The following is a 57671-nucleotide window of genomic DNA, read 5'->3' as shown; positions in this document are numbered from 1 at the left end:
CCCAATTTTTTACCGTCTGGAAAGAAACATCAATCTCATTTGCGATTGCGGAATAGTTGATTAAGTTTCCAGCTTGCAGCGCACAGACCTTAATGAATCGCCAAAAGCTATCACTATTCCGAACATTGAGTAACCCACTCACATCCCGTTGGAGATAAGTCTGCACGTAGTTTTCAAAATAGATTTCCGGAGGAATTTGAGCCTGGTACAAGCGCGGATATCCTCCACGAACCATAAATTCATCAACGGTCAGATCAGCTGATATAGAGCGAGCTTCCATGAAGCCGAAGGGCAACAGATGACTGATCCCAACGCGGCCCGCCAGCGATTGCGTTATGGATTCCATAAGCAAGAAATTTTGCGATCCGGATAAGATATATTGCCCAGGGCTTCCCACTTCATCCGAACGAAGTTGGACAACGGAAAACAGATCCGGTGCATATTGAGCCTCATCTATAATCAACGGTCCACGTTGGCTCGAAAGGAAACCCACAGGATCTTCTTGTGCCACCCTTCGGATACTTGGATCCTCAAGATTGAGGTATGACAAGTCCGGAAACATTTCTCTCAGAAGAGTCGACTTCCCAGACTGCCGCGGCCCCGTCACGCTGACAACTGGAAACCATTTCATTAACTGCGTTATAGATCCACTGAGCTGCCGAGGAACAAACATATATTTACCAAATTTCGCAAGTAGGACGCACCAAATCTCTAAAGTAGAGAGTACCAAATCTCTAAAGTAGGACGCACCAAATTTCGCAAGTAGGATTACCTACCCGCAGTTCACGGCTGTTTTTCAATAGAAAAAAGAGCCGCCTGCCTTGCGGCAGCGGCTCCTTATCTTGGTAATGCTAGCTCTCTGGTAGCTGCTCTACGTATAACCACTCGGAATCTAGCTCCCCGTGGCGCGAGCACTTGGTGTGCCAGCCATCGGGGCGCACCTGGGCCACCATGCGGCGGCCGCAGATCTGGCAGTAGCGCGGCACGTCGAGGCCGGCGGCTGCGGCGGGGTGCAGCGCGAAGACCTCTTCGATCGGCTTGCCGGTATTGGGGTGGAAAATTGGCTCGTCCCCGGCCAGGACGGCGGTTGCCAACTCAGAGTTCGGCTCGGACACTACAGAGCCTTGATCGGGAGATCGATGCGGCCCAGCATGTCCACATCCTTTTCGATTTCCTGACCCAAGGTGGTCAAGTAGTTGCCGGCAATGATGGCGTTGATGCCGCCGAGCAAACCGCGCTCGGTGCCGTCATCGCCAAGCGAAAGCTCGCGGCCGCCAGCGAAGCGGAGGGTGGTGGAGGGCATCGCCAAGCGGAATGCAGCAACGGCGCGCAGGCCCTCACCCAGCGGAACCAGCGGACGGTCAGCGAACGGGGTGCCCGGGCGAGGGTCGAGGAAGTTCATCGGAACCTCGCACGGATCGATCTCTGCCAGCTGGGCTGCGAACTCGGCGCGCTGCTCCAGGGACTCGCCCATGCCGATGATGCCGCCACAGCAGACTTCCATGCCTACCTCGCGCACGTAATCCAGGGTCTTCTTGCGCTCTTCCCAGGTGTGGGTGGTGACCACGTTGGGGAAGTAGGAGCGGGAGGTCTCCAGGTTGTGGTTGTAGCGCTGTGCGCCCATGTCCTTCAGACGCTGTGCCTGCTCACGGGTCAAGGTACCCAGGGAGCAGGAAATCTCGATGTCAACGGCATCGTTAATGGCGGCGATGGCCTCGCCCACCTGGTCCAGCAGGCGGTCATCCGGGGACTTCACCGCAGCGACGATGCAGAATTCGGTGGCACCGGTCTTGGCGGTCTTCTGTGCCGCCTCCACCAGCTCGGGGATGTTCAGGCGCACTGCGCGCACTGGAGACTCGAAGAGGCCGGACTGGGAGCAGAAGTGACAATCCTCTGGGCAACCACCGGTCTTGATGGAGATAATGCCTTCTACCGATACGTCCGGGCCGCACCACTTTAGGCGGGTCTGGTGGGCGATATCAGCAATTTCTTCCAGCTGGGAATCTGGAACCTGCAGTACTTGTAGTAGTTCTTCCTGGTTAAGGCCTTTGCCTTGCTCCAGAGCTTTCTCACGGGCGATGTCGATGATGCTCATGCAGTGAACCATACTTGAACGCCGTTCAACTTTGGCCAAAATCACAAAATTTTTTTCGCGGGATTACCCTAAGGGGCATGACGCTTTACGATGACACCCTCGAACTCCTCCAAGAACTCATCCGCAATGCTTGCGTAAACGACCTCACCCCGGATTCCGGCTTTGAGGTGCGCAATGCCGATACTCTTGAGAACTTTTTTGCCGGTGAAGACGTCTCCATCGAGCGCTTTGAATCCCACCCGGGACGCGTGTCCATCGTGGTGACCGTCCCCGGCGATCCCGCCAAGGAGCCCCTCACCCTTATGGGGCATACCGATGTCGTGCCCGTCGACGAGCCCAAGTGGACTAAGCCGCCCTTCGAGGCACTCATTGAAGACGGCAAGCTCTACGGCCGCGGTTCCGTAGACATGCTCTTTATTACCGCCACCATGGCCGCCGTCACCCGCGAGGTAGCGCGCGCCGGCAACCCCGGCGGAACGCTCGCCTTCGTGGGCATGGCCGATGAAGAGGCCCGCGGTGGCCTGGGCGTGCGGTGGATGGCAGAAAACCACCCCGATGCCTTCTCTTGGAAGAACTGCCTCTCCGAGACCGGCGGTAGCCACCTGCCCGGCGCGGTGGGCTTCAACGTGGGCGAAAAGGGCGCTGGCCAACGCCGCCTCCACGTCACCGGCGATGCCGGGCACGGCTCGACGCCCTACGGCAAGGACTTTGCCATCGTAAAGATCGGCGAGGTCGCCCGCCGCATCGCCGAGGCCGAGCCGCCCACAGCCTCCAACGAGATCTGGGAGGGCTTCGTCCGCACCTTCAAGTTCGATCCTGAGACCGAAAAAGAGCTTATCGATGGCACCGGTGACTACACCAAGTTCGGCAACCTCGATGCCTACGCCCACGCCTTTAGCCACACCACCATCGCCGAGACCGTCCTGCGCGCCGGCGGAGCCATCAATGTGCTACCTTCCCACGCCTACCTCGAGATGGATATCCGCCCCTTCCCTGGGCAAACCCAGGAAGACTTGGACGATTTCCTCCGCAGCGCACTGGGCGATCTCGCCGATGAGGTAGAAATCGAACACCTCATCACCGAAAACGCCACCCAGTCCTCCACCGATACCGAGCTCTGGCGCACCATTGAGGCCACCGCCAAAGAGTTCTTCCCCAATAAAGACGTCGTCCCCGTCCACGCCACCGGTGGCTCCGACCTCCGCTTCGCCCGCCGCAAGGGCGGCAATGCCTATGGCTTTGCGATGCACGCCGAGGGCCGCGATATGGCCAGCGCCAACTCGCAATTACACAGCCACGATGAGCACCTCTACCTGGAGGACCTCGACCTCACCGTGCGCGCCTACCACAGCCTGGTCAACCGCTTCTTGGGCCTGAACCAGTAGCACTCTCCCCTCGCTTTTACGAGGTGACCTGAAAATAGATCCCAGCATGCGCGCTGCAGCCGGGATTAAACATATGCCCACACTGCGGGCATGCCGCGACAGTAGAATACAGCCGGTAATCCATCTCAAGGCCGCAGGAACCGCAGAGGGCAGCGGGGGCATCGACAAGCATGGGTCCAAACTCATGATCCGTCAGCTCCGCATGACACAGCGCGCACGCGAAGTACTCGCCGCAGGTCGCGCACTTATTGGCCACCACGTCGAGCGGCGAATGCCAATGCTTGCACCGGCCCTCCTCATCAATCGCGCCGCGAATCTTCATGGTTCTGCCACTCCTTCTTCTTCGCCTCCGATTTCTTTGCATTGCGCACCGCCATCACCCCAAAGGCAATGGCAATAACTATAGGCATCCACACCCTGCTGTAATCCATCAGGAAAACCACCCACTCCGGTGCTTCAAAGTGCACCGCAAACTGCGGCGCGGGCAAGGTAATCTGCGGTGGCTCCGGCAGGTTCGGCAAATTTGGCAGCGGAAGGTAAATCTCTGGGAAATCTACATCTGGCAGCTCCCAATCCGGCAGCAAGCGCGAGAGGATGCGGCTAATAATAGGAGCCAAAACAATCATCGCGATGGCCCACCCAGACTTCCCCAGCCCACCGAGCAGCGGATACAGCACGCGCTTGAAGGGGCTTTCTTCCATTGCTTGGCGCCGCTTTTCGCCCAAGGAACCCGCCGGCGGATCAAAGGCCACGGCCTCCTCCCCATCGCGGTAGTAGACATCCTGTATCTCCCCGAAGGGCGTGGCTTGGATATCTACATAAGGCTTAGTCCGCGGCGCACTATTCTCACTGAATGAAAGATCGTTTTCCAGATTCTTCTGCAATGAATAACGGCCGCCACGCGGCTTGTCGTGCCGACTGCGAACCTCGCCGTCGACCACGATCTGCATGCGGGGTGCAGGATTCTTGCGCCAGAGCTGGATGCGGTGGATAGAGGGGGCATCGCCAAGCACCGGCGTAAATTCCTTCGGCTCCTTGGGCCATTCGCCCTGCTCAGCGAACTCGACATCGTAGCCGCGCTCAACCTCGAGCAGGCCGGCCTCAGGGTGGTCCAACCGCCAGATTTCCATCAGCGCTTCCTTACCTTGGCGCCCAATTTGCTAGCACCCCACGCCAAAAGGACCACTACCGGCAGGTAAATCCATGTCCCCTCGTTGAAGTACATCTCCATGGCCGCGAAATAAGCGATGCCCGCAACCCAGAAGATGGTCCATGAGTAGCGGAATGTGGTGGCATCGATAAGAGCAATAAGCACGGTAAGCCCACCCATGATGCCGAGCAATACCGTGCCGGAAACCGCCTGGTAAATCGCCGGCGGGAGCACCAAGAAGACAGCGATCATCGCCAAGGGCGCCCACCACTGCCACCACGCGCGGCCTGGTTCTTCCTGCGTTTCCTGCTCCTGACTCATACCTGCCTTAAACTAGCACATAATTTTGCTTTTTAAGCTGTTTATTTTGACGAAAGAATATGCAGTCCTACCTGCAGAAACGCCGTAAAACAGGCGAATGTCCGGTGGGTGTTCTATAGTGTTTTTCGTACACACGTTCACATCACAAATTTAGGTTTTAAACGCCATGGAAGATCCCTACTTTTCCACGACCAACACCAAAGACCCCACTACACGCGTAGCTTTTGAAATGCGAAAGACTGAATATGAGTTCTGGACTGAGCAGATCCCCGATCTCGATTCTGATTTCGAATTAGTCACCCAATCCCTCTACCGCACCACCGGAGTTAATGAAGGGCGAATCGGCCATATCCTGATGGCCCTGTACCGCCTGGAAGAGCTCCCGCAGCTGAAAGAGCTGCAACACGAGCTCTATCACTTAGATTTAGACCGCCTCATTGCCATCAATAAATCCCTTAACCGCCTGGGCAACCCGACCCCGGAGGTAATCGCGCGCATCGATGAGCAGCTCACCGCCTACCTCACTCCCACCCGCGCCAACCAGGCCATGCGGACGCAAGCGCAGATTAAAAGGAAGATTAATGAGCTCATCAACCTCGAAGATGACACCCTTGCGGTCAAGAAGGGGCCGACCCAGCCACGCTACACCATGGAAAATTGGGGAAACAATACCACGGCGATGACGCTGAGCGCGGATCCCTCGGTGATGGCGTGCGTCGATAAGTGCATCAAGGAGACTGCGCTCAAGCTGGATTGCTCGCTTGCCGATGCCGCCATTTCCCTCCTCACCGGCAATACCGAAGCGCCCCAGGTCATCCTGAATGCCTACAAGGCAACCGATGTCCCCAACTCCCCCGCATTCATTGAATCCGTTGGGTGGCTCGACCCAGCGCGCTCCAACGCGCTGCCCTACTCCAAGATCCGGGAAATGAACCCGGATAAAGAGGTAAAGGGATACGTAACCCCGCCGGATATGGCAGCCTACCTCGAAGGATTCGACGGCACCTGCCGCTACCCAGGCTGCAACCGCCCTGCCACGGTGTGCCAAAAGGATCACCGCATCAACCACGCGGATGGCGGGCCGACGACTCCCGCAAACCTTGCCTGCCTGTGCCAGCACCACCACAACATAAAGACCGATGGCCGCGTCTTCTACGTCATGGACCCACACACCCGGGACATTATTTGGCTCTTCGAGGACGGCAGCTGGACCGTCACCGAGCCTTCCGGCCCACTGGCAGAAAAGAATAAGAATTGGGTGCAAACTTTTGCACAAACCATGACCGCCCACCGCGCGCGAGCCTACGAGGAGGCCCACCAAGCACAGGAAGAAGCAAAAACCACCCCTAGGGAGGAGGATTAAAAACGCCCACTGCCATACATTGGCTGGCATGATGCAAAACTTATTCACGCTCAACGAGCTGGTTATTTCCCAGACCAAGTCCCTCCTCAAGGATCGATTCATGATTTCTGATGTCAACGGGACCCCAGTGGGCACCATTGTGCAATCCACCAGCCTTAAGGAAATGGTGTTTAAACCCTCCCGTAGCTTGGAGGTCGCACTCACGGATGCCGAAGGCAACCCCCAACAAACAGTCATGACGATCTCGGATCCGCCTAATTTTTTGCGGGATACCTACGAAGTACACCTACCGGGAATTGAACAGCCCATGGCCGTTATCACCAAGCGCTTCTCCATGTTCAAAACCAAGATGAAATTAACAATGGAGGGCTTTGCCGACGTCGAAGTGCACGGCGATTTCTGGGATTGGAACCTCACCATCACCTCCCAGGATCGCCAGCTTGCCGATGTCTCCAATAAGTGGACCGGCATGGGCAACTACTTCATGGGTAAAAACACGTATCTCCTGCGGATCGCGCCAGACCTCAACGAGCAACAACACGCAGCCATCATCGGCGCCGTAATGAGCATGGATATGCTGCGCACGAAAAAGCAGAAAAATAGCAACTAGGTGAATACATGGTCATTGTTGCAAACGGTGTTTCAGGACTGGTCCCACTGTGAGCACGGAGGTTCCAATTCCGGATACGGCAAGTGCCGCTGCTGGGCCGATGGCGCTTACGACAGGCGCCCCGATGATGTATCCGATAAGCATTGCAGAGCTGTTTATCGATCCCATCGTAGAAAGGGCTTTGGGTTTAACTTCATCAGGTACGGTTCCCACCACGATGATTCGCAGTGCAGCTACCTGAACGGCATTGCAGATACCGGCGAGGAAGAAGCATGGAATGCAGAGCCACAATGAGGGAATTAGCCCAGGTAAAGCAATGAAACAGCCCATGACGAATCCTGCTCCGGTCAAGGTTTTCTCGGCGTTGTGTGTGTCGAGGCGAGCTGACAACCGTGCGCCCAAGATGCGGCCCACGATAAAAGCCTGGGCAATGATTGCATATACCGTACCGCTCGCCTGGAGGGTACTGGTTACATAGAAGACAAGCGCAATGTTGAAAATCGAGGTGCAAATGATTGCTCCCCAAATGCTGGTAAGTGCGGAGCGAGAACTTCTATTTTTCAGTAAGAGAGAAGGAGCTTCGACTACCTTTTGGAAAAAGCTCGGTGAAGATTCGTTGATTTGTAGCTGAGGTGAAGTGTTGTTAAACCGAGATTTATAGAGGACAACAAAGACAACTAGTGAGAACGCTACGGCGCACGCTTCAACGAAGAGCGCTGCCTGCACGTTTCTTTGGTCAAGAAGCAATCCTCCGAGCAGTGGGCCAAGGAATCCGCCGCCAAGTCGTGCCGTATCCAAGAGAGAGAAAGCTTTCGCTTGCTGGCTTCCACTGACTTGGGAGTCGACGATGGTGAAAATGGCTGGAATCGACAGCCCGCTTAAGCATGCGGTGACGAGGTTTCCGAAAATGAGGATCAACGGCGCTGGATAGGCCGTCATTGCTAATAGGCCCAACAGATCCAACAAGAGAACAGAAATTGCTATTCGATAGCTGCTGAATTTGTTAAAGAGCGGGCTCAGAAGGGGAACCACAAAAACTTGGGCACAGGCTCCAGAAACGAAGATGCTTGCTACCAACAGTTCGCCCTTGTGTAGAGCGGCGAAGTGGAGTGAAATTGAAAGGCTGGTCATTGCCGCGCACAGTGACATCAAAAAATAGATGGCGGTCAATGAATAGAGGGAAACGCCGTCACTACTTCTAAAGGGGCGCATTTAGGATGCCTTGCTCAACTGATGCATCGTCGTGGTGTGCTCCCCTGTCGAATTGCCCACTGCGGCCACTTCGGGAGGGGCATCGCATGGGAACATTATTCGCAATAGTGTAACCCATCCCACCACTAGGCAAAGCTGTACTGCGCCCGGAAAACGAAAAATCTCGAGGCACCGTAGAAACGATGTCTCGAGATATCGATTGTGTGCTGTTCACATCCCATGGTCACACGGTAATTCTTGTGTACAGCTCCCGAGCAGCACTTATGTAATCTCCCGAGAATAAATTCCGCCTCAACTAGGCCAAAAAGTCGATGAAAGACCGTGCTATAAGTGGCCTCAGCAAGCAAACTTTTTTACTTTTGCCCTCCCGTTGACGGCAGAAGAAACTCGCCCTGCCGAAGCAGGACGAGTGTTAGTACATGCGTGCTAAATAGTTTCCAGACCTTTTAGGTTCGAGGTGGAGCCTTTACCGGGGTACGACCAAGGTCTTCTTCAATCATGCGCAGGCGCTTTTTCATCGAATCCTCCGATGGCCGCCGCCTAGCGTATGAATCCTGAATAGCCCGATTTGTTGCAGCTATCCACAGAGCAATGGTGATATAGAGCATTGGCTCTCGCCGAACGCCGCGCCTCAGGTTATCCATACCTGTGACGTAGTGGGATTTCATAATGGAAAACCGTTGTTCAGTAATGGCACGTGCGGATTCGTAGTAGGCGGTGTGCTCCCACGAGCCTGGCACTAGCCCCCACTGGGCCCGTTTCCACTGCTCAGGCGTGTAGGTTTGAGTAATACTCGAGCTTGAGCAGCACCGGTACCGTGTGGCATCCCAGGACGGTGCAACAGTAGGGGCTCCATTTTCGGCAGAAACCATGGAAGCCGGCTTAAGCGGGCATTTCACCCTGCCTTGGACGGCGGGACAAACCAGATCGATTTTCACCGGAAGATCACCTTCAACTTCTTGTTTACTGGGTCTACCGCGGGTCGCCCGTTTACGATACGGACGCGAATTCGTGCCCATCAGCAGTGGAAATAGGGCTTCCATCTGTGCATCATGCTGTTCGAAACCGTCCGGTTCGTCGAGAAGATCCACAGTACGGCGGGTGATTTTCCCGTCACCTGCCAGGTGACGGGCCATGGGGCAGTAGAAATCGCCTGCGATCTGGACTGGGCCGCTCGACATGTCAGTCGTTCCTGGCGCATCTGAGGCCATGATGGTGCGCCACGAGATTGGATACCGCACAATAGGCGCGTACCCCGCATCGAGTACAACATCAGAAAACTGACGTTTGACGTTGTAGCCCATGTCCACGGTGAGAAAAGGGATCCGACCGCGTTTCGTGCGCTGGTCAAAGCCATTTTCTTGGTGGAAGCGAAGAGCACGCTCCAAGCTCATCACCGACCCGGAGCTTGGTTTGTCGATTGATATGGCGGTGATCACCGACGGTATGCCATAGACCGCCTGGGGTGGCCCGACCCGACTGACTGCAGTCACACCGAGGCCTACACCGCCTTTGGTGATGCGTCGGCTTCCGGCCTCGGCATGCAGGGAGTGGTCCTCGCGATCGCGGATGTAGAAGGCGCCGGAGTATGCTGCACCGCGTTGCTTATCGTCGCGGCTGCCCAGCCCTTGGGATTGACCAGCCAAATCGATGATCGTCTCATCCGCAACCACGTCGCCCTTGTATCCCGACGGGGACGGGTCATCGATAGACCCAGCTACGATGGCATTAACAACTTGGTGGAGGCGCTCACTGGCGACCACTGAGGCCTGCTGCTGCTCCTCGGTCCGCGCAGCCATCGTTTGACGATGAGCTCCGTTTTTGTCTCGGCGGGCACGGATATCCGGTAGAGAATCCAGCGGTTCCAGATATCTGGTCAGCCACATGGCGAATGCGCGGTAGGTTCCTTCCCCACTATATCCGTGCAGGTCAAGACCCAGTCGCTGCTGAGTGTCGCTATCCAGATCCCAGAGGGTACGCCAGATCTCTGCCATGGACGGCGCACGTTGAGTACCAATCAGCGCTAGTCCTATCGTTAAGACGGCAAAGATGGAGTAGCGTGGGCCAGTTGCCGTGCGCCCACCGATTCCTTTTGCCTGCCGTCGATAAAAATCGATGAACGTATGTGCTCCAGATTTGTCGATCACTTGTGCGCATTCCTCCAGGTAGGTGCGCGAAAAGGTCAACTTTTGTTCCTGTAGTGCGATCGTCATACCTCTGCAGCCTCCTTGGTCCGCAGCAGCGCATGCGCGATATCCGCGGACGAATAGTCCGGCAGCGATTCATCCAGGTCGTGCAGAATCCGTAAATCCGCGATGCCAGCGAGCTTAAGCAGCATTGCTGCGGGTATAGCCGGATCTGTGGCCAAATCGACCACCCAACGATTTCGCAATGCGGCCGCATTAAAACGCGGAAAACCCTGCTCATCCAACCTATCTGCAACATGACAAATTGCGTTGCGTGGCATGGTCTGCCCCACACAGGGAAAGACGAACCCACCGCCAGCCTCTTGGGCGCGGGTGAGCAGACGGTGCCCACGAATAGGGCACACGACCGGCACCACCCGACTAACCACGCCCTTTTTGCGTACCGCAACAACGACGACGGTTCTTTCCTGAAGTTCTAGCGCAGTGATATCGGTTCCGCGGAGACGTCGGATTTCTCCTGCCGACAAACCCGCTCCGGTGGTGAGATCCAAAATCACGAGCAGCTGCTGGCGCAAAGAGCCGCTCAGCGAGGGCACGATGGCGTACAGCTCATCTGCCAGTGGCTCGGAAGCTGGCGCGACAGCCTTCCGACGCGGACCGCGTGAGCGGTGCGGCTCTGGAAATTGGTTCGGATACAGTGCCCTACCTGCGGCGTACAGTATAGTGCGATAGGTGCGCTGTGCTCGACGATTGAAAACGTCATCTCTAAAAAGCCATCGATCGACAGCCTCCCTGACCAAGGCTCGCTCCTCATCGACCACACCATATACCAGCCCCTCGTCGTACAGATACCGCGCTAACACGCGGCACGCTTTCGCATCGGCGACCTCATCAAGCTCGCGCGTATGGGCCTGGACCAGCGCGGCCCTCTCGATTGCCTGCGAACGCAACGGGCCTACAGGACGCCGGATCCCCACATCCCGAAGTCGGGCATACCGATCTGCATCAGGGACGGTCCGGCGGGTCAAGCGTCGCACACGCTCAGGTGCTATATCTCCGGCCACCACCGTCAACGTCGCCGTACCACCAGCTCGACCACTCTTGGTTGGTTCGGAGCTTGGTGCTGCTGCTAAGGCCTTAAAACGCCCCATGATCGCACCCCGATTCCACGACGACGGGAGCACTGGAAAATTCGCGATTGCAAAACGCATTTAGGCATGACAAGATTGAGCCATCTCCTTCACATAGGTAGAACGTGTTGAATGGATATACTCACGAAAATTTCGACAAAAATTTTCGTGACCGCAGGGCACGATCTTGCAGGATCGGGCCCTGAATTTGTTTTCGGATTTGTCCGATAAGCAGTATTAGGTCACAGATGCACCCCCTGCACCCTGACTATCATCACCACGGAAGCGACCTGCTTCGGAAAGCCACTGCGTCATCACATGCGACATGGAGCACCCGCGCTTCGCTGACTCAGTAGAAAGCTTCGCCACGAATGGCGCAGGCAAGCGTAATTCGACGCGCACAATCGCGTCGTCGGGCACTACCCGATGGGCCTTACGGCCAAAATGCGCTGACGGAATTTCCATCAACCCTCCTTCACACAGCTACCGACTCGCGACACGGGTGTGCCACGAGAACACAGACAAACGCCTGCGCCAGCCAGAAAAAATCCTGGTCAGTAGTGACATTAAAGTCACTTCAAATCAGTAACCCTGTGTGGGTTGTGTACCTTCACGTCAAAGCGTGGCCCGTCATGGGCTTTTATAGATTACCGGCTCCAACCGGTACAAAACAAACCATTCAATTACCTGCGCATTTGTCTGAGTTTCCACCACCGATCAACTTCACCCGCGTCATCTTGAGGCAGGTTTGCCATACCGCATGTAGAGTTCTGTGGGCAGAAGCTTCCTCACGTGGCCGACTACCTAGAGGAATCACTCGATGAGCTGTTAGCTTTTACTACCGCACCGAAACCGGTATGGACCAAGACCTGGTCCAATAACCCCACCGAACGGCTCAACCGAGAAATCCGACGTCGCACCGACGTCGTCGGGATCTTCCCACACCGTGAAGCCGTCATCCGGCCGGTCGGGGCCGTCCTTGCGAAACAACACGATGAGTGGATCCAGCAAAAACGCTACATATCGCTAACAAGCCTGACCCAGACCAAGAAGATCATCGCTGCCAACCTCGTCGACGACACTCCCACCGACGACAAGGAGATCGCCGCCTAATGCTTACCCAACCCCGCCCCCGAAACTAACCACATACTCGAAAGCCAGATACACCACTTCCCAGGACTTGACCCCCGCGAATTTAAATGGATATAATTAGACCCATGTTGATTTCAGGTACCGCTTTCTTGCGGTTGCGCACCAACCGCTAAGGCGGTTTCCTACCCCGTAGGTTAAAAACCGCTCCGGTCCTTTAGCCGGGCGGCTATTTGTCATGCCCGGCTCCCTTTCAAATCCAAGGAGCACACCTGATGTCTGCATACGGACACGGCCGTCACGAGCATGGCCAAAATTTTCTCACCAACCACAAGATCATCAACTCCATCATCGACCTTGTGAAACAAACCTCCGGCCCCATCATTGAGATCGGACCAGGAAGCGGTGCCCTCACTCACCCGATGGCCCACTTGGGGAGGGCGATAACGGCAGTTGAAGTGGACGCAAAACTAGCTGCCAAAATCACACAAGAAACCTCCTCGGCGGCGGTCGAAGTGGTCCATGATGATTTCCTTAACTTCCGGTTACCCGCCACTCCCTGCGTCATTGTGGGAAACATTCCCTTTCACCTCACCACTGCCATTCTTCGAAAGTTGCTGCATGCGCCAGCATGGACTGACGCTGTACTCCTCATGCAGTGGGAAGTCGCTCGCCGCCGGGCCGGGGTAGGCGCAAGCACGATGATGACGGCTCAGTGGTCCCCATGGTTCACATTTCACCTGGGTTCTCGGGTACCAAGGCCTGCTTTCCGGCCACAGCCAAACGTTGACGGGGGGATCTTAGTGATCCGCCGGGTGGGTGACCCGAAGATTCCGATAGAGCAGCGCAAAGCCTTTCAGGCGATGGTGCACACCGTTTTCACTGCCCGGGGACGCGGGATAGGGGAAATTCTCCGAAGGGCAGGGTTGTTTTCATCACGTTCAGAAACACAATCATGGTTGCGCTCGCGAGGAATCGACCCCGCGACCCTACCTCCCAGATTGCACACCAACGACTGGATCGATCTCTTCCAGGTGACTGGTTCCTCTCTACCTCACCATCGACCCATTTCACCATCGGGAAGTAGTCAACGACCTCCTCAACGGAAAAACCGAAGCCGGCGGCGTTAATCCCCACCAAAACCGAAATCCACCAGTAGTACTAAAAGGGCTCTTCCGGTTTTAGAGTGCATTGATTAGTTCGCCGGGGGTTCGGGCGTGGCACAAGATATTGGGGTCCTTGGCTTTGTAGGAAAAAGGTATCTAATCCATCCGTACAAAACTAAGGACCTACTGTGCAGCCTAACGGAAATGTCATCGTCGATACCATCTGCCGCACCGCAAAACTAGGAACTACTATCACCGGTGCCACAGAAAACGGTGACGTCACTGTTATTGAAGCCGAACCCGTCGAGCCGATCAATGAATGCCCTACCTGCGGGCAGCCTGGAGTATTCCGCGACCACGTCATCCGCAGCCTGGTCGATCTGCCCATCGTCGGCCACCCAACAACTTCATGTGCGCCTTCCACGCTACCGGTGCACCAACAAGCGTTGCTTGCAGAAGATCTTCCGTGCTGGCCTTGCCTGCGCGCCCGACAATTCAAAGACCACGGACCAGGTGACCCACTGGATCCTGCAACGACTCTGCCTAAATCGGATGAGCGTTGCCGCTGCACCCAAGTCATTAGGCCTGGGGTGGGATATGAAGTGTCCCAGGTTTTGTTCCGTTTGATGAAACCCGTTTTTGAAACAACGTACGGAGCACAACGCACGCCGATGCCAAAGCTTCCGCAACATCGACTACCTCATCAAACCCACGACAGTGGGATTCACACCCTCAATCCCCACGCGTGCAATCTTCGCACCTCAAAGATTGAAAAATGAAAGAAACCGGAGGTAACATACCCTTTCGAGTTTGTTACTTCCGGTGGTGCAGTTTGTTCAACTGCTCATTGTGCCCGGGGCGGGACTTGAACCCGCACGTCCTTATCGAACACTGGCACCTGAAGCCAGCGCGTCTGCCAATTCCGCCACCCGGGCAGGGTGTGGTTGTCAGTGCGACTAGATAAAGATAGCACAGGAAGCACATGCAATTACAAATCAGCAGGAAAAGCGGATTATTTTGCGCATTTAAAGGCGAAAATCTAGGAACTTTCGCGCCGCCGTCTACGTTTGAAAGGGGTGTACAAACTATAATGGCTACTACTGATCACTACTGATCGCTGTATAGCGGAAAGGAGCAAAATTCGTGGCGTTTTTAGAAAGGCTGGCGAAGCTCGATTCCGCTATGCAACGCGGCCTTGATAACGGCATGGCTTTTGTCTTCGGCGGCAAGGTCGTTCCTGCAGAGATTGATGAGCTTTTGAAGCAAGAAGCCCAGGACAATCTCGGCCACGGGGACGATGACAAGCTCTATAGTCCCAATGTCATGACTGTAGGTGTCTCCTCCAAGGATTTGGAGAACTTGTCGCAAGACCCCGATTTGCCTGCCGATTGCGCAGACCAATTATCTCGCTTTATCCGCAATAACGGATGGTCCCTCGCTGGTCCCGTCATTGTGCGGATTGCGGAGGAATCGGGCCTGCGCACGGGCCAGCTTCGTGTGTCCTCGTTTATAGATCACGAGCCCACAGAAGAGACCGGTTTCGAGGCGATTTTCCACGACTTTGATGGTCAGGAGGACCAGATGACCAACCCGCACGAAAATAATGCGGATGACGCAGCTACTACCGCTTTCATTGCGCAAGATGACCAACCCGCGCCGCAAACGCAGGGCCCCGCAGTCAATTTGATGTTGCAGGATGGCTCTTCCCGCGTCTATCACGTGCAGGAAGGGTCAAATATTATTGGCCGCAGCAATGATGCGGATTTGCGCCTGCCGGATACGGGCGTGTCCCGCCAGCACGCGGAAATCACGTGGAACGGCGAAGATGCCGTATTGGTGGATTTGCAGTCCACCAATGGCACCACGGTCAATGACACTCCCATTGATAACTGGCTGCTTGCCGATGGCGATGTGATCACCATGGGCCATTCCCACGTCGAGGTCCGCATTACGGGCCTTGATTCGCATAGTTACTAATTCACACTGAGGAAGGGAGGCCGCCATGGATGCAGTCATCATGCTGGCGCTTCGCATCGGCTTATTGGCTCTTTTGTGGGTATTTGTCCTGGTGGCCTTGAATGCCATGCGGCGGGATACCAATAAATCCGCAGGTGCTATGCCACAGCCGTCAAAAATGGGTGCGTCCCCGCGCAGTCACGCTGCGGTGAAGCAGCTTTCTATTGTGGAGGGCCCCTTGCAGGGATCCCACATGAATTTGGGCACACTCGAGGAATGCACCTTGGGCCGCGCCGCTGACTGTGATTTTGTCACTGGGGATGATTATTCTTCCGGCCATCATGCACGCCTATTTCGCCGCGGCAGCGAGTGGGTAGTGGAGGATTTGGAATCTCGCAACGGAACCCTCGTCAATGGTGTGCGCATCGACCAACCTGAGGTAGTCGGCGCGAACTCCGAGATTAAGCTAGGCCGCACTACCGTGAGGTTGAACGCATGACACTGAAGCTAAACTTTTTTGCCAAGTCGGACCGCGGGCTTATCCGCGGTAATAATGAGGACTCCGGTTACGCCGGATCCCACCTGCTGATTTTGGCCGATGGCATGGGCGGACATGCCGCAGGTGAGGTCGCCTCCCAACTCATGGTCAACCACCTCGAAATCCTAGATCAGGATCCGGGTAAGGAGGACACGGAAGCACTCCTTGCAGCTGCTGCCGATGACGCCAATGAAGCCATCAGCGAGCACGTCACCGCCCACCCGGAGACTGAAGGTATGGGCACGACGCTGTCCACGATGCTGTTCAATGGCACGACCTTTGGTGTCTGCCATGTGGGTGATTCGCGCGCTTATTTGCTGCGCGATGGCAAGCTCGAGCAAATCACCAAGGATGATACCTATGTGCAATCCTTGGTGGATAAGGGCGAGCTGGCTGCAGAAGATGTTTCTTCCCACCCACAAAAGTCCCTCATCTTGAAGGCCTATACCGGGCGTGCGGTGGAGCCGACGCTCTTCACGTTCGAAGCCAAGGCGGGTGACCGCATCTTGCTGTGCTCGGATGGGCTTTCGGACCCAGTTACCGCTTCCACGATTGAGACTGCCCTTGGCCAGGGAAGCATCGAACAGGCGGGCTCCACCCTCGTGGATCTCGCTATTCGTTCGGGCGGACCGGACAATGTCACCGTCGTCATCGCCGAGGTCACGGAAGAAAAACCCGCCACCCACGAGCCGTTCCGCGTTGGTGCTCTTGCAGGTTCGGTAGAAGAACCCACGCACCCGGATTCCTCGGCGTCACGCGCCGCGAAACTCACCCGTAAACCCCAGGTGATTCCGCCGGCCGTCATGGCTGATGAAGACAACGCGGCCAAGGACTCCGATGAAGAAGAGGCAGAGGACGAGCCTTCTCGACGAAAAGTCGGGTGGAAGGTCCTCATCGCGCTCATCATCATCCTGGCGCTCGTTATCGGCGCGGGGCTGTGGGTCAAGAACTTCTTGTCCAATAATTACTACGCCGAGACCAACGATGCCCAGGAAATCACCATCCTCAAAGGCGCGGATTATTCCGTATTTGGCAAGGATTTAAGCTCCACGCACCAATACGTGTGCATTAATGACAAGAACTCCTTGCTGTTTTCTGCACAGAAGTGCAAGGGAGACTTCACCCCGCTGAAGGTCTCTGACCTGCCCGAGTCTGAGCGCGGCGCGGTCAACCACATTTCCGCCGGTGATCTGAGCAAGGTTCAGGATCAGATTAATGACCTGGGTGAAAAGGCACTCAAGCCATGTATCACTGCACCGAGCCAAAAAGATAATAAAGACACCAAGGAAAACAAACCTGGGGTCACTTGTAGGGAGGTGTAGCTGATGCAGAAGTTTTTTAGCCGAAGAATCGAACTCGGCCTCCTTATTCTCGCCGCGGCTGTCTTTGCCATTACCTTGGTCAGTTTGGAGCTGTCGCAAGATAATGCGCTTACGACGGACTTGATCTACCTCATCGGTGGATTCATTGGTGTCTTTACCATTGCCCACTTGGCAATGTGCTTCTTGGCACCCTACGCGGACCAGATCATGTTGCCTATCGTGGCCATCCTTAATGGCATTGGGCTTATCGTTTTGGCCCGCTTGGATTTGGTCAATGATCGGGGTCTCGCGGTCCGTCAGGTCATGTGGACCGTCGTTGGCTTGGTGCTCTTTGTGCTGGTCCTGGCGGTTGTCAAGGACCATCGGTCACTCACCCGCTACTCCTATATCTTAGGCGCAGCCGGCCTCGTACTGTTGGCGCTGCCATTGGTGTGGCCACAACCTGATGGCGTTGAGGCGCGCATTTGGCTGAACTTCGGGCCATTTTCCATCCAGCCGGGTGAGTTCTCCAAGATCATGCTGATCTTATTCTTTGCCATGCTGCTAACGCAGAAGCGATCCCTTTTTACCGTGGCTGGCTATCGTTTCTTGGGAATTTCCCTGCCCCGCTTGCGCGACCTCGCCCCCATTCTCATCGTGTGGGCCATCGCCATTATCATCATGGGCATTTCCAATGACTTCGGTCCGGCATTGCTGCTCTTTAGCACGGTGCTGGGCATGCTATTTATGGCTACCGGCCGGGTTAGTTGGCTATTTATTGGCCTCGTCCTCGTCGGTATCGGTGGCTTTGGCATTTACCAGGTATCCGAAAAAATCCAGCAGCGTTTTTCCAACTTCATGGACCCGCTGGCTAACTACGACAACACCGGCTACCAATTGGCCCAGTCCCTTTTTGGTATGTCCTCTGGCGGTATTTCCGGCAGCGGCTTGGGCCAAGGACACCCTGAATTGGTGCCGGTGGCACACTCTGACTTCATCCTCGCCGCCATCGGCGAGGAATTGGGCCTGATTGGCCTAGCTGCCGTTTTGGTCCTCTTTGGCATGTTGGTGACCCGCGGATTCAATACCGCGTTGCGTACCCGCGATACGTACGGCAAACTGGTCGCTTCAGGCCTTTCTCTTACTTTGGCGGTACAGGTCTTCGTCGTCACCGGTGGCATTTCCGCCCTGCTGCCGATGACCGGCTTGACCACTCCTTTCATGTCCGCCGGTGGTTCCTCTCTCATGGCTAACTATGTACTGTTGGCGATTTTGCTGCGGATCTCTAACGCGGCACGCCGACCCATGCAGGAGAACTCGAGCAATGCTCCGAGTGACACCTCCATGTTCCCGTCGGTTCAGGAGGCTTACCGATGAACAAATCCATCCGCCTAGTGTCCCTATTTGCCATCGTCTTGACCGCAATTCTGTTGGTGAACCTGACGGTGATTCAGGCATTTTCGGACGATAAATACGCGCATAACGCTAAGAACTCGCGCGGGTTTATTGAGTTGCAGACCACCCCGCGCGGCCAGATCTATTCCGGCAATACGGTGCTGGCGCAATCCACGGAAAACCCGGATGAGACCTACTCCCGGTCTTATCCCATCGATTCGCCTGCTTTTGGCAATATCACCGGATACTTGTCCAGCCAATTCGGCGCTTCGGAATTGGAATCTTCGCAAAATGACATTCTCAATGGCACGGATGATTCCCTGTTCAAGCAGCACTGGCTGGATACCATCGCGAATAAGCCCACCCAGGGCGCCAATGTAGAGGTCACCATCGACCCAGCATTGCAACAGGCCGCGTATGACCAGTTGGCGGGTCCGGGATACGAAGGTTCGGCGGTTGCCATCCAGCCATCGACGGGCAAGATTCTGGCCATGGCCTCCAACCCGGGCTTTAACCCGAATTCACTGGTCGGCGAGTCCGCCGATGAGGCGTGGACGGGCTTGCAGGAGCAAGCGGGCCAGCCACTGGTCAACCATGCAGCGGCGGATACCTTGCCACCGGGATCTATTTTCAAGATCATTACGACTGCGGCCGGGTTGAATAATGGATTCAATCCCTCGTCGAGCCTGACCGGTGCCAACGTGATTACCCTGCCGGATGCCGTCACGGAGCTGACCAACTACGGCAATGAGAAATGCAACGGCCAAGATTCCGTCACCCTGCAGACCGCGTTCGCGCTGTCGTGCAATACCGCATTTGTGCAGATGTCTGAGCAGATTGGCGCGGATGAGCTGCGCAAATACGCGGATGCTTTCGGCATTGGTGAGAAATACGATCTGGGAGTCTCTTCTTCCGGGGGTACCTTGGGCGACCTTCCAGATGGTGCGGCGACGGCGCAATCGGCCATCGGCCAGCGCGATGTCACTATGTCCGCGTTGCAAGCGGCAGTCATGGCCGGCACCGTGGCCAATAAGGGCACGCGCATGGAGCCTTACCTGGTCAATCGCATTACCGATGCCCAGATGAAGGAGATCCGCACCACCAAGCCCAAGAAGGGCGGCGAGGCCGTGACGGAAGAGACCGCATCGACCATTAAGGACTTGATGTTTGCCTCCGAGCGTTCTTCGTGGGGCTACGACGGCAATGGCTTTGCATCCAAGACCGGTACCGCCGAGCACGGCGAAGGCTTGGCTCCGCACGTGTGGTACGTGGCCTTTGACCCGGACCGCGATATTGCCGTCGGGGTCGTCGTCAAGAACGGCGGTAACCTGGGCGAATCCGCAACGGGCGGCAGAGTCTCTGGCCCAATTGGTCGTGCCATCTTGAGCGCATACCAGGGGGAGCAGTAATGAAGAATACCGAGAATAAGGACCATCTCCAGGAACTCATCGGCAGCGACTACGAGCTGCAGTGGATCATTGGCCACGGTGGCATGTCAACGGTGTGGCTTGCCGATGACACTCGCAATGACCGCGAAGTAGCCATCAAGGTTTTGCGGCCGGAATTTTCCGATAACCAGGAATTCCTCTCCCGCTTCCGCAATGAAGCGGAATCGGCCGAATCTATCCAGTCCGATAACGTGGTGGCCACGTATGACTACCGCGAGCTGGAAGATAATGGCCGCAAATTCTGCTTCATGGCCTTGGAATACGTGCGGGGCGAATCCCTCGCGGACCTGCTTGCGCGCGAGAACACCTTGCAGGAAGAACTCGCGCTGGACGTGCTCGAGCAGGCGGGTCACGGCCTATCCATTATCCACCGGATGGGATTGGTGCACCGCGATATTAAGCCCGGCAACCTGATGATTACCCAAAATGGGCAGGTAAAGATTACGGACTTTGGCATCGCCAAGGCGGCTGCCTCGGTACCGCTCACGCGCACCGGCATGGTGGTAGGTACCGCCCAGTACGTTTCGCCTGAGCAAGCGCAGGGCAAGGAGGTCACCCCTGCCTCGGATATCTATTCGCTCGGCGTCGTAGGCTACGAGATGCTCGGCGGTAAGCGACCCTTTTCGGGCGATTCCTCCGTGTCCATCGCCCTTGCCCACATCAACCAAGAGCCTGAACCGCTGTCGACCACGATTAGCGCCCCGGCGCGCGAGCTCATTCGTATCGCGCTGCGCAAGGATCCCAATACCCGCTATGCCGATGGCAATGAATTTACGGTCGCGGTATCCGATGTGCGCCTGGGCAAGCGCCCACCGCAGCCCAAGTCCATTCCGCCCCACCAGCAGGCCCCAGAGCCTTCGCCCTCGGCATCGACGGAGATGCTTGCCGATGTCGCCCAGCCCACCACCATTCATCCAGCGGCGGGGACGCCAGCTCCACAGCGCAAGTCAGCACCAGCCCCGGGAAGCGATTCGAAGGGCGGGAAGTCTTTCCTTAAAGGCCTGGGTATCGTCGCGGCCATCGCCCTGCTTGCCGCGGCCGGCTACGCCATCATGAACCTCATGAGTAGCGAGGGCGGCGACAGCGAGCCTTCGTCTACCCAGGAAACTTCCGTGGTCACCGAATACCGGGATCCCACGACCACGCAGGTAGAAACCCTGGAGGAAGAAGATACTAATGAGACGCCGCAGGAAGTGACGGTAACGGAGACGGAGCCTACGGATCGGGAGGGCAACCAGGCGCCGCGCGATAATCACCGGCAGCCGCAGACCCCGAACCAGCAGGCCCCGACGCGAAACCAGCAGGCCCCGAATACCCCGACGCAGCAACGTCAGCCCCAGCAGCGCCAGCCGCAGGAGACGCACGTCGAAAATACACCTGAGCAGAAAAACACAGTAAACTCACAGCCCGATGAACTCCCTGGGGATTTATCTGACCTATTAAGACAGGATGGTGACTAAGCCATGGTCAATGACCGGTACCGGCTCGGTGAGATCATCGGCTCCGGCGGTATGTCCGAGGTATTTGCCGCAGAGGACACCACTTTAGGCCGGCAAGTTGCGGTAAAAATGCTGCGCACGGAGATGGCTCGCGATATCAACTTTCGCGAGCGCTTCTACCGCGAGGCGCAGAACTCGGGCAGGCTCAACCATCCCAATATCGTCGCGGTCTATGACACCGGCGAGACCGAGATGGACGGCATGACCATCCCGTATATCGTCATGGAGAAGGTCAACGGGGCCACGCTGCGCGATATTATTCGCGAAGATGGCCCGCTGCCTGCCCAAGAGGCGGCGGAGATCCTCAAGCCGGTCGCGGAGGCCTTGCAGGCATCCCATGAGGCGGGAATCATTCACCGCGATATCAAGCCGGCGAATATCATGCTCACCAATACCGGCCAGGTGAAGGTGATGGACTTTGGCATCGCCCGTGCATTGGATGATTCGACCTCGGCGATGACCCAAACTTCTGCCGTTATCGGTACCGCCCAGTACCTTTCCCCGGAGCAGGCGCGCGGCAAGAACGCCGATGCGCGTTCCGATGTCTATGCGCTGGGCTGCGTCATGTACGAGGTACTCACCGGCCGCACCCCATTCGAAGGCGAAACCCCCTTTGCCGTGGCTTACCAGCATGTGCAGGAAGAACCGACCCCGCCTTCGGAGCTTATCGATGATCCCTCGTTGACCCCCACCCAGCGGGTCAATATCGATGCGGTGGTACTGACCGCGATGGCCAAGCACCCCGCGGACCGCTACCAGTCCGCCTGGGAGATGGCCGGCGATTTGGACCGCCTGCGCACGGGCCAGGTCACCGAGGCCGCCCGCATGCACGTCAACGAGGACGATGCCACGACGGCGATGCCCGCGCCGGCCACCGCTACTGCTACATCCCACCGGGCACCGATCGAATCGACGCGTCCTACCGGAGCACCCGAAGAGGATGAAGGCGGCGGTTGGATGAAATGGCTCGCGCTGCTCCTCGTCGCGCTGTTGGTCGCCATCTTGGGCTATTTTGCCTGGGATTTCTGGAGTAGCGACGATGAAAAGGATAGGAGTGGCCGTGACCAAACCGAGGTAGCGGAGCACAATAGCGTCATCGTGCCGGAGGTAGAAAACCGCCCGCGCAATGAAGTGGTCAAAGATCTCGAGGACTTGGGGCTTCTCGTCACCGTTAACGAAGAGGCTAACCCGGATATCGATCGCAATAAGGCGATTCGCATCAATCCGGCCCCGGGTTCGGAATTGCAGAAGAATGCCTCGGTTACCTTGACCGTTTCTTCCGGCAAGGAAATCATCGATGTCCCGGATATCACCGGCATGAACTTGGATCAGGCCGCGCAGGTCTTGGAAGAGGCAGGCCTAGAGCTGAACTCCGATATTTCCGAGCGCAATGATGAGGCCCCCGCCGGCGAGGTAATCCAGCAGAACCCCGCGGGTGGTACCCAATTGTCCAAGGGCTCGAAGGTCCGGGTGACGGTGTCTAAGGGCATCGAAAAGAAGCGCGTTCCTGATGTTTCCGGCTTGAACGAAGAGGATGCGCGCAGCCGCCTCGAAGCCAGTGACTTCGACGTCAATGTCCGCGAAGTCGATTCCTTAGAGCCGGAAGGCACCGTGCTAAACGTCTCCAACCAGGGCGCGCAGCTGGAAAAGGGCCAGACTGTCACCATTGAGGTATCCAATGGGATGCTCATGAAGGCACCCGAGGTAATGCACAAGAATCAAGGACAAGCCGAAAATGCCCTGCGCCAGGCGGGCTGGAATGGCCAGCTGCGCGTGGGCGAGCCAATTCCTACCGGCGCCTTGGTCGATAGCAATAAGATCGGTTGGACGTCCATCAATCCTGGCGATACCATCCGCAAGGATCAGGACGTAGAGGTTCGCATCTGGAAATTCGAAGCCTCGGCGCTACTGCCGTAACCACCGCTGCTGGTATCGTAATTCATCAGTAAGCACTGAGATAAGAACTGAAATCTAGAGAAGGTCTCTTATGCCAAAGTCAAAGATCACCCAGAGCTCTGCCACCCAGGTATCGAGCTCTGCCGGGGCGAATCGCACCCCGGTCAAAATCAACTCTGAAGGCACCCCGAAGTGGTACGTGGCCATCATGCTTGGCCTGATGGTCATTGGCCTGCTGTGGCTCGTGGTCAATTATCTCGCCGGTGAATCCATCCCCTTCATGGCGGAGCTCGGCGGTTGGAACTACGGGATTGGTTTCGGCCTCGCCCTCATTGGTTTGCTCATGACCATGGGCTGGCGCTAGACCGCCGCCAAAAAGAAACCCTCGCCGCCACCGCAAGGTGACCGCGAGGGTTTCCGTGCTTAGGCCTTAGTGTTCAGCCGGGCGCACACGGGCAACAGAGACACTCTGGTCAGCGCGGCCCTCGTGTTCGATATCTACTCCAGCGATCTGCTTTACCGTGGGGCAGACCACCGGGGTGATGAGGTTGATGCCGCGTTCGCGCAGCTTCTCAGACTCCACCGCAATGATGGGGGTGCCGGCGCGGACGACATCGCCCTTGTCCACGAGCTTGGTAAAGCCCTCGCCCTTCAATTCCACGGTATCGATGCCGATGTGAATGAGCAGGTCAAGACCCTCTTCAGTCCGCATGCCGAAGGCATGGCCGGTCTTGAAGACCATGGTGATGGTGCCATCTACTGGGGCACAGACATCGAAGGCATCGATCACGGTAGGAATAACGGCAAAGCCTTCGCCCACCATGCCCTGAGCAAAGGACTCATCGGGGACCTCAGAAAGCGGCACGACGGTTCCCTCGAACGGGGCGTGGAGCTGAATATCGGTGCCGATCTTCTCCGCCGGGCGAGCCTCTTCGCTGGGCTTCGCCGACTTCGTAGCTACCGAGGCGGAGCCGGTGCGCAGTTGGTGGTTGACCTCATCAAACATGAACTGCACGGAGGGGCCCACGATGACCTGCACGTTCTTTTCGGAAGGGTGGATGACGCCGGAGATACCGGCGCGCTTGATAGTGGGGTCATCGACAAGCGCGCGATCCTTCACGCCCACGCGCAGGCGGGTGGTGCAGTAATCCAAGGAATCGATATTGTCCTTGCCGCCGAGACCCTCGATGATGCGGGAGGCAGAAGCGGCGGTCTTATCATCGCCCGTGGCGGCATCGTCGTCTTCAGGGGCGTCCTCATCATCGCCGCGGCCCGGGGTCTTCAAGTTAAACCAGCCGATGAGGTAGTAGAAGGTAACGAAGTACAGGGCGAAGAAGATAACGCCCATAATTAGGAGCATGTACCACTTATTGGCCAGCGGGTTTTGCGAGGACAACAACATATCCACAAAACCTGCGGAGAAGCCGAAGCCCGCGGTCCATTCCATTGCGGAGGCGATAAAGACCGACAGACCCGTCAGCAGCGCGTGCACCACGAAGAGCAGCGGGGCAACGAACATGAAGGAGAACTCCAGCGGCTCGGTCACGCCGGTGAAGAAGGAAGCTAGGGCGCCTGCGGCCATGAGGGAGCCGATGACCTTGCGGCGGCCCTTATCCGCGCGCAGGTACATGGCCAGGGCGGCACCTGGCAGGCCGAACATCATGATCGGGAAGAATCCGGCCTGGTAGCGCCCAACAACTCCGTCCACGGTGCACTGACCGTTTTCCCAAATACCAGGGCACTCTGCGGCGGAGGTAGCCGCGGCGGCCGCGTCGATAGTGGATTGGCCGGATTGGAAGTTACCGATGTCGTTAATACCAATAACGTCGAACCAGAACACGGAGTTCAGTGCGTGGTGCAGGCCCGTGGGAATGAGCAGGCGGTTGGCCACGCCGTAGATGCCCGCACCCGCAGCACCGAGGCCTTGGATAGAGGTACCGAAGTTGAAGAGCGCGTGGTAAATGAAGGGCCATACGAAGTAGAGGATGGCGGAAACCACGATGGCGAAAAGCGCGGTGAGGATGGGGACGAGGCGGCGGCCAGAGAAGAAGGCCAGGAAGTCCGGCAGCTTAGTGCCATGGAAGCGGTTATAGACCATCGCCGCCATGATGCCTGCAAGGATGCCGAAAAGAACGTTGCCGTCACCGACTGCATTCCAACCCTCAGCCGCCCATTCGACGGCTTCATCGCCCGTAAGAGCCTCGGGATCTTCGATGCCGCGATAGCCGGCCACCGCGTCGGGGCCCAAGAGCTTCATGAAGGTGGCATACGCCAGGAAACCGGACAGTGCGGAGGCACCATTGGAGTCTTTGGCCAGGCCAAAGGCGATGGCAACGGCGAAGATCCAGCCCAGGTTATCCAGCACGGCACCACCGGAGCTGACGAGCAGCTGCGCGACAACGTTATCCTGGCCGGCAACGCTGGCTATCCAGTAGCCAACGCCGCCGAGGATCGCCGCGACAGGCAGTACTGCCACGGCGCCCATCAACGCCTTTCCGAGCCGCTGCAGCGGCCCCATAATATTGAGTTTCACGGGAGGAGTCCTTTCAAAGGTGTAAAGAGGTAAAAGAGGGCTTTAGTGCGGACGGTGCTCATCCACAAAGCGGTAGTACTCGTGATCTTCCAGCTGGGAAGCCGCGTCTTCATCGAGAATCACCGTGGCCCGCTGGTGTAGCTGGAGGACCGAGGCCGGGCAGTGCGCGGACAGCGGGCCCTCCACCATGTCACGGACCGCGCTGGATTTTTCAGTCCCAGTGGCCAGCAGCAATAGGTGGCGGGCCTCGCTGATGGTGCCGAGCCCCTGGGTCAGCGCGTAGCGAGGAACGCTATCCGTGTTCTCGAAAAAGCGGGCATTATCCTGCACCGTCCGCGGGTGTAGCGTTTCCAGCCTGGTGCGCGATTGCAAGGAGCTGGAGGGCTCATTAAAGCCGATGTGCCCATTGCCACCAATGCCCAGCAGCTGGATATCGATGCCGCCAGCATGGCGAATGGCCTGGTCATAGGCGGCTGCGGCGCGGTCCGAGTCCGCGGCATCGCCCTCGGGGCTCTGCACTAACTCATCGATGAAGTCGACGTGACTGGTAAATACGCGGCGGATGGTGGAGTAATACGACTGCTCATGGAAGCGATCCAGCCCCACGTATTCATCGAGGAGGAAGGCGCGGCTGCGAGCGAAACTCACCTCCCCGCGCTCGCAGCGGGCGGTGAGTTCTTGATACATCGCTACCGGAGTATAACCCGTGGCCAGGCCCAAGGTGGCCCCGGCGTTGGCATAGCGGACGAAGATATCGGCGGCGGCAATAGCCACCTCTGCTGGTGTGGAACGAATGAGGATGTCCATGCAGTATTTCCTAACGTGAATCAGTATCTGTCGCGGCGGTGATGTCAATGCCATCAGCGATGACGCGCATGGGCTCGAATTGCGCATTCAGGCCCACGAGGTTGGCGCGCTTGCCGGGAGCCAAACGCCCTATGTCCTTATCCCCCAGTACGTCAGCGGCCGTGGTGGAGGTAAACCGAACCGCCTCCTCTGCGCCGTGGCGCGCGGCAAAACGCGCAAATTGCTGCGCCAAGGTGGAGGTTCCACCGGCGATGGCGCCACTGTCCACCCGCGCCACGCCATCGGTCACGGTAACGGGCAGGGAGCCCAGCTCATAGGAGCCATCGGCCATGCCGGCAGCGGCCATCGCATCGGTGACCGCAAAGGAGCGGCGGTTATAGGCCATATCCACGGTGCCATCGGCAAGATGCACGCCATCGGCAATAAGCTCTACCCCCGCATCGCCGGCCTTCGAGCCGGTGAGTAGCGCGGCCACCGTGCCGGGTGCACGGTGGTGGATGGGCGGCATGGCATTAAAAAGGTGGGTCCCGGTCACGGTGACGCCCAAGTCTTTCGCCTGCTCCATGATCCGCAGCGTGGTCTCATAATCGGCTTCGGTATGGCCCAAGCTGGCGATAATATCGTGTTCTGCACAAACCTCAAGGATCTCTGCAGCGGCCTGGGTTTCTGGGGCGAAGGTAATAGAGCGCAGGTGGCCGCGGGCGGCATCGATCACCCTGCGGAAAAAGCCTGGGTCTCCCGGCACGATGCGCGATGGATCCTGTGCGCCACACTTGGCCGCGGCGATGAATGGACCTTCCATGTGGATGCCGGCGATGTCCCCTTCTTCTGCCAGCGTGGCAAGCAGCTCCGCCCGCGCGCACAGCTCCGCTTGCGTTCCAGAAACCATGCTGGCTATCAGCGTGGTGGTGCCGTGGGCGCGATGAAATCGCGCGGCGGCGCGGCACTGGTCATAATCACCATTGGGAAAGCTTCCCCCATCGCCGCCGTGATTGTGCAAGTCCACAAAACCTGGGACCCACAGCAAAACGTTTGGGTCACCGGATTGCCAGGCCGCGTGCGCTGCGGGGACATCGCCAAACGAGATGTCTTCAATGCGCCCGCCAAAGTTCAGCGCACCAGCGCGCAGCTCGACGTTCTCGTCGATGTACAGGCCTTCTACGCGGCCCTTCGTCTGTGTCTGCATATTTCGTTCACTTTTCTGTTGTGTGGGCAGGCACCGTCCCATAAACGCGCCGATATCCCAGCGCAGCACTATGTTATAACCTATTGGTACCATAAGCCGCTGTCAATGGGGTCACTTTCAATTTTTTATGTGAGATTTTCGAGGACTATCGACTGTGATGCTCAACTTCGTTTAGGCATAGACCCGCACCAGCCACTGGACTACATTGATCTTTAGGAAGTATCGCTTGCCGATGCCACCTCTACCCTCGGCTTCTCTCTAGCAAGCGCGCTACCTACGCCAACCACCGCGTCACGTCAGGAGAACGTAAATATGGATTTAAAACCAGAAACTATTGTTTCTAATATTTTAAGCGATATTGCGGAAGTAAATGATTGGGCCAGCATTGCTGATGCCACCGGCGCTAATGACATAAACTCTTTCCACGCCACCCCTGACGAGGTTTTCACCATCCTCACGGCTGTTAAAAATAGTCCCGATTTGGCCCTCGGAACTGTCACAAATGAGTTCAAGGATTTCCCTGATAGCTGGTCGCCGCGTGATATAACAGACCGGATCTTTGCCTCGTCAGATCCCATCTTATCGATGATGGATATCTTTATGCGCCCGACCAATGAATGACCTACGGAAGAATAGAGATGAAAACTGACCACGTATCTCCTTTAAGTTACGTAGCCCTTAACACTGTGGTTGTTGCTTCATGACTAGCCGTACATGTGCATTTTGAGACATATCCATGCTCATTGCCTTGATAATCAGTCTGCTCAACTGGACCCTCCGGTCTTGTCATCAAGCAGCTACCTTGCAAAAGCGCAGGGATAAATTGGGTGCGATCTACTGTCTAAATGACCACTAAGAGTGCTCTTCCGCGATATCGCGCATGCAATTATTATTGAAATTATAACCGTTTCATGTCCTTCACAAGTACTCGCCTCGGACATGGCGGGATCCTCATCTCAAGGAGCACACCATGCCCAGTCGTTCACCCGCACCGCCGCGGCACCGGTCCCAGTACGTTCTCTTGGCCGGCTTAGCCGTCTCGGTGGCCTATGCCGTCGTCCATATCGCGTTTTCTGATCCCGCCCTGATCGAAGGCACCGCACCCGCGCGCCTGTCCTTACGCAATTACCTTGGCCCAGTGCTGGGCTCTGGCATGGTGTGGGCGCTATTTGCTTACCTCATGGGCAAGGCGTGCTCCCACCGGTGGACCACGGCCTTTTTCGCAGGAGCCGGCATACTCCTGCTCATGTTGGCGGTGCACTACGGGCTGCTTTTCGCCTTTGGCATCTACGACTGGCAGACGGCCTTTTCCTCCAATGCCGCGTGGTTCCTCTTTGCCCTTATCGCCGGGCCACTTTTCGGCGTGGCGGGGGCATTTTCCGACAGGTTGGGCTGGCTAGATTACGTTGCCGTGCTCGGTTTCGTGCTGGAGCCACTGGTTACTGGGCTTATCCCAGGCAATAGTATCGAGCCGCAGACCACGACCACCCCTGAATATCTTGCCGCGGTAACGCTGTGGATGATCGGTGCGGTTTTCCTCTACTGCGAACGCCGGGCTCCTATTAAGGGGTAGCCACATCCCCAGCGGCCCACCAGCCGGGCATGCCATGGACGCCGGCCCCGGGCGCGGTGGACCCCGAAGCCATAAATATTCCCGGCGCGAGCCGGTGCGGGTGCGCGGAGAGGCGCGGGCGCAGCACGGTCTGCAGCCCGGTCATCGCGCCACCGGCGATATCGCCACCCACCAGGTTGGGGTTCCAGCGTTCCAGGTCAGCTGGGCTCGTCGCGCGGGTGGCCAGGATGGTATCGCGAAAACCGGGTGCGAAGCGCTCGATCTGCCGCGCGATAAGGCCGGTCACCTCCCGTGGATAACGCTCCTCATAGCCGTGCGGCACGTGCGCGTAGGTCCACAGCACCAGCCCGCGGGATGGGTCGGCCACGTGCTGTTGACACACCATGACCAGGGGACGCTCGGGCATGCGGCGCTTGCCGATGTCCCTTTCCGCCCCACCAATCTCCTCCACGCTGCCGCCCACGTGGACGGTGCCCGCTTGGCCCACGCGGGGATCGGCCCACGGCACGGGTTCGCTTAGGTGAAAGTCCACCTTGTACACCGCGCTGCCATAGCGCCACCGCCGCAGGTTTCGTCGAGTCCGTGCAGGAAGGTCGAGCCCGCCCAGCCTAAGGATCTGGCGCGGGGTGAGATTGAGGATAAGGGCATCCGCGCGGGGCAGGCTGCGCACATCCGTGATGTCGGCGCCGGTGTAGATGCGGGCGTTGTGGGAGCGGAGGAGGGAGACGAGGGCATCGGCAAGCGCCTGCGTACCGCCTTCTACCACCGGCCAGCCGTGGGTCATGCCGAGCGCGCCAAAGAGCAGGCCGAAAGCGGAGGTAAAAGCCCTGGTAGGCGAGGTAATGGCGTGCACCGCGCTACCGGCGAATAAGGCGCGGGCCTGCGGGGAAGTAAATGCCGCCCGCGCGAGCGCGCTCGCCGGGAGCAGGCCCGGCGCGCCGAATTGCGCCAAGCGCACCGGGTGCTCGGGCCAGCGCACCAGCGGGGTGAGCGCGTTGTTCACGTGTGCGTCGATATTGCGCACCACGTGGCCGTGCAGGCGGGTCCACGCCCTGGCATCGGTGCCGAGCCCCGCGGCGGTCTCCTCTAGGGAATTGTGGAGAATGCCCGCCGGCGCGCCCTCCAGTGGATGGGCCATGGGATAGCGCGCATGGCGCCAGCGCAGGCCGTGGGATTCCAGATCGAGTGCGCGGAAGGCCGGGCTCGCGATGCCGAAGGGGTGACCGGCCGCGCCAAGATCAACGATGGTGCCCGGAAAGATCTCCGTCGACGATGCCGCTGCCCCACCCGGGTGGCTGGCGCGCTCATACACATCCACGCGCCAACCGGCTGTAGCGAGGCGGGCCGCGGCGGTGAGCCCATTGGGCCCTGCGCCGACGATCACGGCGTGCGGTTGTTTATCCACAGTCCTCCTTGTGCAGGTCAGTGGCCCCAATCTACCTATTCGCCCACACGATGGGTACAAAGTTATCCACAGGCTGTGGAAGAAACCTGTGGAATATTTATTTCACAGACTTATCCCCACCCTGTGGATAAGTGTTTTCACGGGCTTCCACAGGTGATTTTTCGGCCGCCGATACCGCTATAACCTGTGTGATCAGGGAAAACTCCGGAAAAGCGTTCGGTAAATTACAAGAATGTGGTTATCCACAATGTGGATAACTATTGTGGATTTCTTTCGCACACCCATTCCGGTGATCAAATTCCACAGTTATCCCCAAACCCCAGCTCGCAGGGCCAATAACACAATGATGACCGCACCGGTAAGAGCGACACCCGCCCAGCGCACGGATTTATTTCGATGAAAGAGGAAGAAGCTCAAGACAATGCCGGTGCACAACCCACCCAGGTGGCCCCACAGGGAGACTCCCTCTGCGACGAAGGTATAGCCCACATTGACCAATACGAGGACGATGGGCGCGCGCAAGTCCATCCCGCGTTGCCGGAAGACGCCCACCAGCATGCCCATCAGCGCAAAGATCGCCCCGGAGGCGCCTACCGTGGGCGTGCCAAAATCGAACCACAGCACCATGGCGGAAGCACCCAAACAAGAAACCAGATACGCGGCAATGTATAACCCGGTATCGAGGCCGCGCTCTACTTCCCTACCAATGAGCAGGAGCATCACCATATTGACCGCGAGATGCCCGCCGTCCAAGTGCATGAATTCCGAGGACAGCGCCGTTAGCGGCGCATCGGCGTACTGCGGCCCCCACAAGGCCCAGTCTTGGCTCAGCGTGGAGAGAAAGAAGGTCTCGCCCAATGTGCGAGCTTGTGCCGCGGTAATTGACCACGCGATGATGCAGATCGCGGCAATGGCCGAAGTAACAGGGGCGGTTCGCAAATAATTTTTCACCATGGCGTAGAAGCTGACCCTTTGTTGGCATTCGGATAAAACTAAACGAACCCGGCACCACAGCAAGGTGTGTGGTGCCGGGCGCGGTACGAGAAAACGCTTAGGCGATATCGATGGACTCGATGACAACGTCCTCGTGCGGACGGTCCATGCGGTCGGTGTCGACCTTGCCAATCTTGGAAACGACTTCCTGGGAAGCTGGGTCCGTAACCTCACCGAAGATGGTGTGGTGGTTGTTCAGGTGCGGGGTCGGCGCCACGGTGATGAAGAACTGGGAACCGTTGGTGCCTGGGCCAGCATTTGCCATGGCCAGCAGGAATGGGCGGTCGAACTGCAGCTCTGGGTGGAACTCGTCCTGGAACTGGTAACCCGGGCCACCGCGGCCGGTGCCGGTGGGGTCGCCGCCCTGGATCATGAAGTTATCGATGATGCGGTGGAAGATGGCGCCATCGTAGAACGGGCCGGACTGCTCGCCCTTTGCGTTCTGGGTGGAGTAGTCCTTTTCGCCCTTGGCCAAACCGATGAAGTTTTCAACGGTTACCGGTGCGTGGTTACCGAAGAGATCGATAACAATATCGCCGTAGTTGGTATGCATCGTTGCAGTTGCGGTCTTCTGAGTCATGCCAGCCATTGTAAAGAATTTACTTCCTCTCCGCTGTGCAAGACATAACGCTCTCAGCGATCGCGCTATCGTTCTCCCCTACTCAGCTGACAGGGCTTGTCCCCCAAATAGCCAGCTAACCACGAGGGCACCGGGATCTATGACTCCCTTGCTGCGATCGCCCAGATAGGACGCGCGCCCCTTCTTGGCGGCGATCTTTCCGGTTTCTTCCACACCCTCCCGCGCGGCCTCGTACAGGGCCTGGAGCGTTTGCTCGTCTGGGCGCTCCGCACCGATTTCTTGCGCCTTCTCCGCGGCCGGAATGAGCGCATCCAGCATGGTGCAATCACCGCGCTGCGCGCCGCCCAGTTCTTGAATGAACTCCGCCGCGCTGCTCAAACCTTCCGCTAAGGTCTCCGCACGAGCCATGTCGTTGAAGAAGCTGCCGAAGACCGCGCCCGAGGTTCCGCCCGCAAGAACGAGGAAGCGCTTGGCCAGGCCGGTGAAAATCTCATCATCCGAGCCGCGCAGCGGCAGTTTAATGCTTTCCAGCGCCGCCTCCATATTGGTACCGAAGTCTCCATCGCCGGCCTTGCGGTCGAGCTCGGTCAGCTCCTCGATGGAAGATTGCACCCGGTCAACGAAGTCACTCAACCACTGGTTCTCTTCGCCTTCGGTGGGCAGTTCATCTTCAAAGGTAGTCCGCGCCGATTCCACCTGCTTTGTACCGCCCAAGGTATGCGGCCAGGCGGGGGCTTGGGTTGGGGCATCGATAAGCTCGAGCAGCTCGTCGTCCGCCTTGAGCAGCGTGATGGATACGCCGTGCATATTGACCGCGGTGACGAAGTTGCCCACCATGGAGCGCACTACCGTAATCCCCTTCTCCGCTAGCTGCGCGGAAGCCTCGCCAAAGACCAGGCTCAGCTCCAAAGGCGTGGTGCCGCCCAAGCCATTGACTAGGCACACCACCTCGTCGCCGCTGCTGATGTCGAGGGCAGCACCCAGCTTTTCCAGCACGGTGGCCACGATGGCATGGGCATTATCAACCTTCTCCGTGTGCGTGCCAGGCTCGCCATGGATCCCCACGCCGACTTCCATGTGCCCGTCATCCAGATCAAAGGTCTCGCGCCCCGTGGTGGGCAAAAAGCCGGATCCCAGTGCCACGGACATGCTGCGGGATTGATCGGCGGTCCGTTTCGCAAGCTCGGTGACCTTATCCAAGTCATCGCCGCGGTACGCCGCGGCACCGGCCGCCTTTTCCACCAGGATCGTGGCACCCGTACCGCGCCGGCCAGGGCCCTCGCCGGTGCCTTCGGTAGCAATATCATCGGCAACCAAGACGGAACGAGTATCTACGGCCTCTGCAGCATTGCGCGCCACGGTGAAGTTCATGACATCGCCGGTGTAATTCTTCACAATGTGCAGCACTCCCCTGCCCTGATCGGCCCACTGCGTGGCTTCGCTGACCTGAACCGCATTCGGGGAGGTAAACAGCAGGCCCGGGCAGGCAGCGGCGAGCATGCCTTGCCCAATGAAGCCGGCGTGCATGGGCTCGTGGCCGGATCCGCCACCGGAGATGACCGCGACCGCCGGTTTATCATCGGCTGTGCGCAGCGGGGTGCTGCGCCCAATAAAACCCGCGTCGTGCCAGGTGGCATCGGGATGCTGGGCGATGAACCCGGCCAGGGAGTCAGAAAGAAAGGATTCTTGGCTATTGCGAAATGCTGAATGCTTCATAGCGCCCACGGTAATCCGGTTCCGGCCATAGCGTCGCGGGTGGGTACAAGATCACGAAAACGCTATGCAGACCGGCTGCATAGCGTTTTCTTTAAGAACCTAGAATTTCTCAGGTTCTATTTAGAGGGCGTTGCGCACCACATCGCGGGCTTCCACCATGTTGCGCAGGGAGGTTTCGGTCTCCTCGTAACCGCGGGTCTTCAATCCGCAGTCCGGGTTAACCCACAGGCGATCCAGCGGAACGTTCTTGAGTGCGGCGCGGATAAGCTCTGCCATTTCCTCCACGGAAGGCACGCGTGGGGAGTGGATATCGTAGATGCCAGGTCCAATCTCAGAGTGGAAGGTGTCATCGATATCCTCCAGCAGCTCCATGCGGGAGCGCGCTGCCTCGATGGAGGTGACGTCTGCATCGAGGCCGGCGACGGCGTCGATGATCTGGCCAAACTCCGAGTAGCACAGGTGGGTGTGTACCTGTGTGGTGGGCTTGGCCTCGAGGGCTACCAAGCGGAAGGAGCGCACTGCCCAGTCCAGGTAGGCCTTGCGATCCTGCTCGCGCAGCGGCAGCAGCTCGCGCAGGGCTGGCTCATCGATCTGGATGATGTCGATGCCGGCTTCCTCCAGGTCACGAACCTCATCTGCCAAGGCCACGCCCAGCTGGTCCGCGGATACGGACTGGTGCACGTCATCGCGGACGAAGGACCACGCCAGGATGGTGACCGGGCCGGTCAGCATGCCCTTGACGTGCTTTTCCGATAGCGACTGTGCAAACTTCGACAACTCGGTGGTCATAGCAGCCGGGCGGGAGATGTCACCCACCACGATCGGCGGACGGGTGCAGCGGGAACCGTAGGACTGTACCCAGCCGTTCTCGGTGGTAACGAAGCCATCGAGCAGCTCCGCGAAGTACTGCACCATGTCATTGCGCTCTGGCTCGCCGTGGACCAGGACGTCCAGGCCGAGGCGCTCCTGCAGCTCGATGACGGACTTAACCTCGTCCTTGAGGGCGGAGTTGTAGTCAGCATCAGAAAGCTCGCCCTTGCGGTGCGCGGCACGCGCCTGGCGGATTTCCTTGGTCTGCGGGAAGGAACCGATGGTGGTGGTCGGAAGCTCCGACAGGCCGAGCTCCTTCTGTGCTTCCTTGCGCTCGTTGAAGGCCGGCTCGCGCTTGACCTCGCCTTCCGGCAGCTGAGAGATGCGCTCTTGCACGGCGGCGTTGTTGATGCGCTCGGACTCGGCGCGGGTGCGCACGGCGCGGTCGCTGACGCTGTAGGCCTCTTCGGCTGCCTCTGGGCCCTGTACCAGGGCGACGACTTCCTTGACCTTTTCATTGGCAAACGAGAACCATGGGGCGACATCGGCAGGCAGCTTGGATTCTGCCTCGACGGAGTGCGGCACGTGCTGCAAGGACACGGAGGTGGATACGGACAGTTCATCGATGCTGCCGGCCAGGTCCTCGTACTTGGAGCGCAGGTCGCGCAGGTTGGCGGCCCAAACATTGCGGCCATCGACAAGCCCAGCGACGACGTGTGTGTTCAGGTTCTTGACGCGCTCGAGGTAGCCCTCATCCAGGGCCAAGGTGCCGACGGAAAGGTCAACCTGAACGGCCTCTGGCTTGAGCTCTGCGATGACATCGAGGCCCTTGCGGGCAGAGCCGTACGGGGTGGTCAGGTAGACCTGTGGGCGCTCTTTTGCACCCAGGATGGCGGAGTATGCCTGCTTGGTATATGCAGCCAAGTCCTCATCGCTGGCGTTGGTCAGGTCTGCAACGAGGGCAGGCTCTGCCAACTGGATCCACTCCACGCCGGCCTTGTGCAGCTCCGCCAGAACCTCCTGGTAAGCGGCAACGGCATCATCTAGGCGCTCGAGCGGGGCCTTGGCAGCACCCTCAGCCTGCTTGGATAGGGCCAACAGGGTGACCGGGCCAACGAGGTACGGGCGCACGGTGTGGCCTGCTTCGCGGGCTTCTTCTACCAGCTTGATAATGCGCTGTGGGTACGCCTTAAAGGCGTGGTCATCGGCAATTTCCGGCACGATGTAGTGGTAGTTGGTGTCGAACCACTTGGTCATCTCCAGCGGCGCGGTGTCCTTATTACCGCGGGCCAGGGTGAACTCATCATCCAGGGTTTCACCGGCAACGGCACCGACGGTCAGTGCGGTTTCGAGAACCTGGTCGTAGTAAGCGACGTCTGCCGGGATGGCGTAGTCCTCGGTCAGGCCGAGGTCGCGCAGGCGGTTATAGGTATCCAGGCGCAGAGAGTGTGCGGCGGACTCGAAGGTCTCCGCATCGATGCGGCCGGCCCAGTAGGACTCGAGCGCGCGCTTCAACTCGCGGTTGGCGCCAATGCGGGGATAGCCCTCAATTGTCGCCTTGGGGAAATTAGCGTTGGTCATTGTCTACTCCGATTCGGGTTAGTAGGTCGTGAGTATTGTCGGGATTGTTGTGGGTATATATATGGAGCCCGCTCGCCCCACCAGCCACGATGTCGCGGGCTAGTTCGGCGGTCAGTTCCATGCCGGTTTCGTATTCTTCTTCTGGGGTTGTCGCTGCCGCGAGCGCCGACCGCACCCTTTCGGGCACGGCGAGCCCGGACAGCTCTCCCATTCGCTCCACCCGGCGCAGGCTGGTCATGGGCATGATTCCCGGAATAAGGGGAATATGCACCCCGGCCAGTTGGGCCTTTTTGGTAAAGCGCAGGTAATCCTGGGCGTCGAAGAATAGTTGGGTAATGGCGAAGTCCGCGCCGAGGCGTTGCTTTTTGAGCAAGACGTCAAAATCTTCATCTTCGTTTTTAGATTCAACGTGCCCGCTGGGATAGCACGCGACTCCGACGGCCAGGCGGCCAGCGGCAAACCGCGCGGCTTGCTGCCTTTCTAGTTGCCGGATGAGGCTTATCAATTCATCGGCATGCTGCGGATAGTGCTCCGGCAAACCTTCCTCTGGCAGGTCCCCGCGCAGGGCCAGCAGGCCGCGGACACCGGCATCGACCAAGCGGTTGGTCCAGCCGATAAGTTCCGTGCGCGAACCAGCCGTGCAGGCCAGGTGCGCAAGCGGACGCATCGAGGTGGTGCGCGAAATCCGCTCGATAAAGGCCGTCGTCCCTTCGAGCCAACCGGACCGTTTGGAACTTGTCACCGCAATATAATCCGGGTGGTAGCTTTCCAAGGTTTCCAGCAAACGGTCGATTTTGGCTTCATCGGCATCATGGCGCGGCGGAATTACCTCGAAAGATAGCGCCAAACGCTCCGGCACCATTAGCTCTTCTTCACTCATGGAATCCAATGGTGCTGACGCCGAAAATCGCGGGCTCATAGTCACCTCCTTTTCCCGATCTCAATTGCTGTCTGGAGGAAAACGTACCAAGCTGTTCAGTTTGCGGGGTAGCACGCCGCTAATGGTATTACCTTTGCAGGCCCATAAACAGCGCGGTTGGCCAAAATCGACGTGAATATTAATCCACCAATCTGAACCAAGCGGTCTATTTTATGGGTGATTCCACCCCCTGAATCACCCGCCAAAACAGTGGTGGGGTGCCAGGCTGGCCACTATGCTGGATGGGAAAGGACAGATAAATCTCATCTAAGGAGCACCTGCACTCATGAACCCCACCGCAGTGAATATGGCGTTGAAGACCGGTTCCAACCTGTGGAAGCAATTGCGCGATTACCGGCAAGAAAAGTCCCGCGAAACGTATACCGCGCTCGAAGAGGCTGCCCAGCAGATGCAAAAGGAAGACAATAGCGCCTTCGATGAGGCCCGCAAGCAGGCAGGCGCCGTAACCCAGGCCGCGCATTCCCGCCTCGAGCGCGCCCTAGAGGAATTCAATAACTACCGCGAAGATGCCGTCGAGCGTTTCGATGAGGCCAAGAAGGAAGCCACCAAGAAGGCAAAGAAGGCCCGCAAGCAAACCAAGAAGAAGGCCACCAAGGCTGCAAAGAAGCAGACCAAGAAGGACAAGAAGTCTTCCAAGTTCTGGACCGTTGCCGGAATCGTTGCCCTGCTCGCCGCGGCAACCGGTGCAATTTACGCTTGGCTGCGCTCCAATGACAAGCCTTCCCAGACCCCACCGCGCGTGGATGACTACCGCGGTGGCACCCAAAACACCGCCCCAGATTCCACCTTGGTCTACACCTCCACCAGCGAAGCTAAGCACGAAGCCGATTCGGACCTCGCCGAAGAGGGCGCTGTGCGCGATGAGGAGCTCTTGGGGTCCATCGATGAGCAGCTGGCTAAGCACCGCGAGGAAGAAGAGGCCGCCGCGGAGGAAGCGGATACCACCCGCATCACCGATGATCACCAGAGTGAAGGCAAGCACCGCCTGCAATCTGACGAGCAGTAGTTCCTTTCGCACCCCCGCGGCGGGGGTGCAGTAGGCGTTGCCTAGATCTCATTGCTTTGCCTAATCAAAAATCTCCTGCTTGAATTCACCCATTAAGGCTTTCTACAAGGAGATAAACAATGAACTTTGAGTCTCTCACCGTCAAGCTCAAAGACGGTTCAACGTACTATTTCCCCGCAGGCCCAGTAACCGATGATCCCTCCCCGCGCGTGGATAACCTCCGCTTTGCCATCGATAACGGCGCTACCTTCCGCTCCGTTGACGAATCCGGTGAAATGCGCGAGTTCAACGGCGCGGACGTGCATAACTATCACTTGGCTTAACTAGCCCGGCGGATTCTTCATATATCCTGGGGATTATGGAAATTCGCGCGACACAAGAATCCGATCGCACTTATATAGCTCGCCTCAACTTCCTGACCGATACCTTCGGTGATGAACGAGGCGAGCTTTCTTCCGGTTTTGCCGATGATTTTTCCTTTTACGTGGAAAATTGGGAGCCCAACCAGGGAGGTTTCATCGCTTGGGAGGACCTCGTGCCCGCCGGCGGGGTGTGGCTCAGTTGGGGTACCGAGGACAATCACGGTTACGGGTTCGTGGAACCGTCCATCCCAGAATTTGCCATCGCGGTAGAAAGCCGCTTTGCGGGCCAGGGCATTGCCACCGCGCTTATCGATGCCGCCATTTCCCTCGCCCAGACCCTCAAAGCGCCCGGTATTTCCCTGGCCGTCCACCCCGATAATCCGCGTGCGCAGAAGCTTTATGAACGCTTGGGATTCGAGCATGTGGGTGTGTACGCCGAGCATTACATCATGGTCAAGCGCTTTTTATAACCCTATGCATGACTAAAGTCCGGATTCTTTAACCAGAATCCGGACTTTTCCTGTGGAGCATAGGAGAATCGAACTCCTGACCTTCTGCTTGCAAAGCAGATGCTCTACCAATTGAGCTAATGCCCCAGTGGCTTGTACTCTACTACTGCAGCCGCTCATTCCAAAAATGCCGAAGACACCGCGGCACAGTGATTTACTTCTATCACATTTATCACACGCGTTTAATCCATAATTCCCTTCGCAGTGGAGTAGGCTGGCTAATCGTGCCCATCTGTCCTCGTTCCTAGGAAAAGTATGCGTCGACTTCTTACCTCCGCGCTCACCGTACTCGCCACCGCTGCCCTTCCCGCCTGCGCCAATGCGCAATTCCTCGAAGGCACCCCGAAAGTAGCCGGCTCCTCAGAACCCAATATCCAATCCGCGGTTTCTGAGATTCAGACCGATATTCAAAGCCGCATCGACAGCACCCGCGCGCAGGCACAGGATCTTGTTTCCTCGGTAGCGCCGCAAGACGAGCCGCAGAACGAGGCTGCACCCGCACCGGATCCCCAGCCTGGGGCCGCACCGCAACCAGCCCCGCAGCCACAGGGTAACGGCGTAGATTGCCCGAATTGCGTGGCCCTTACCTTTGACGATGGCCCAAGCCCTTATACCAACCAGCTCTTGGATACCTTCAAGGCTAAAAACGCTCACGCCAGCTTCATGGTGCTAGCGGATCACGCCTACCAGTACCCCCAAGCGCTCCAGCGCATGCAGGCAGAAGGTCACACCATTGGCAATCACACCAAGACCCATCGCCAGCTCAACCAGTTAGCTTACGGCGATATTGCCCAAGAAATCGACGCCGGCAATGCGGCGATCCGCAATGCCACCGGGCAGAATCCAAAGTGGCTGCGCCCGCCCTACGGTGCCACCAATGAGACGGTTGACCAGGTAGCCAGGGATAAGGGCTTGTCGCAGGCCCTATGGAACGTGGATACCTTGGACTGGAAGATCCGCGATTCGCAGCACGTCTGCAATGCCGCCGTCCAGGATGCTAACCCAGGCTCCATCGTCTTGATGCACGATATTCATCCGACCACCGTCAATGCGGCCGAGTGCATTATCGACGGCCTGCGCGCCAAGGGCTTGGAACCGGTCAGCCTCGATGAGTTGCTGCGCACCCCGGTAGACGGAAAGCGCTACTACTCCCGTTAATGATTGATTTTTCCCACACAGCTGATGTCGTCGCTCCGCAGCTCCTTGGCTGCGTCATCACGCACGCTGGGGTGAGCATTCGCCTTACGGAGGTCGAGGCCTACTTGGGCACGGACGATGCCGCCGCCCATACCTTTCGTGGGAAAACCCCGCGCAATGCCGCCATGTTCGGCCCACCCGGCCGACTGTACGTGTATGCCTCTTACGGCATCCACCGCAATGTCAATATCGTGTGCGCACCCGAAGGCGTGGGCCAAGGGTGCCTACTGCGCGGCGGTGAGGTGCTATCCGGGATCGATACTGCATTCGCGCGCCGCGGCACCAGCGATTTTCATAACCTAGCCCGCGGCCCCGGGAACCTCGGAAAGGCTCTGGGAGCAACGCTGGAGGATAACCACTTGCCAGTACAGCTTTCTGAGCGCGAGTCTGCACCGGAATGGGTGCGCGGCCCGCGCATTGGCATCTCCAAAAACCAGGATGCAGCCCTGCGGTTTTGGATTCCCTTTGATAAGACCGTCTCCGGCCGCCGCGGCTATCCAAAAAATAATTAATAGCGGCCGCCATAGCGCTCGTCGGCTTCGATGGCTTTGATGATGCGCTCATTAATTTGGGTCATTTGATGGATCTGTGCGCGGGTCAGGTTATCGATAACGGATCGGCGGGCCTGCTTGGCGTGGCCCGGGGCGGTTTCTACTACCTTGTCCCAGCCGCTATCGGTAAGGTGCGCCATCGTCGTCCGCCCATCATTGGGGCAAGGACGCCGCACGACCCAGCCCTGGCGCTCCAAACGGGTAACAACCTGGCTCAGACGGGACAGGGAGCCGTTTGCGGTGATGGCTAGGTCTCGCATGCGCATCTCATGGTTCTCAGCCTCTGATAGCCGTGAGAGCACCGTATATTCAAAGAAGCTTAGCTTGGCATCATCGCGCAGCTGCGCGTCTAGAATATTGGTGAGCCGGACATTCACGCTCATCAGGGACATGAATGCTGCTAGTTCATCCTCTTCCAGCCAAAAGTCGTCCCGCTCGGTCATGAGGATTATTTTAGCAACTGGACTTCAATTCTAAAATAATCCCAAGTATCCGGAGCCCCGTACCAGTTATCCGAGCCTGGACTGATCCGCCTAGTGGCTGGTGGGTGCCAAGCGAGCTGGGTCCAATTCGATCCGGCGCAACAACTGCGCATTGAATGCCACCACGATGGTCGATAGCGACATCAATACCGCACCGGCCGCCGGGGAAAGCACGACACCGATGGGTGCGAGTACGCCTGCAGCCAAGGGCACGGCGATGATGTTGTAGCCAGATGCCCAAATAAGGTTTTGGATCATCTTGCGGTAGCTAGCGCGCGACAAGGTGATCATTGAAAGCACCGACCGCGGGTCATCGCTGGCGAGCACGACCTCGGCGGATTCCATGGCGACATCGGTACCGGCGCCAATGGCGATGCCGACTTCCGCGCGGGCCAAGGCTGGGGCGTCGTTGACGCCATCGCCAACCATGGCCACGGCCAGGCTGCGCTCCTGTAATTCGGTGACCTTGGAGTCCTTGTCCTGCGGCAGGACTTCGGCAAAGACCTCGTCAATACCCAGTTCTTCGCCAACGGCCTCGGCGACCTGCGTGGCATCGCCAGTGATCATCGCAACCTTGACGCCCTGCTCTTGGAGGGCCTGTACGGCCGCGCGGGATTCGGGACGAATCTTGTCTTCGACCGCGAGAGCGCCAATGATCTGACCATCGCGCACGACATGCAGGACACCTGCGCCGCGCTGGGACCACTCTTCAACCTGCGCATCGAACACCCCAGGGGTGGCAAGCTCTAGCTCGCGCAGCATATTCGGTCCACCGACGAGGACCTCTGCCCCATCTACGGTGGCCTGGATTCCCCGGCCGGCGGCAGCACTGAAATCGGTGCTGTGCAGCTGCTCCTGGGATGCTTCCGCGTGGTCTTCGGCTGCCTTGACGATGGCGCGGGCCAACGGGTGTTCACTATCGGCCTCGGCCGCGGCGGCCACTGCTAGCAGCTGCCCCTCGCTGATGTCCTCAACGGTTGCGACACCGGTGACGGCATGAGCGCCTTCGGTCAGGGTACCGGTCTTATCGAAGAGGACGGCGTCGATGGTGCGCATGCGCTCCAACGCCATACGTTCCTTGATGAGGACCCCAGACTGCGCGGCCTGCTCGGTAGAGATCGCAATGACCAGTGGGATAGCCAGACCGAGGGCGTGGGGGCAAGCGATGACGAGCACGGTCACGGTGCGCACCACGGCATCGCTTGGGCTACCGATAATGGCCCAAACCACCGCGGTAATGAGGGCTGCGATTAGCGCAAACCAGAAAAGCAATGCTGCGGCGCGATCGGCGAGGGCTTGGGCACGGGAGGAGGATTCCTGCGCCTCGGCGACCATGCTTTGAATGCCACCCAGGGCCGTATCCCCACCGATGGCCTCTACTTGGACGCGGACGGTGTTGTCGGTGGCTACCGTACCGGCGACCACGCGCTCACCTTTATCGCGGAAGATGGGCCGAGATTCACCGGTGATCATGGATTCATCGAACTCGGCTGAGCCTTCAACAATGGTGCCATCGGCAGGCGCCCGGGCGCCAGCGCGAACCAGTACTATGTCATCCACCGCCAGCTCAGAGACTGGCACGGTGTGGGTCTGCCCATCGATGATCTTCTCGGCTTCGTCAGGCAAAAGTTCTGCTAAGGCGTCCAAAGCGGAGGAGGCCGCGCCGAGGGCGCGCATCTCCAACCAGTGGCCCAGCAGCATAATGACGACCAAGAGGGCCAGCTCCCACCAGAAATCTAGGTCGAATCCTCCAATCCCTAAGGTAGTGACCCATGAGGCGACGAACGCCACGGTAATGGCCATGGCGATGAGCAGCATCATCCCGGGCTGGCGGGATTTCAGTTCCGACCAGCCGCCTTGCAGGAACGGCGTGCCGCCATAGATGAAGATGATGGTGCCAAGCACCGGGGGAATCCAGGCTGAACCATTGAATTCGGGTACGCCGTAGCCGAGCAATTCTGCGACCATGGGGCTGAAGATGACGACCGGCACCGATAGCAGCAGCGACCACCAGAAGCGGCTGCGGAACATCGCCGCGTGATCGCCGTGACCGTGGCCATGCCCGTGCTCGTGACCGTGGTGGTCACCGTGAGAGTGCCCTTCGTGGCCGCCATGATCTGTGTGTTGCGTATGATCCGCTTCCGCGGCCTGGTGAGCACCGGAATGCTCACCGTGTTGGTGGGAAGTACTCATAAAATTCCTTTCTTCTCCTCCCTGCACCGAGAGGAGTCCTAGCGTCGGTGGAACACAGTGATGGTTACTCTCCCCACCATATACCCCGGGGAGGTATATTTACAGGAACGAAAGGGGCCATTTTCGCATGAGAGGCGAAGTGGAGCTGCCGAGAAAGGCTCCCTACCTAATGGCACCGACCTGGACACACGAAAAAGTCCGGCTCCCTTAAGGAAACCGGACTGATGCTGTGGAGCATAGGAGAATCGAACTCCTGACCTTCTGCTTGCAAAGCAGATGCTCTACCAATTGAGCTAATGCCCCATTGTTCCGTGGTGGGCCTAGCTGGAATCGAACCAGCGACCTCATCGTTATCAGCGATGCGCTCTAACCGACTGAGCTATAGGCCCTTTAGCGGAACGAGATGTAACTTTACATACTACCCCGGAAAGAACACAAATCGGCAGCTCAAAGAGGTTTTTAAAGGCGCTCTTCGTTGGCCTAATGAGTACCCTACTTCGCGCTTAAAACCAGAAAATGCCGGCAACCGTAGCTGCCGGCATAGTCTCTCACTCACAGTGGTCTAGATGTCATCCAAGCTGACCTTTAGCCCGCCGAAGACATCCACGATGGCGTTATAGATGACGGCCATCAGCGGTGCGAGCAAGGTGAACAGGACGGCGAAAATAACGCCAATCAGCGCGCTGGCTGCGATCACCACGCCAAAGGTGACCTCAAAGCCGCCGCCGACGCCACCAACGAGGCTATTGACTGACTCCCATATGCCCACCTGGTGCAAACCGATGTACAACAGGCACACGGCCAGCAACCACGCGATGAGTCCGACGAGTGACAGGGCCAGACCAACGCGAAACGCCGAGGTGGGCGAAATGTGGTGGATGGTTACGTCTCGTCGTTCCATGTCCTACTCCTCATCCTTGGAGGCATCGCTTACCTTGTGGTGCTCTTGCTGGACCTCATCGACGGTCTTTTCGCCCTTGGCCACAGCCTGCGCGTCTTCCTCACCATCTTCTTCGACATTGCGGTCGATGGCAAGCAATTCGACATCATCGGCAAGGTCAACCAAGCGCACGCCCATCGTGGCGCGCGAGGAAGGACGAATCTGGTTTACTTCGGTGCGAATGACCCCACCGGCGGAGGTAATGGCGAAGATTTCATCGTCTTTGTCAATGGAAATGGCGCCAATGAGCTTGCCGCGCTTCGGGGTGTACTTGAAGGTCATCACGCCCAAGCCACCGCGGCCCTGCGGGGTGTATTCCTCAATGGCGGTGCGCTTACCGTAGCCACCGGAGGTAGCAACGAGCAGGAACTCGCCATCGTGAACGACGGACATCGCCAGCAGCTGGTCATCGCCGCGGAAGCGCATGCCCTTCACACCGGCAGTAGCACGTCCCATGGGGCGTAGCTGGTCGTCATCGGCAGTAAAGCGGATTGCCTGGCCCTGCTCAGAGGTCAGCAGGATGTCATCGCCCTCAGAAACGAGCTGGGCACCGATGAGCGCATCGCCCTCATTGAGGTTGATGGCGATAAGCCCTGCGGAACGAGCGGACTCGTAATCGGTCAGGCGCGACTTCTTCACGCGGCCCTGCTGGGTGGCCAGAACCAGGTATGGCGCATCCTCGTAGGACTGGATCTGAATGACCTGGGCGATCTTTTCCTCCGGCTGGAATTCCAGCAGGTTGGCCACGTGCTGGCCGCGGGCAGCGCGGCCGCTCTCCGGTAGCTCGTAGGCCTTCAAGCGGTAGACGCGGCCAAAGTTGGTAAAGAACAGGATCCAGTCGTGCGTGGAGCAGACGAAGAAGTTCTTCACAATGTCATCTTGCTTGAGCTCCGCACCGCGCACGCCCTTGCCGCCACGCTTTTGTGACTTATAGGTATCGACCTTGGTGCGCTTGGCATAACCGGTGGCGGTAATGGTAACCACGACGTTTTCGCGGGCAATGAGGTCTTCATCGGTGACCTCGCCGGAGGCAGGCAGGATCTCGGTGCGGCGCTCGTCGCCGTACTTTTCGACGATCGCCTCCAGCTCATCGTGGACGATCTGGCGCTGGCGCTCCTCGTGGGCGAGGATGTGCTTGAGGTCTGCGATCTCTTCTTCGATTTCTGCCAATTCATCGACGATCTTTTGGCGCTCCAGGGCGGCCAGGCGGCGCAGCTGCATCGCCAGGATGGCATCGGCCTGGATATCGTCGACATCGAGAAGCTCCTTCAAGCCCTCGCGCGCCTCATCAACGGTGGGCGAACGGCGGATCAGGGCGATGACCTCATCCAACATATCCAGCGCCTTGACCAAGCCGCGCAAGATGTGCGCGCGCTTTTCGGCTTCATCCAGGCGGTACTGGGTGCGGCGAACGATGACCTCAATCTGGTGCGCAACATAATTGCTCAGCATCTGATCCAGGCGCAGGGTGCGCGGCACGCCATCGACGATGGAAAGCATATTAGCGCCGAAGGAGGTCTGCAGCTGGGAGTGCTTGTACAGGTTATTGAGCACCACGCGGGCGACAGCATCGCGCTTCAGCGTCACAACAATGCGCATGCCCACGCGGTCAGAGGACTCATCTTCGATCTTGGAAATACCGGCGATCTTGCCGTTGGCTACGGACTCCGCGATATTGGAGATGAGGTTATCGGGGTTGACCTGGAACGGCAGCTCCGTGATGACGATGGTCTGCCGGGAACCGGATTCCTCGATGGAGGTCACACCGCGCATGCGGATGGAACCGCGGCCGGTGGTATATGCATCCTTGATGCCCTGATCGCCCACGATGAGGCCGGCGGTGGGGAAATCCGGGCCCTTCACGCGTTCCATGCAGGCCGCGAGCGCGGCATCCTCGTCCGCGTCTGGGTTCTCCAGCAACCAATAGATGGCCGAAGCCAACTCATTGAGGTTATGCGGCGGGATATTGGTGGCCATGCCCACGGCAATTCCGCCGGAACCATTCATCAAAAGGTTAGGCACGCGGGACGGCAGGACGTCCGGCTCGCTGGTCTTGCCATCGTAGTTGGGCGAGAAATCCACGGTATTTTCGCGGATATCGCGAACCATTTCCATGGCCAACGGGGTGAGCTTGCACTCGGTATAACGCATTGCGGCGGGGCCGTCGTTACCGCGGGAACCGAAGTTACCCTGGCCATCGACAAGCGGATAGCGCATATTCCAAGACTGCGCCAAGCGCACCAACGTGTCATAGATGGCCGAGTCACCGTGTGGGTGGAATTGACCCATGGTGTCAGAAACGGGGCGAGCGGACTTCACGTAGCCGCGCTCGGGGCGGTAGCCCGAATCGAACATGGCGTAAAGAATGCGGCGGTGTACCGGCTTTAGGCCATCGCGCACCTCAGGCAGCGCGCGGCCCACAATGACGGACATGGCGTAGTCGATATAGCTCGACTCCATCTCCTCATTAATGTCAATGGGAAAAATCCGATCAAAAAGATCGTCGTTATTGTCACTCATAAGGCCAAATTCTACCTTCTCCGGGCTTTATCGGCCTTATTTGCCGCACCGGTGGTATCACTGTGGTATCACTGGGGCATGGCAATGACATTACGGCTTACCGCAGAACAAGATCACGCCCTTACCCTCTTGGCCTCCGCGCAAGGCACCTCCAAGCACGAGGCGGTGGTGCGTGCCATCGTGGCGGCGGCCTCGCGTACGCTTGCCGATGCCCACGTGCAAGCCACCGCCCGCGAACTCCTCCCCGGCCGCGCGGATCTAGAGGCCGAAATCCGCAGGGCACGAAAGACCCACGCATGAGCGCCGAACAGTTGTACCTGCTAGCCCAAGAGTTTTGTGCCCGCTTTAATCTCCGCATCATCAACCATTCCGCCTTGGTGGCCGCCGCCGCTGCCAGCACCGCGCGCCTAGAGGGCATAGCCATTCACGGCGATGAGCAGCAGGCAGCTCAAGCCATGGCGGAGGTTTTAGAAAAGGTGCCAGCGTTAAACGCTGGAAATCAGACCTTCGCACAGTACTGCGCCCGCGTCTATATGGCCACTAAATTCGCGTAAGGTATGGCACCATGGCTCACCTTTCTACCTTGATGCATGGATCCACCCGCACCGAGTTCATCGCCGAGTGCGGGGATCTCGTTGAAAAAGTCGCCGCCTCCCAATCCGGCATTTCCGGCATGGCCATTAAAGGCGGATTGGCCGCCGCCAAAAAGGCCGATGCCAATGTCGTCCCCAAGGCGCTGGAGCGGATCCTGCCGGATGTCCTCGATGCCCTGGATCCACGATGGCAGGACTTTGCGGAAAGCGGGAAGGATGATTTCGGCGCCTTCCTTGAACCGCGGCAAGAAGAGGTCAGCGATGAAATTATGAATATCGCAGATAAGCACGTAGAAAAGGTGAACTCCGCCGCACTGCGCAAACCCTATAATTCCCTGCGCGGCAAGGCCACCAAGATCTTAAGCCCGGAAGTTCCTGCATTCGGCCGCGTCGTGCAAAAGCACATGTAAATAAATAATTTCCACTGCTTTTCCTGCGGTTGAAGGTTATCTGGGCTGCGGAGTATAAGTGTGGAAGTGACTTATTCCCCGCATCATAAATCGTCGACATCAGAAGCAAACCGCACCGATTACCCCGCCGGCCAAGACCCCGCCCGCTGGCGGGTTCTTATTATTGTGCTGGTCACGGTGTTTATGTCACTGATTAGCGTGTCCATCGTGAACGTGGCGCTGCCGTCGATTCAGTCTGGGCTTGGTGCCACGGATTCGGATGTGCAATGGGTGCTGTCTGGTTATGCGCTTACCTTCGGCGTGGTCCTCGTCGCCGCAGGGCGCGCCGGCGATCTCGTGGGGCGCGGGGGCATCTTCCTGCTCGGCATCGCCGTCTACACCATCAGCGCCGCCGTGGCGGGTTTCGCGCCGAATGCGCATTCTCTGAATATCGCGCGTTTTGTGCAGGGTGTTGGCGCCGGATTGCTGAACCCTCAGGGAGTGGGAATGATTCAGCAATACTTCCGCGGGGAAGAGCGCGGCCGCGCCTTTGGATACTTTGGTGCCACCGTGGGAATCGCCGTGGCCATCGGCCCGGTCTTAGGCGGCTTCCTCATTAAGATCGGCGGCCCTGACCACGGGTGGCGGCTGACCATGTTGGTCAATGCCCCGATCGGCCTGCTGGCCATCATCCTGGGCCTCATGTGGTTCCCACGCCCGCTGTTTTCCCGCGTCCGCGATGCCGCGGGCAATAAGCTGGGCATCTTCAAGGCGCTGGCCACCCTGGATCCCATCGGCGCGCTCATCCTCGGTGCCGCGGTCTGGTGTATCCTCTTTCCCTTCATGGACTCCACGGGGTCCCCGGCCGTGTGGTGGCTGCTTCTGGCAGGTGCCGTGCTTATTGGCGTGTGGGTGCTGTGGGAGCGCCACCACAAGGCCACCGGCCACCCGCCGATGGTGGATCTCAATATCTTTGCCACCTCGAGCTTCCGCAATGGCACCATCATCGCCACGTTGTGGTTTATGGGCATTACCAGCATCTGGGTGCTCGTTGCGTTGTACTTCCAAAATGGCCTGGGCTACTCCGCCCTGGCAGCCGGCTCGGTGGGCATTCCATCCGCGCTTCTCAACTCCATTACCGCTACCATCGCGGGCCGCAAGATTTCGCGCTACGGACGCATGGTGGTCATCATCGGCATGCTGACCACGATCTTTGGCCTCATCGCCACGGTGGCATTCGTCTGGGGCACCACGCACTGGGGAATGAGCGAATGGTGGCTCATCCTCTCCTTGGCATTTATCGGGCTTGGCCAGGGTGCCGTGGTCTCGCCTAACCAAACCCTAACCTTGGCGCAGGTCCCAGATAACTACGCCGGTTCCTCCGGCGCGGTCCTGCAAACCGGCCAGCGCATCGGCACCGCCATTGGCCTAGCAGTCATTACCGCCATCGTCTTTGCCATGCTCCAAAGCACCTCCGGAGATTGGCCCGTTTCGATCATGACCGGTTTTGGCGTCATCATCGCCGTCTGCTTGGTGTCCTTGAGCTTTGGGTTTGCTGATCAGCGCTCTTCCCGCAGCTAACCTCACCCCATAGTTAGAGCCCACCGTGGAATTCACGGTGGGCTCTAGCTTTTCCCTAGCCACTGCACGCACAGGGCTAGGCCAGCGATTTAGATATCCAGGAAGCGGACATCCTTCGCGCGGCGGGTAATAAAGGAGCGGCGGGCGGCCACGTCATCACCCATGAGGATGGAAAACAGCTCATCGGCGCGCTGCGCGTCTTCCAAATCCACGCGGCGCAACAGGCGCGTGGAGGGATCCAGGGTGGTCTCCCAGAGCTCGGAGGCGTTCATCTCGCCCAAGCCCTTGTAGCGCTGGATGCCGTCATCCTTGTTGATCTTGCGGTTTTGCTCCAGGCCTTCTGCCAACAGCTTATCGCGCTCGTCATCAGAGAAGGCGTAGCCAGGCGTGCCCTTGGACCACTTCAGCTTGTAGAGCGGCGGGTTAGCCAAGTACACGTGGCCATCCTCAACCAACTGCGGCATAAAGCGGAAGAGCAGGGTCAACAGCAGCGTGGCGATGTGCTGGCCGTCCACGTCGGCATCGGCCATCAGCACGATCTTGTCGTACCGCAGCTTCTTGATATCGAATTCCTCGTGGATGCCTGTGCCCAGCGCGGTGATGATGGCCTGGACCTCGGCGTTCTTTAGGACCTTATCCATGCGGGCCTTTTCCACGTTCAGGATCTTGCCGCGCAGGGGCAAGATGGCCTGGAACATGGAGTCACGGCCGGCCTTCGCGGAACCGCCCGCAGAGTCACCCTCCACGATATAAAGCTCCGAACTCCGCGGATCCTTAGAGCGGCAATCCGCAAGCTTGCCGGGCAGTCCACCCAGATCAGTGGCGGACTTGCGGCGCACCATCTCGCGCGCCTTGCGCGCTGCCATGCGGGCATGCGCCGAGGAGACGGCCTTATTGATAATGGCCTTTGCCTCTGCCGGGTTGGCATCAAACCAGTCATTGACGTACTCGTTAACCGAGCGCTGCACAAAGCCCTTGATCTCGGAGTTGCCCAGCTTGGTCTTGGTCTGGCCCTCGAACTGCGGGTCGCCCACCTTGACCGAAATGACGGCGGCCAAGCCTTCGCGGCAGTCATCGCCAGAAAGGTTGCCGTCCTTGTCCTTGATGAGCTTGTGCTCCTTGGCATAGCGGTTCATCAAGGAGGTCAAAGCTGCGCGGAAGCCCTCTTCGTGCGTGCCGCCCTCGTGGGTATTGATGGTATTGGCAAAGGTGTGCACGGACTGCTTGTAGCCCTGGTTCCACTGCAAGGCCACCTCGACCTCGTGGTCCTCGGCCTTTGCCTCGAAGGACACGATGGTGGGGTGAATTGCGCTCTTGGACTTATTGAGGAATTTTACGTAGTCCGTCAGGCCCTCCGGGTAGTGGAAGGTGATCTTCTTGCGGCGCTTCTTATCGGCCTTGGTGACGTTCTTGGAGTCGGCTTCCTCGTTGAAGGTATCGCCGGCATCTGGCACATCATCAAAGGAGGTCTCATCCGCGCTCGCCTCACCGGATTCCGCATCAGCGATTTCCTCGAGCTCGATCTGCTCTTCGGTCACGCGTTCATCAATAAGCTCGATGGTCAGGCCCTTGTTCAGGAAGGCCATCTCCTGCAGGCGGCGCGCAATGGTGTCGTAGTCGAACTCGGTGGTTTCAAAGATCTCCGGGTCCGCCCAGAAGCGAATTTTGGTACCGGTGCCGCGGGCATTGCCGCCTTCCACAAGGTCATCCGGGATAGCATTCTGGAAGTTTTGGTACCAATGCTTACCCTCACGCTTGATCTCCGCCTCCACGCGGGTGGACAAGGCGTTGACCACGGAAATGCCGACGCCGTGCAAACCGCCGGAAACGGCATAGGAATCGGAGTCGAATTTACCGCCGGCGTGCAGCTGCGTCATGACCACCTGGACGGTCGGCGCACCGGACGCGTGCATCTCCACCGGGATACCGCGGCCATTATCGATGACCTCGACGCCGCCGTCTTCCAAAAGCTTGACGGTGACCTTGTCCGCGAAGCCTGCCATGGCCTCATCGACGGAGTTATCGACGATCTCCCAGATAAGGTGGTGCAAACCGCGCGATCCGGTAGAACCGATGTACATACCGGGGCGCTTGCGGACGGCCTCTAGACCTTCCAGGATCGTAATTGATCCAGCATCATATGCGTGTTCTTCAGCCACGGATTCGTGCTCTCCTTTTGGCTATAGCTAATTCTAAGACTTTCACTATTCTACACGCATACCCCCTACTGAATGACACCCCACACCGGCCAGAGGTAGCTATGTGGCGCGCTCTGTGGTTATTTATCTTTTAAAGGGCAGAGCTAACCTGCTCCTATCAGCCACTTATCAGCCGTAGGTATCTTGCGATCCCTGCGGTTTCACCCACTGCCGACCCTCGTAATTGCGCTGCTGCCGCGGGCCATGGATCCGCAGCTCAGCGATGACATCGGGGCCGAGCCGGTCCGCAATTTTGCGCAGGATTTCCCGCTGCAGGTAGCGCAATTCCGTGGCCCAGGTGGAGTTATCGCAGGAAATGTAGACGATCTTGTCCTTGATTTTTTGCGGCTGCGTATGGGCGGCAATGCGCTCGCCCACCAGGCTTTCCCAATTTCCCATCACCCAGCCGTGCGCTAATTCATGCTCCCAGCCGCGGTGGGAAATCTCCTTTTTAATCTGTGCGCCCAGGCTCGGCACATCAATCTTTCGCTGCGGCCTCCTGCCATCGGCGCCGGTAGGCCTGCCCACCTGGTAGCCGCGATAGTTCTGCTGTTGGGCATCCGCCAAGGAGGGCACCGGCATCTTCGGCACTGGGCGCGTAAGCTTTGGCGGATTCTTCGAGGTAGAGCGCACCAACCGGAAGTATTGGGTGACGGGATCCGTGCGCTGCGTGCCGGTGTCCCCTTCTTCCTCACTCATGCCTCTTCCTCGCTATCCTCTCCTGCGGTTGCTTCCGTGTGCAGGGTGGAAATGCGCCCCTGGTCCGTATCTTCCACTCCTACCCGGTAACGCACAATAGGCTCCAGGTTATCCGGTAAGTCCTCATCCACCGCAGCGGTAATTAGCACCTGTTCTGCCGTGGCGGCCAGGTGAACCAGCTGGGTGCGGCGCTTGGCATCGAGCTCGGCAAAGACATCATCCAAGATGAGGACCGGATCGGATCCCCCATCCTCGCGCAGGAGCTCAAACTCCGCCAGGCGCAGGGCGATGGCATAAGACCAGGTTTCGCCGTGGCTGGCAAAACCCTTGGCCGGCTGATCCCCCAGGTGGAGCACGAGATCATCGCGGTGCGGGCCCACCAAAGAGATCCCGCGCTCGATCTCGCGCTGCCGGGCATTAGCCAGCTCGGTCAGCATGACCGCCTCCAGCACCTCGCGGTCAGAGGTATCAATAGTGGATTTATACTCCACGTGCGCCGGGCGCGACTCCGGCGCGAGGCCGGCATAGGCGGCGGGAATGTGGTCCAAGAGGGCATCGACAAGCGCAAGGCGCGCCGCAATGACCTGTGCGCCTAAGCGTGCGAGCTGGGCATCCCACGTATCCAGCGTGGACAGCGCCGAGGCGCCGTCGCTATCGCCATAGCCGCGCCGCAAGCTTGCCGATGCCGACTTCAACAACGCATTGCGCTGCTTTAATACCTTGTCATAATCCGCCTTAACCCCAGCTAGGCGCGGGGTTCGCGAGGCGATGATGCTATCGAGATACGCGCGGCGCCCCGCGGGCTCACCGCGCACCAAGGCCAAATCCTCAGGAGAAAACAGTACCGTTTTCACCACGCCGAGTAACTCGCGCGGGCTGCGCAGCCTGGTGCGGTTAATCTGCGCCTGGTTGGCGGCATGGGGTTTTATCAGCAGGTGAGTGGTTAATTCGCGCCCCTGGTTGACGGCGGTAAGGGACACCCGCGCGCTCTGCGCGCCCTGGCGCACCAGCGGCGAATCATGGGAGACGCGGTGGGAAGACAGGTGGGCGGTATAGCCCACGGCTTCCACGATATTGGTCTTGCCAAAGCCATTGCGGCCCACAAACAGAGTAATCCCTGGGCCCAGCTCAAGCTTTAGTTCGGGCCATGAGCGAAAATCCCGAACATCGAGATCCCGTATAAACATTAACCTGGCAGGCGAACCGGCATTAAGAGGTAGGTGAAATTGGTCTGCGGCGTAGGGAAATTGCCATCCTCATCCGCTTCCGGCAGTTCCTCTGGCTCCGGGATCATGATGGCGGGGCGGGAAGGCTCCGTAAACCCGAAGACCACGCGATCGGTGTTGATGACCGCCAGGCCGTCCTTCAGATAGCCCGGGTTGAAGGCGATGAGGAATTCATCGCGGCCATGGAACGCGCACGGCAGCGTCTCGGTGGCATTACCAGCATCGGCGCCGGCGGACAGGGTGACCTGGCCATCGGCAAATTCCATGCGGATCTGCGCATTGCGGTCCGTCAGCAGGGAAACGCGGCGAATGGCCTCTTGCAGCGGCGCCACCTCAACCGAGGCAATATTCGTGTGCGACTTCGGTAGCAAGGGCTGGACGTTCGGGAAGTCCGCATCCAGCATGCGCGTCGTGGTTTCGCGGTTATCCGCGTGCAGGCCAAACAGGCCATCAGCACCGATATTATCGCCGGAGCCCACCGCAATCTCGATGGGGATATTCAAATGCGGATCCAGGCTGCGCCCGGTATCTTGCAGGGTCTTTGCCGGGACCAGGAGCTTTGCTTCTACATCCTCAGCGGCCGGCTCCCACTTCAGGGTGCGCATGGCCAAACGGAAGCGGTCCGTAGCCGTCATCTCAATATCCTTGCCGTGGATATCCATGTGCACGCCAGTAAGCATGGGCAAGGTGTCATCCTTGCCGGCTGCGGCCGCCACCTGCTGGATGGCCTCTGCGAAGAGCTGCGGTTGGATCGTGCCGGTGACCTCAGGCAGGACTGGCAATTGCGGGTAATCATCGAGCGGGATGAGCGGTAGCTCGAAGCGGGAGGACCCACAAGTAACCAAAGCCTTGGAATCTACCTGGGAGATCTCAACTTCCTTATTGGGCAAGGTAGCCACGATATCGGAAAGCAATTTACCGGCAACGGCGATCTGGCCGGGCTCATCCACCATGCCGGCGATGCGCACCTTGGTAGAAACCTCGTAATCAAAGCCGGTGAACTCTAAGCCGTTGTCATCAGCGGTGATGAGCATTGCGCGCAGTACCGGCTGAGTGACCTTGGAAGGCAGGCTGCGGGCAACCCACGCTACGGCGTTGGCAAGGTCATCTTTGGCAACGCGAAATGACACGGCTTCATCCATGGTGCGAAGAGCTCCTCTTTGGCGGGGTAGGAATGTGTAACTTTCAAAAGCTGGCTTCCAACTTACCGCATCCGGTGAACCTTGTAATTTTCCCTCCGCCCGTCCGAGCCAGCGCCGCGTGCTCGGGACCGGGCACAATTTCACACATCCCTTTCTACTTACAAGATCAGAGAAATAATTTAGTAGTAGTAATAAGCGCTGTGGGATCTGTGATCAACGGGGTAAATGACAAGTTCAGCGCGGCGATCCGGGGTGTGCCAATTCTTGTGATCTTGCTGTGATCAATTGGCCCGGAGTGTGGATAAATAAGCGGGTCATCGTTTTATCCACAGCCTGCACTAGTTTTCCACGGATCTGCACACAGTGCTGATCACAGGGGCGTCTGTGCTGGATAGGGCCTGTGGAATTTAAAACTGTGAGCAAAATCTACAAATTACATACATGAAATTACACAGGTGTGGATAACTCTGTGGATAGCTGTTCATACGGTCTTTACAGGGACATAACCGCAGGTAGGCGGCGGTGAAAGGTGGGGGCATCGGCAAGCGCGGCGCCTGCTTACAAAAATGGCGCCTTCCTGTTATTTAAGGAAGACGCCACCGAGTGGTTCGTTTGATCTAGGCGCGACCGCGATTCTTGATGCGCTGGGTCAGGGACTGAATCTCGTCGTAGGTATTGCGCTTTTCCGTCATCTCTTTGCGGATCTTGCGATCGGCGTAGATCACCGTGGTGTGGTCCTTGCCGCCGAATTGCTCGCCAATCTTGGGCAGCGATAGCTCGGTCAATTCGCGGCAGAGGTACATCGCCAGCTGGCGGGCATGAGCCACCGCGCGCTTCTTACCAGCACCGCGCAGGGTTTCTACATCAATATCGAAGTATTCCGCGGTGACCTCCATGATGGAGGCCGCGGTAATTTGCCTGTCAGCAGAATCCGGCGCGAGATCGCGCAACGCAATTTCTGCCATTTCCACGTTGATCGGCTCATTGACCAGGGAGGAGTAGGCGGAGACGCGAATGAGCGCGCCCTCGAGCTCGCGAATGGAAGACTCGAAGCGCGAGGCGATGAGCTCCAGGACGGAGCGATCCACCTCAGTGCCATCGGCGGCGGCCTTCTTCATCAAAATGGCAATGCGGGTTTCCAGATCAGGCGGTTGAATATCCGTAATCAACCCACCCTCAAAGCGGGTGCGCAGGCGATCTTCCAGCGTGGTGAGCTGTTTTGGCGGACGGTCCGAGGACAAAATGATCTGTTTATTGGCCTGGTGCAGCGCATTGAAAGTGTGGAAGAACTCCTCCTGCGTGGATTCCTTGCCCTCTAAGAACTGGATATCATCCACCATCAAAATATCGAGGTTGCGGTAGCGCCGCTTGAAGGATTCCTGGCGGTCATCGCGCAAGGAATTAATATAATCATTCGTAAATTCTTCCGAGGACACGTATTTCACGCGCAGCCCCGGGTGCAGCACCTGTGCGTAGTTGCCGGCGGCATGCAAAAGGTGCGTTTTGCCCAGTCCAGAACCACCCCAAATAAATAGCGGGTTATAGGCGCGGGCGGGATTTTCCGCCACCGCCACCGCCGCGCCATTGGCAAAACGATTCGAAGAACCGATGACGAAGCTTTCAAAAGTGTGCTTTGGGTTCAGCGAGGTTTCCCGGTTGGGATCGTGCGCTGGGGCCTCCCGGGGAATGCGCGCGGCATTCGCAGACCCGCCAAATTCTGGTTGCTGGCGGTTATAGTCCTGCTGGCTGGTGTAGTGCTCCGCCAATTCATCCAGGCTTGCCGGGGCATGGCTGGAGCGCCAATTAGGCGGGGTCTGACCTGCGGTGGAGTTGTTGTTTCCGCGGGCTGCTGCTGCATCCGTTTGCTGGGGGCGAGAGACGTAATTGTGCGCAGAGGAAGAATCGGTCTGCGCCGGTGGCATGTGCTGCGCCTGCGGGTTGGGTTGGGAGGAAGGGGTCTGCGTGCTTGCCGGTGCCCCTCCCGGTGCCGGCCCCGAATTCGACGGGTTAGCCGGCGGTTGTGGCTCTTGCGGGGTAGCCAGGGTAACGGCGAAAGAACACGGGCGACCAAGGTGGCGGGTAAGGGCCTTGGAGATGTATCCGCCGAGTTCATTTTCTACAACTTCTTTGGCGTTGACATTTTCCGCCGCGACCAGCGTGTAGCCTTCCACCATCATGATCGGGCGAACCAGCTGCAGGTAGAGGCGTTGCGTATGCGAAAAGCTCGGGACCTCAGAGTTGGGCTGTTCGGATTGCGCGAGCAGATCATCGACGATCGCGCGCCACACAGCTTCTAGGTTCGCTTGTGGTTCAGTCAC

Annotated in this window: 51 protein-coding genes, 4 tRNA genes and 2 pseudogenes (1 of these 57 running past the window's edge); 26 read left to right on the top strand and 31 right to left on the bottom strand. The window is 58.3% G+C overall.

Annotated elements, in window-relative coordinates; genetic code table 11:
* The 3 genes from ACP8IT_RS00285 to bioB form a co-directional block, all read right to left on the bottom strand.
* Positions 1-631: the 5' portion of an ATP-binding protein gene (locus tag ACP8IT_RS00285; RefSeq protein ID WP_490290160.1), read on the bottom strand. Its footprint begins 491 nt before the window's first position; only the first 631 of its 1122 coding nucleotides appear in the window; it begins with the start codon at positions 629-631; the stop codon falls past the left edge of the window.
* 220 nt (positions 632-851) lie between these two features.
* Positions 852-1115, bottom strand: coding sequence for a biotin synthase auxiliary protein BsaP (gene bsaP, locus ACP8IT_RS00280; protein WP_023028069.1), 264 nt, complete (start codon positions 1113-1115; stop codon positions 852-854).
* On the bottom strand, positions 1115-2095 hold the full coding sequence (bioB, locus tag ACP8IT_RS00275; RefSeq protein ID WP_005276160.1) for a biotin synthase BioB: 981 nt from the start codon (positions 2093-2095) through the stop codon (positions 1115-1117). The genes bsaP and bioB overlap by 1 nt, the downstream gene beginning before the upstream one ends.
* Positions 2096-2172: 77 nt before the next feature.
* Between bioB and ACP8IT_RS00270 the strand changes: the two genes are divergently transcribed.
* Positions 2173-3480: a M20/M25/M40 family metallo-hydrolase gene (locus ACP8IT_RS00270; RefSeq protein WP_237792259.1), complete on the top strand. Its 1308-nt coding sequence runs from the start codon at positions 2173-2175 to the stop codon at positions 3478-3480.
* 16 nt (positions 3481-3496) lie between these two features.
* On the opposite strand, the gene ACP8IT_RS00265 is transcribed toward ACP8IT_RS00270, so the two are convergent.
* The 3 genes from ACP8IT_RS00265 to ACP8IT_RS00255 are packed head-to-tail and all read right to left on the bottom strand — an operon-like array spanning position 3497 to position 4951.
* Complete coding sequence (locus ACP8IT_RS00265; RefSeq protein ID WP_490290159.1) at positions 3497-3802, bottom strand: CHY zinc finger protein; 306 nt, start codon at positions 3800-3802, stop codon at positions 3497-3499.
* Positions 3780-4610 (bottom strand): hypothetical protein, encoded by an 831-nt coding sequence (locus tag ACP8IT_RS00260; RefSeq protein WP_490290158.1) that lies wholly within the window; start codon positions 4608-4610, stop codon positions 3780-3782. Before ACP8IT_RS00260 ends, ACP8IT_RS00265 begins: the two co-directional genes overlap by 23 nt.
* Positions 4610-4951, bottom strand: a complete 342-nt coding sequence (locus ACP8IT_RS00255) for a heme transporter (RefSeq protein WP_490290157.1) — start codon at positions 4949-4951, stop codon at positions 4610-4612. The genes ACP8IT_RS00260 and ACP8IT_RS00255 overlap by 1 nt, the downstream gene beginning before the upstream one ends.
* 229 nt (positions 4952-5180) lie before the next feature.
* Here ACP8IT_RS00255 and ACP8IT_RS00250 point away from each other — a divergent pair, with 229 nt between their 5' ends.
* Positions 5181-6314, top strand: a complete 1134-nt coding sequence (locus tag ACP8IT_RS00250) for an HNH endonuclease signature motif containing protein (RefSeq protein ID WP_490290156.1) — start codon at positions 5181-5183, stop codon at positions 6312-6314.
* A 28-nt stretch (positions 6315-6342) separates the two neighbouring features.
* Positions 6343-6924: an LURP-one-related/scramblase family protein gene (locus ACP8IT_RS00245; protein ID WP_005276137.1), complete on the top strand. Its 582-nt coding sequence runs from the start codon at positions 6343-6345 to the stop codon at positions 6922-6924.
* A 12-nt stretch (positions 6925-6936) separates the two neighbouring features.
* On the opposite strand, the gene ACP8IT_RS00240 is transcribed toward ACP8IT_RS00245, so the two are convergent.
* The 3 genes from ACP8IT_RS00240 to ACP8IT_RS00230 form a co-directional block, all read right to left on the bottom strand.
* Positions 6937-8136, bottom strand: coding sequence for an MFS transporter (locus tag ACP8IT_RS00240; protein ID WP_284629677.1), 1200 nt, complete (start codon positions 8134-8136; stop codon positions 6937-6939).
* Between the two features lie 446 nt (positions 8137-8582).
* The gene (locus ACP8IT_RS00235) at positions 8583-10349 is read right to left on the bottom strand and encodes a hypothetical protein (protein WP_023028059.1); all 1767 of its coding nucleotides are present in this window, start codon (positions 10347-10349) and stop codon (positions 8583-8585) included.
* Entirely contained in the window at positions 10346-11233 is an 888-nt protein-coding gene (locus ACP8IT_RS00230; protein ID WP_232207972.1) for a hypothetical protein, read from the bottom strand. The genes ACP8IT_RS00235 and ACP8IT_RS00230 overlap by 4 nt, the downstream gene beginning before the upstream one ends.
* A gap of 960 nt (positions 11234-12193) precedes the next feature.
* Between ACP8IT_RS00230 and ACP8IT_RS00225 the strand changes: the two are divergent.
* The 4 genes and pseudogenes from ACP8IT_RS00225 to ACP8IT_RS00210 form a co-directional block, all read left to right on the top strand.
* Positions 12194-12526: pseudogene (locus tag ACP8IT_RS00225) on the top strand (transposase); the annotation flags it as partial.
* An 86-nt stretch (positions 12527-12612) separates the two neighbouring features.
* Complete coding sequence (locus tag ACP8IT_RS00220) at positions 12613-12678, top strand: erythromycin resistance leader peptide (protein ID WP_071569110.1); 66 nt, start codon at positions 12613-12615, stop codon at positions 12676-12678.
* Between the two features lie 99 nt (positions 12679-12777).
* Positions 12778-13632: a 23S ribosomal RNA methyltransferase Erm gene (gene erm, locus ACP8IT_RS00215; RefSeq protein WP_016459102.1), complete on the top strand. Its 855-nt coding sequence runs from the start codon at positions 12778-12780 to the stop codon at positions 13630-13632.
* Between the two features lie 164 nt (positions 13633-13796).
* Positions 13797-14214, top strand: a pseudogene (locus tag ACP8IT_RS00210) (transposase family protein); the annotation flags it as partial.
* Between the two features lie 244 nt (positions 14215-14458).
* On the opposite strand, the gene ACP8IT_RS00205 reads toward ACP8IT_RS00210, so the two are convergent.
* Positions 14459-14543: transfer RNA gene (locus ACP8IT_RS00205), tRNA-Leu, on the bottom strand.
* 208 nt (positions 14544-14751) lie between these two features.
* On the opposite strand from ACP8IT_RS00205, the gene ACP8IT_RS00200 reads away from it, so the two are divergent.
* The 8 genes from ACP8IT_RS00200 (at position 14752) to crgA (ending at position 24005) form a co-directional block, all read left to right on the top strand.
* Entirely contained in the window at positions 14752-15585 is an 834-nt protein-coding gene (locus ACP8IT_RS00200; RefSeq protein WP_005276103.1) for an FHA domain-containing protein, read from the top strand.
* A gap of 25 nt (positions 15586-15610) precedes the next feature.
* Positions 15611-16063, top strand: coding sequence for an FHA domain-containing protein FhaB/FipA (locus tag ACP8IT_RS00195; RefSeq protein WP_005276102.1), 453 nt, complete (start codon positions 15611-15613; stop codon positions 16061-16063).
* The gene (locus ACP8IT_RS00190) at positions 16060-17424 is read left to right on the top strand and encodes a PP2C family protein-serine/threonine phosphatase (RefSeq protein ID WP_490290155.1); all 1365 of its coding nucleotides are present in this window, start codon (positions 16060-16062) and stop codon (positions 17422-17424) included. The genes ACP8IT_RS00195 and ACP8IT_RS00190 overlap by 4 nt, the downstream gene beginning before the upstream one ends.
* 3 nt (positions 17425-17427) lie before the next feature.
* Positions 17428-18780: an FtsW/RodA/SpoVE family cell cycle protein gene (locus tag ACP8IT_RS00185; protein WP_005276093.1), complete on the top strand. Its 1353-nt coding sequence runs from the start codon at positions 17428-17430 to the stop codon at positions 18778-18780.
* Entirely contained in the window at positions 18777-20207 is a 1431-nt protein-coding gene (locus ACP8IT_RS00180; protein WP_490290154.1) for a penicillin-binding transpeptidase domain-containing protein, read from the top strand. The genes ACP8IT_RS00185 and ACP8IT_RS00180 overlap by 4 nt, the downstream gene beginning before the upstream one ends.
* Positions 20207-21706 (top strand): serine/threonine-protein kinase, encoded by a 1500-nt coding sequence (locus ACP8IT_RS00175; protein ID WP_490290153.1) that lies wholly within the window; start codon positions 20207-20209, stop codon positions 21704-21706. The genes ACP8IT_RS00180 and ACP8IT_RS00175 overlap by 1 nt, the downstream gene beginning before the upstream one ends.
* Positions 21707-21709: 3 nt before the next feature.
* Positions 21710-23662 (top strand): Stk1 family PASTA domain-containing Ser/Thr kinase, encoded by a 1953-nt coding sequence (gene pknB / locus ACP8IT_RS00170; RefSeq protein ID WP_490290152.1) that lies wholly within the window; start codon positions 21710-21712, stop codon positions 23660-23662.
* 70 nt (positions 23663-23732) lie between these two features.
* A complete protein-coding gene (gene crgA, locus ACP8IT_RS00165; protein WP_005276080.1) occupies positions 23733-24005 on the top strand; it encodes a cell division protein CrgA in 273 nt (90 codons plus the stop codon).
* A 66-nt stretch (positions 24006-24071) separates the two neighbouring features.
* On the opposite strand, the gene nagE is transcribed toward crgA, so the two are convergent.
* From nagE to ACP8IT_RS00150, 3 genes are read right to left on the bottom strand one after another with little or no spacing between them, the layout of a single operon-like run.
* A complete protein-coding gene (gene nagE / locus ACP8IT_RS00160) occupies positions 24072-26159 on the bottom strand; it encodes an N-acetylglucosamine-specific PTS transporter subunit IIBC (RefSeq protein ID WP_284610539.1) in 2088 nt (695 codons plus the stop codon).
* Positions 26160-26216: 57 nt separating this feature from the next.
* Positions 26217-26981: a glucosamine-6-phosphate deaminase gene (gene nagB, locus ACP8IT_RS00155; RefSeq protein ID WP_490290151.1), complete on the bottom strand. Its 765-nt coding sequence runs from the start codon at positions 26979-26981 to the stop codon at positions 26217-26219.
* A gap of 10 nt (positions 26982-26991) precedes the next feature.
* Positions 26992-28167, bottom strand: a complete 1176-nt coding sequence (locus ACP8IT_RS00150) for an N-acetylglucosamine-6-phosphate deacetylase (RefSeq protein ID WP_284609496.1) — start codon at positions 28165-28167, stop codon at positions 26992-26994.
* A 312-nt stretch (positions 28168-28479) separates the two neighbouring features.
* Between ACP8IT_RS00150 and ACP8IT_RS00145 the strand changes: the two genes are divergently transcribed.
* The gene (locus ACP8IT_RS00145; protein WP_278722478.1) at positions 28480-28788 is read left to right on the top strand and encodes a hypothetical protein; all 309 of its coding nucleotides are present in this window, start codon (positions 28480-28482) and stop codon (positions 28786-28788) included.
* Positions 28789-29137: 349 nt separating this feature from the next.
* Positions 29138-29740 (top strand): hypothetical protein, encoded by a 603-nt coding sequence (locus ACP8IT_RS00140; protein WP_284609497.1) that lies wholly within the window; start codon positions 29138-29140, stop codon positions 29738-29740.
* Here the strand turns inward: ACP8IT_RS00140 and ACP8IT_RS00135 are convergent.
* From ACP8IT_RS00135 to ACP8IT_RS00110, 6 genes are all read right to left on the bottom strand, one after another.
* The gene (locus ACP8IT_RS00135; protein WP_490290150.1) at positions 29730-31145 is read right to left on the bottom strand and encodes a phytoene desaturase family protein; all 1416 of its coding nucleotides are present in this window, start codon (positions 31143-31145) and stop codon (positions 29730-29732) included. The two genes, ACP8IT_RS00140 and ACP8IT_RS00135, sit on opposite strands and share 11 nt — an antisense overlap.
* Positions 31146-31451: 306 nt before the next feature.
* Complete coding sequence (locus ACP8IT_RS00130; RefSeq protein ID WP_490290149.1) at positions 31452-32099, bottom strand: rhomboid family intramembrane serine protease; 648 nt, start codon at positions 32097-32099, stop codon at positions 31452-31454.
* A gap of 97 nt (positions 32100-32196) precedes the next feature.
* Positions 32197-32727, bottom strand: a complete 531-nt coding sequence (locus tag ACP8IT_RS00125; RefSeq protein ID WP_005280498.1) for a peptidylprolyl isomerase — start codon at positions 32725-32727, stop codon at positions 32197-32199.
* Positions 32728-32796: 69 nt separating this feature from the next.
* The gene (locus ACP8IT_RS00120) at positions 32797-34434 is read right to left on the bottom strand and encodes a dihydroxyacetone kinase family protein (protein ID WP_490290148.1); all 1638 of its coding nucleotides are present in this window, start codon (positions 34432-34434) and stop codon (positions 32797-32799) included.
* Positions 34435-34554: 120 nt separating this feature from the next.
* Positions 34555-36825, bottom strand: a complete 2271-nt coding sequence (gene metE / locus ACP8IT_RS00115; RefSeq protein ID WP_490290147.1) for a 5-methyltetrahydropteroyltriglutamate--homocysteine S-methyltransferase — start codon at positions 36823-36825, stop codon at positions 34555-34557.
* Positions 36812-37744: a methylenetetrahydrofolate reductase gene (locus ACP8IT_RS00110; protein WP_039885330.1), complete on the bottom strand. Its 933-nt coding sequence runs from the start codon at positions 37742-37744 to the stop codon at positions 36812-36814. Before ACP8IT_RS00110 ends, metE begins: the two co-directional genes overlap by 14 nt.
* A gap of 286 nt (positions 37745-38030) precedes the next feature.
* Here ACP8IT_RS00110 and ACP8IT_RS00105 point away from each other — a divergent pair, with 286 nt between their 5' ends.
* The 3 genes from ACP8IT_RS00105 to ACP8IT_RS00095 all read left to right on the top strand — a co-directional run bounded on the left by ACP8IT_RS00105 (position 38031) and on the right by ACP8IT_RS00095 (position 39603).
* Positions 38031-38771, top strand: a complete 741-nt coding sequence (locus tag ACP8IT_RS00105) for a hypothetical protein (RefSeq protein WP_023016419.1) — start codon at positions 38031-38033, stop codon at positions 38769-38771.
* Between the two features lie 119 nt (positions 38772-38890).
* The gene (locus ACP8IT_RS00100; protein WP_023016418.1) at positions 38891-39094 is read left to right on the top strand and encodes a hypothetical protein; all 204 of its coding nucleotides are present in this window, start codon (positions 38891-38893) and stop codon (positions 39092-39094) included.
* A gap of 35 nt (positions 39095-39129) precedes the next feature.
* Entirely contained in the window at positions 39130-39603 is a 474-nt protein-coding gene (locus ACP8IT_RS00095) for a GNAT family N-acetyltransferase (RefSeq protein WP_023016417.1), read from the top strand.
* Between the two features lie 53 nt (positions 39604-39656).
* On the opposite strand, the gene ACP8IT_RS00090 is transcribed toward ACP8IT_RS00095, so the two are convergent.
* A tRNA-Ala gene (locus ACP8IT_RS00090) sits at positions 39657-39729 on the bottom strand.
* Between the two features lie 168 nt (positions 39730-39897).
* On the opposite strand from ACP8IT_RS00090, the gene ACP8IT_RS00085 reads away from it, so the two are divergent.
* Positions 39898-40800 (top strand): polysaccharide deacetylase family protein, encoded by a 903-nt coding sequence (locus ACP8IT_RS00085; protein ID WP_023016416.1) that lies wholly within the window; start codon positions 39898-39900, stop codon positions 40798-40800.
* Positions 40800-41351, top strand: a complete 552-nt coding sequence (locus ACP8IT_RS00080; RefSeq protein WP_490290146.1) for a DNA-3-methyladenine glycosylase — start codon at positions 40800-40802, stop codon at positions 41349-41351. Before ACP8IT_RS00085 ends, ACP8IT_RS00080 begins: the two co-directional genes overlap by 1 nt.
* Here ACP8IT_RS00080 and ACP8IT_RS00075 read toward each other — a convergent pair.
* The 6 genes from ACP8IT_RS00075 to gyrA all read right to left on the bottom strand — a co-directional run bounded on the left by ACP8IT_RS00075 (position 41348) and on the right by gyrA (position 47525).
* Positions 41348-41833: a MarR family winged helix-turn-helix transcriptional regulator gene (locus ACP8IT_RS00075; RefSeq protein WP_005276035.1), complete on the bottom strand. Its 486-nt coding sequence runs from the start codon at positions 41831-41833 to the stop codon at positions 41348-41350. The two genes, ACP8IT_RS00080 and ACP8IT_RS00075, sit on opposite strands and share 4 nt — an antisense overlap.
* A 90-nt stretch (positions 41834-41923) precedes the next feature.
* On the bottom strand, positions 41924-44065 hold the full coding sequence (locus tag ACP8IT_RS00070) for a copper-translocating P-type ATPase (protein ID WP_490290145.1): 2142 nt from the start codon (positions 44063-44065) through the stop codon (positions 41924-41926).
* 230 nt (positions 44066-44295) lie between these two features.
* Positions 44296-44368, bottom strand: a tRNA-Ala gene (locus ACP8IT_RS00065).
* 9 nt (positions 44369-44377) lie between these two features.
* Positions 44378-44454: transfer RNA gene (locus tag ACP8IT_RS00060), tRNA-Ile, on the bottom strand.
* A gap of 173 nt (positions 44455-44627) precedes the next feature.
* A complete protein-coding gene (locus ACP8IT_RS00055; protein WP_005280482.1) occupies positions 44628-44966 on the bottom strand; it encodes a DUF3566 domain-containing protein in 339 nt (112 codons plus the stop codon).
* Between the two features lie 3 nt (positions 44967-44969).
* On the bottom strand, positions 44970-47525 hold the full coding sequence (gene gyrA / locus ACP8IT_RS00050; RefSeq protein ID WP_005280481.1) for a DNA gyrase subunit A: 2556 nt from the start codon (positions 47523-47525) through the stop codon (positions 44970-44972).
* A gap of 78 nt (positions 47526-47603) precedes the next feature.
* On the opposite strand from gyrA, the gene ACP8IT_RS00045 reads away from it, so the two are divergent.
* Genes ACP8IT_RS00045 through ACP8IT_RS00030 form a run of 4 tightly spaced genes read left to right on the top strand, consistent with a single transcriptional unit; the run spans position 47604 to position 50088 of the window.
* On the top strand, positions 47604-47825 hold the full coding sequence (locus ACP8IT_RS00045; RefSeq protein ID WP_005280480.1) for a hypothetical protein: 222 nt from the start codon (positions 47604-47606) through the stop codon (positions 47823-47825).
* Positions 47822-48079 carry a cell filamentation protein Fic gene (locus tag ACP8IT_RS00040; RefSeq protein ID WP_284612848.1) on the top strand — a complete coding sequence of 86 codons (258 nt, stop codon included), beginning with the start codon at positions 47822-47824 and terminating at the stop codon, positions 48077-48079. Before ACP8IT_RS00045 ends, ACP8IT_RS00040 begins: the two co-directional genes overlap by 4 nt.
* An 11-nt stretch (positions 48080-48090) precedes the next feature.
* On the top strand, positions 48091-48528 hold the full coding sequence (locus ACP8IT_RS00035; RefSeq protein ID WP_284612846.1) for a DUF6918 family protein: 438 nt from the start codon (positions 48091-48093) through the stop codon (positions 48526-48528).
* Between the two features lie 60 nt (positions 48529-48588).
* A complete protein-coding gene (locus ACP8IT_RS00030) occupies positions 48589-50088 on the top strand; it encodes an MFS transporter (RefSeq protein ID WP_490290144.1) in 1500 nt (499 codons plus the stop codon).
* 89 nt (positions 50089-50177) lie between these two features.
* Here the strand turns inward: ACP8IT_RS00030 and gyrB are convergent, their stop codons facing one another.
* From gyrB to dnaA, 5 genes are all read right to left on the bottom strand, one after another.
* Complete coding sequence (gyrB, locus tag ACP8IT_RS00025) at positions 50178-52247, bottom strand: DNA topoisomerase (ATP-hydrolyzing) subunit B (protein WP_284639862.1); 2070 nt, start codon at positions 52245-52247, stop codon at positions 50178-50180.
* A gap of 168 nt (positions 52248-52415) precedes the next feature.
* Positions 52416-52985 carry a DciA family protein gene (locus ACP8IT_RS00020; RefSeq protein ID WP_490290143.1) on the bottom strand — a complete coding sequence of 190 codons (570 nt, stop codon included), beginning with the start codon at positions 52983-52985 and terminating at the stop codon, positions 52416-52418.
* Positions 52982-54172 carry a DNA replication/repair protein RecF gene (gene recF / locus ACP8IT_RS00015; RefSeq protein WP_237801229.1) on the bottom strand — a complete coding sequence of 397 codons (1191 nt, stop codon included), beginning with the start codon at positions 54170-54172 and terminating at the stop codon, positions 52982-52984. The genes ACP8IT_RS00020 and recF overlap by 4 nt, the downstream gene beginning before the upstream one ends.
* Positions 54172-55353, bottom strand: coding sequence for a DNA polymerase III subunit beta (gene dnaN, locus ACP8IT_RS00010; RefSeq protein WP_237792234.1), 1182 nt, complete (start codon positions 55351-55353; stop codon positions 54172-54174). The genes recF and dnaN overlap by 1 nt, the downstream gene beginning before the upstream one ends.
* Positions 55354-55970: 617 nt before the next feature.
* A complete protein-coding gene (gene dnaA / locus ACP8IT_RS00005; protein ID WP_284636831.1) occupies positions 55971-57671 on the bottom strand; it encodes a chromosomal replication initiator protein DnaA in 1701 nt (566 codons plus the stop codon).

The organism is Corynebacterium sp. LaCa_23, assembly GCF_058182375.1.
This window is presented reverse-complemented; position numbering and strand designations above follow the sequence as displayed.

Excerpts from the sequence above, each read along its gene's own strand:
- ACP8IT_RS00185 (WP_005276093.1), top strand. The coding sequence starts at position 17,428 with ATGCAGAAGTTTTTTAGCCGAAGAATCGAACTCGGCCTCCTTATTCTC.
- ACP8IT_RS00145 (WP_278722478.1), top strand. The coding sequence starts at position 28,480 with ATGGATTTAAAACCAGAAACTATTGTTTCTAATATTTTAAGCGATATT.
- ACP8IT_RS00260 (WP_490290158.1), bottom strand. The coding sequence starts at position 4,610 with ATGGAAATCTGGCGGTTGGACCACCCTGAGGCCGGCCTGCTCGAGGTT.
- ACP8IT_RS00255 (WP_490290157.1), bottom strand. The coding sequence starts at position 4,951 with ATGAGTCAGGAGCAGGAAACGCAGGAAGAACCAGGCCGCGCGTGGTGG.
- ACP8IT_RS00080 (WP_490290146.1), top strand. The coding sequence starts at position 40,800 with ATGATTGATTTTTCCCACACAGCTGATGTCGTCGCTCCGCAGCTCCTT.
- pknB (WP_490290152.1), top strand. The coding sequence starts at position 21,710 with ATGGTCAATGACCGGTACCGGCTCGGTGAGATCATCGGCTCCGGCGGT.
- ACP8IT_RS00070 (WP_490290145.1), bottom strand. The coding sequence starts at position 44,065 with ATGAGTACTTCCCACCAACACGGTGAGCATTCCGGTGCTCACCAGGCC.
- ACP8IT_RS00040 (WP_284612848.1), top strand. The coding sequence starts at position 47,822 with ATGAGCGCCGAACAGTTGTACCTGCTAGCCCAAGAGTTTTGTGCCCGC.
- ACP8IT_RS00120 (WP_490290148.1), bottom strand. The coding sequence starts at position 34,434 with ATGAAGCATTCAGCATTTCGCAATAGCCAAGAATCCTTTCTTTCTGAC.
- ACP8IT_RS00045 (WP_005280480.1), top strand. The coding sequence starts at position 47,604 with ATGGCAATGACATTACGGCTTACCGCAGAACAAGATCACGCCCTTACC.
- crgA (WP_005276080.1), top strand. The coding sequence starts at position 23,733 with ATGCCAAAGTCAAAGATCACCCAGAGCTCTGCCACCCAGGTATCGAGC.
- ACP8IT_RS00130 (WP_490290149.1), bottom strand. The coding sequence starts at position 32,099 with ATGGTGAAAAATTATTTGCGAACCGCCCCTGTTACTTCGGCCATTGCC.
- ACP8IT_RS00020 (WP_490290143.1), bottom strand. The coding sequence starts at position 52,985 with ATGAGTGAGGAAGAAGGGGACACCGGCACGCAGCGCACGGATCCCGTC.
- ACP8IT_RS00180 (WP_490290154.1), top strand. The coding sequence starts at position 18,777 with ATGAACAAATCCATCCGCCTAGTGTCCCTATTTGCCATCGTCTTGACC.
- bioB (WP_005276160.1), bottom strand. The coding sequence starts at position 2,095 with ATGAGCATCATCGACATCGCCCGTGAGAAAGCTCTGGAGCAAGGCAAA.
- erm (WP_016459102.1), top strand. The coding sequence starts at position 12,778 with ATGTCTGCATACGGACACGGCCGTCACGAGCATGGCCAAAATTTTCTC.
- ACP8IT_RS00125 (WP_005280498.1), bottom strand. The coding sequence starts at position 32,727 with ATGGCTGGCATGACTCAGAAGACCGCAACTGCAACGATGCATACCAAC.
- ACP8IT_RS00240 (WP_284629677.1), bottom strand. The coding sequence starts at position 8,136 with ATGCGCCCCTTTAGAAGTAGTGACGGCGTTTCCCTCTATTCATTGACC.
- ACP8IT_RS00095 (WP_023016417.1), top strand. The coding sequence starts at position 39,130 with ATGGAAATTCGCGCGACACAAGAATCCGATCGCACTTATATAGCTCGC.
- nagB (WP_490290151.1), bottom strand. The coding sequence starts at position 26,981 with ATGGACATCCTCATTCGTTCCACACCAGCAGAGGTGGCTATTGCCGCC.
- dnaN (WP_237792234.1), bottom strand. The coding sequence starts at position 55,353 with ATGGATGAAGCCGTGTCATTTCGCGTTGCCAAAGATGACCTTGCCAAC.
- ACP8IT_RS00235 (WP_023028059.1), bottom strand. The coding sequence starts at position 10,349 with ATGACGATCGCACTACAGGAACAAAAGTTGACCTTTTCGCGCACCTAC.
- ACP8IT_RS00075 (WP_005276035.1), bottom strand. The coding sequence starts at position 41,833 with ATGACCGAGCGGGACGACTTTTGGCTGGAAGAGGATGAACTAGCAGCA.
- ACP8IT_RS00195 (WP_005276102.1), top strand. The coding sequence starts at position 15,611 with ATGGATGCAGTCATCATGCTGGCGCTTCGCATCGGCTTATTGGCTCTT.
- ACP8IT_RS00270 (WP_237792259.1), top strand. The coding sequence starts at position 2,173 with ATGACGCTTTACGATGACACCCTCGAACTCCTCCAAGAACTCATCCGC.
- metE (WP_490290147.1), bottom strand. The coding sequence starts at position 36,825 with ATGACCAACGCTAATTTCCCCAAGGCGACAATTGAGGGCTATCCCCGC.
- gyrA (WP_005280481.1), bottom strand. The coding sequence starts at position 47,525 with ATGAGTGACAATAACGACGATCTTTTTGATCGGATTTTTCCCATTGAC.
- ACP8IT_RS00265 (WP_490290159.1), bottom strand. The coding sequence starts at position 3,802 with ATGAAGATTCGCGGCGCGATTGATGAGGAGGGCCGGTGCAAGCATTGG.
- ACP8IT_RS00055 (WP_005280482.1), bottom strand. The coding sequence starts at position 44,966 with ATGGAACGACGAGACGTAACCATCCACCACATTTCGCCCACCTCGGCG.
- nagE (WP_284610539.1), bottom strand. The coding sequence starts at position 26,159 with ATGGGGCCGCTGCAGCGGCTCGGAAAGGCGTTGATGGGCGCCGTGGCA.
- ACP8IT_RS00105 (WP_023016419.1), top strand. The coding sequence starts at position 38,031 with ATGAACCCCACCGCAGTGAATATGGCGTTGAAGACCGGTTCCAACCTG.
- ACP8IT_RS00035 (WP_284612846.1), top strand. The coding sequence starts at position 48,091 with ATGGCTCACCTTTCTACCTTGATGCATGGATCCACCCGCACCGAGTTC.
- ACP8IT_RS00245 (WP_005276137.1), top strand. The coding sequence starts at position 6,343 with ATGATGCAAAACTTATTCACGCTCAACGAGCTGGTTATTTCCCAGACC.
- ACP8IT_RS00110 (WP_039885330.1), bottom strand. The coding sequence starts at position 37,744 with ATGAGCCCGCGATTTTCGGCGTCAGCACCATTGGATTCCATGAGTGAA.
- recF (WP_237801229.1), bottom strand. The coding sequence starts at position 54,172 with ATGTTTATACGGGATCTCGATGTTCGGGATTTTCGCTCATGGCCCGAA.
- ACP8IT_RS00140 (WP_284609497.1), top strand. The coding sequence starts at position 29,138 with ATGCCCAGTCGTTCACCCGCACCGCCGCGGCACCGGTCCCAGTACGTT.
- ACP8IT_RS00175 (WP_490290153.1), top strand. The coding sequence starts at position 20,207 with ATGAAGAATACCGAGAATAAGGACCATCTCCAGGAACTCATCGGCAGC.
- ACP8IT_RS00085 (WP_023016416.1), top strand. The coding sequence starts at position 39,898 with ATGCGTCGACTTCTTACCTCCGCGCTCACCGTACTCGCCACCGCTGCC.
- ACP8IT_RS00150 (WP_284609496.1), bottom strand. The coding sequence starts at position 28,167 with ATGCAGACACAGACGAAGGGCCGCGTAGAAGGCCTGTACATCGACGAG.
- ACP8IT_RS00100 (WP_023016418.1), top strand. The coding sequence starts at position 38,891 with ATGAACTTTGAGTCTCTCACCGTCAAGCTCAAAGACGGTTCAACGTAC.
- ACP8IT_RS00250 (WP_490290156.1), top strand. The coding sequence starts at position 5,181 with ATGCGAAAGACTGAATATGAGTTCTGGACTGAGCAGATCCCCGATCTC.
- ACP8IT_RS00190 (WP_490290155.1), top strand. The coding sequence starts at position 16,060 with ATGACACTGAAGCTAAACTTTTTTGCCAAGTCGGACCGCGGGCTTATC.